This window comes from Streptomyces sp. NPDC002793, from assembly GCF_040295485.1.
Lineage (GTDB): Bacteria > Actinomycetota > Actinomycetes > Streptomycetales > Streptomycetaceae > Streptomyces.
On record NZ_JBEOVL010000020.1, the window covers coordinates 1 to 57,223 of the forward strand.

Below are 57,223 nucleotides of genomic sequence, written 5' to 3' on the forward strand. Positions count from 1 at the left end.
GCGCGCCCCCCCCGCCCCGGGGGGGGGGGGGGCCGGGGGGGCGGGGGGCCCCCTAACCCGGGCGGGGGGGGCGGCCCCCCCCCCCCCCCCCCCGACACGTGCTGCCCCGGTCCTCGGGCCTCAGGCCGGAGCGATCGCCAGCGCCGTGTTCTGGCCGCCGAACCCGCACGAGTTGCTGAGTGCGAGGTCGATCGGCATCGACGTGGCCGACTGCGCCAGCTTTATGTCGATCCGTCCGTCGGGGATGACCAGGCCCGCGGTAGGCGGAATGATCTCGTGTTCGACGCTCAGCAGGGCGAACGCGGCCTCGACCGCGCCTGCCGCGCCGAGCAGATGTCCGGTGACTCCCTTCGTGGAGGTGACCAGCGGGTCGCCCTGCAGCGTCCGCTGGATCATGCGTGCCTCGGCCAGGTCGTTGAGCGGTGTCGACGTGCCGTGGGCGTTCACGTGCTGCACGTCGTCCGGGTCCGCACCGGCGTCTGCGAGAGCCGCGCGGACCGCCGCCTCGATGCCGGTGCCGTCCGGGTGCGGAGACGTCATGTGGTGGGCGTCCGCGGTGGCCCCGAAGCCGATGATCCGGCCGTGGACGTGCGCACCGCGGGCCCGGGCGTCCACGACGCGTTCCATGACGAGGATCCCGGCCCCCTCTCCGGCGACGAAGCCGTCCCGGTCGGCGTCGAAGGGACGCGAGGCCGACGCGGGGTCGTCCTCGCGCCGCGACAGCGCGCCCATCTGCGCGAAGCCGGCCATGACCAGCGGAGTGATCATCGCCTCGCTGCCGCCCGCCAGCACCACGTCGCAGCGGCCGAGGATGAGCAGGTCCCGGGCCACGCCGATGGCGGTCGCGCCCGAGGCGCAGGCCGTGGCCACCACCAGGTTGGGACCGGTCGCCCCGAACTCGATGGCCGTCTGACCGGCCAGCATGTTCGGCAACTGCATGGGCAGCAGCAGCGGGGACACCCGGTCGGCGCCCTGCTCCCGCAGCACATCGTGCTGTTCCTCGACCGTGCCCGGGCCACCGTCCGCGCAGCCCAGCACCACACCGACCCGCGCCCCGTCCCAGGTGGTCGGGTCGAGACGGGCGTCGGCGACGGCCTCATGGGCGGCGACGAGGGCGAACTGCACGAACCTGTCGAGGCGGTGCGCCCGCCGCGCGCTGAGCAGAGATTCCGGATCGAAGCCGGGAACCCGGCAGGATATACGTACGGGGTTGTTCGCCAGTACCGGGTCGAGGGCGGCGGCCGGCCTGCCGTCGCAGACCGCCGCCCAGCTGGGCCCGACCCCGATACCACCAGGGGTGACCAGGCCGAGTCCGGTGACGGCGATGTCCATGCCGGCCATCAGACCTTCGCGCTCCGCTCCTCCATGAGCCGGACCATGTCAGCCACGGTCTCGGCTTCGAGGAGGTCGTCGTCGCTGACGTCCAGGTCCAGTTCGGACTTGAGCAGCAACGACAGCTCCACCACGGCCAGCGAGTCCAGCTCGATGTCTTCCCGGGTCGCCTCCGGGGTGATGGCCTCGGGCGACACCTTGAGCTTGTTGGACAGGATTTCCTTGAGCTGCTCCAGCATGTCGGATCCTTTCGAAGGCGTACGCGATACCGGCGTACGTGAGGGGATGTACGCATGCGCGTACGGAATGGCGTACTGCACAGGGGGTCCGGCCGGCCGGGGCCGTCAGACCGATTGGACCTCGGGCCAGACCAGGGTCGTCGCACCCCAGGAGAGACCTCCGCCGAACGCGGTCAGCAGCACCCGGTGCCCGGCGGCGAGCCGGCCGTCCGAGGCCGCCTGTGACAGCAGCAGCGGGATCGAGGCGGCGCCCGTGTTGCCGACCCGGGCGATGTTGGTCAACTGCCGTTCACCCGGCACCCCGAGGCGTTCCGACACCGAATCGAGGATCCGGGCGTTGGCCTGGTGGGCCGCGAACCGGTCGACGTCCTCGATGCCCCAGCCGGCCAGCCGGGCCGCCTGCTGGGACGCTTCGGTCATCCGCTCCACCGCGTGCCGGTAGGTGTCCCGGCCGAGCATCCGGAAGTACTGGTCCTCCGGGTCGGTGACGGGGCCGGACGAACGCTGGCGCGAGCCGCCCGCCGGTACCTCGATGAGGTGGCTGAGCTCGCCGTCGCTGCCGAGGACCAGCGGGCCGACGGCGCCCGGTTCGCCGACGGAGCCCGCACGCAGCACCACCGCGCCCGCACCGTCCGCGAAGATGACGGCCGTGGTGCGGTCCTCCGGGTTGACGATCGTGGTGAAGGCGTCGGCGGCGATCAGCAGCACGCTGTCGGCGACGCCCGCCGCGATGAGCCCGGACGCGGTGGCGAGACCGTACAGGAAGCCGGAGCAGACGGCGGCCACGTCGAACGCCGGCACCTGCCCGAGCCCCAGCCGGGCGGTCACCTGCGGGGCGGTCGCCGGGCACGGCTGGTCGGGCGTGGTGGTGGCCAGGACGACCGCCCCCACGCGCTCGGTTCCCGCGGACTTGAGGGCTCGCAGTCCGGCCTGGACAGCCAGGTCGGAGGTCGCGGTGCCGGGCGCGACCACGTACCGCTCGGCGATCCCGGTGCGTGAGCGGATCCACGCGTCGGAGGTGTCGAGCCGCTGTGCCAGATCGTCGTTGGTGACCAGATCAGGGGGTGTGAACGCCCCGATCCCGGCCACCACCGCCGCGCGCCCCCCGCTCATGCGCCGGCCTGCGGGCTGCTGAGGGCCTCCAGCGGCAACCCCATGTACGCCATCCGCGACTCCGCCATCTCGTCGGTCCAGCGCTCGGCCATGTCGTAGCGCTGCTCCGGCGTGGTGTCGAGCATCCGGACGCCCGGCCAGATCTCGTAGTCGCCGATCCTGTCCGCGTGCTGGGCCATGCCCTCCTGGAAGAGCTCCTCGCGGTGGATGACGAACTCGCGATCGGGGATCTCGTCCCAGAGCTGCACACCGGACCGCAGGATCTCCAGCAGGCGCGGGCGGTACTCGGGGTGCGCGGCCACGTGATCACGCAGGATCGTGCTGGCCACCGTCAGATGCCTGATCTCGTCGATGGCGGTGCCCCGTGAGATCTCGCCGGTGGCCGGGGACAGCGGGGTCCACTTGCGCTCGCTCAGCTCCGCCGCGGGGGCGAGCACCCCCTCGATGACGATGGCGAACACGGCGACGCCGCCGGCGAAGTCCGCCTGGTCGCGGACGATGTCGAGGGTGAAGTCCACGACGGGGTCCAGGACCCGCTTGCGGTAGTCCGAGGCCATCTCGTCGATGTCCTTCAGGAGCGTCTTCTGCGGGACCCCCAGCTCCACCAGGTGGTTGCGGAAGACCCGGGCGTGCCGCGCCTCGTCGATCAACTGAGTCGCGTAGAACTCCATTTCGGGGACGCCGGGGGCGATGGCGACGTAGTGGCCGAGCAGCCGCGTCGCGATCTCCTCCGACAGGCCGCGGAACCCGAACTCCAGCACCAGGGCGTCGCGCAGGGGCCCCGGCTCCTTCAGGAAGCCGGGTACGACGGCGTCCACGTGGTGCCCGGTCTCGCCCCGGTCGCGCAGTGTGCCCTGCGCCACCGAGGTGAACCAGTAGGCGAGGTCGCACTCCTCGGGTCCGAGAGTGAGCTCCTTCGCACCGTCGAGCAGACCGGGAGCCTTGTCCCAGTCGGCCTCGGGTGCCACAGAACCGGTCATGACGCGGCCGCCTCCTTCGCGGGGTGCAGGGAGCCGGCGAACAGCTCCCCGGCGTAGCTGAACAGGGGATGGGCCTCACCGGCGTGGGCCCGGACGACATGGGCGAGCAGCAACTCGCTGTCGCCGGCCGTGTGGACGGAGTGGAACCGGCAGGAGTAATGGGCGAGAGCCCCGGCCAGGAGCGGCGCCTTCGCGTACGAGTCCGCCGTCCAGGCGAGCCCCTTGAACTGTGCCCCGCCGTCGGGGCGGTCGCTGTTCGCGAAATGGCCGGCCACATCGGCCTGCCCGCTGCTGAGGACGTTGATCGCGAACCGGCCCTCGGCGGCCGCGAGCCGTGCGAAGGACGAACCCGCCCGCAGCACGACCCCCACCAGCAGGGGCTCCCGCGACACCAGCGTCACGGTGCTCGCCGTGGTGCCGTGCAGCCGCTCCCGGGGGCCGACCGTCAGCACCGACACCGGGGAGGCCAGGTGGTACAGCGCCCGCCGCCGCTCGGCCGGCTCCTGGCGTACGGGACGCGGCAGGGTACGCACGTCGGTGGCGACGGTCATCGCACGGCCTCCTGCCGCTGCGGGCGGACCGGCTGCGCCGGGACGTGGCCCACCGGGGTGGGCTCCGTGGCGTGGCCGGCCGGCTTGGGGTGGGCCAGGCCCAAGTCGTCCAGGAGCCGCAGGTAGCCGGGCTGGCGCACCGGCTCGAAGGGCAGCGCGAACGACTTCAGGAAGTTGCCGAACAGGCCGCGGTCCCCGAAGAGGTGGAACGGCAGTACCAGCAGTGCCCACTCCGGCTCCACCAGCCAGCACCAGAGCGCCGCGACCGCGGCCTGGGTGATCAGGCTGTGCATGACGTTGTAGAGGACGTAGTAGGCCTTGGGGATCGGCCGGCCGCCGCTGCGTTTGAAGGCGATGGCGCCCGGGATGTAGCCGATCAGGTCGATGTAGAGGAACAGGGCGATCGCGACCCACCAGCGGATCTCACCGAAGTGGGCGATGATCAGACCGGTGGTGACGGCGAGGCCCACCAGGTACTCGGCGCGGTGCAGCGAGTACGTTCTCGGTGTCTCGAAAGGATTTGCCTGGTCCATGGTCAGCTCCTGCGGGCGCTGCTAGGCGCCGATGGCGGCGGGCTCGGTGAGGTCGATGCCGCCCGAGATCCGGACGGCGGGGAACAGGCCGGTCAGGGCCCAGGCGACGGTCTCCTTGATGACCCGCTCGGCGATCGGGTCGAGGATCCCCTCCAGGCTCGGGATACCGAAGTCGAAGTCGGCGTCGAAGCGGACCGCCACGTCGTCACCCAGCTGCGTCATGGCCCAGGTGCCCGTGAAGGAGTCGAAGTCGCCGTCGGACTGCTCGAAGCGGATCTCGCCCAGCTCCGGCAGGAAGGTGTCGTCCTCGGTCCAGCGCAGCAGACCGCTGCGGAAGTGCAGCTCCCAGCTGGAACTGGAGTTCTCGGCCGGGTAGGTGGCGTGCACGGTGGTCGCCTTCACGTGGGGCGCCAGATCGGGGTACCGCTCCCAGCGCAGTACGGAGTCGAAGACCGTCATGGCCTGCTCCGAGGGGATCAGTGCTTCGAGCTCTACGTGACGCATGATCAGTTACCGCCTTCCGGCATCTTGGCCGCGCCCCGGACGAGGTCGCGTGTGGCCAGGTCGAAGGAGTTCAGGAGGAACTCCACATCGGTGTCGCTCATCACTGCGGGCGGGGTGAACCGCACCACCGAGCTGCCGTTCATCGAGTGGTTGGCGACCACGCCGTGGTTGAACAGCTCGATCAGCAGCTCGCCTGCCAGTCCGGCCTCGACGAGCTCGACACCGATGAGCAGCCCACGGCCGCGTACGTCCACGACGAGTTCGGGGATGTTGCGGTAGGCGATCTCCGAGATCCTCGGCAGCAGCCGCGCACCCAGGTCCAGGGCCCGGGTGACCAGGCGCTCCTCCTTCATGGCCCGGATCGCGCCCTGCACCGCGGCCATCAGGACCGGCTGGCCGGAGAAGGTGGCGGTGTGGACGTACGGGTCCTTGTCGAAGGGGCGGAAGGCCTTGCGGGTCGCGACGGCCGCGGAGACCGGCAGCACGCCGCCGCCGAGCGCCTTGCCGGTGAGGAGCACGTCGGGCACCACGCCCTCGATGTCGGCGCCCCACCACTCACCGAGCCGGCCGAAACCGGACTGCACCTCGTCGAGGATCAGGAAGCCGTCGTGCGCGCGGACCAGCTCCTCGACCTTCTTGAGGTAGCCCGCGGGCGGAATGATCACACCGCCCTCGCCCTGGACGGGTTCGAGGATGACGCAGACCTCACCCGGATGGGCCGTGAGTTCCGCCTCCAGCGCGTCGGTGTCACCGAAGGGGATGTGGAGGAAGTCCGGGATCAGAGGGCGGAAGGGCGCCTGGTAGACGTCCTTCGCGGTCGCGGACAGCGCGCCCAGCGTCTTGCCGTGGTAGCCGCCGCGCATCGAGACGGTCCGCCTGCGGCCGCCGGCCCGCGCGAGCTTGAGGCCCGTCTCCACGGCCTCCGCGCCCGACAGGGCGAAGTGCACGCGGTCCAGGCCCTCCGGCATCACGGAGACGAGAGCCTCGGCGGCGCGGGCCACGGTGGGCTCCAGCAGGATGCGCGTCGCGGTGGGATGTGTCCGGAGCTGGCGCTCCACCTCCTCCATCACGATCGGGTGGCGTGCGCCCATGATGAAGACGCCGTACCCGCCCGCGTTGAGGAAGCGCTCACCGTCGCTCGTGGTGAGCCAGGCGCCCTCGGACGCTGTTTCCATGTGGCTGCCGAACAACTCGGCGAGAGTGGCCCGGCCCTTGCTGAGATGGGCCCGGTAGAGGCCGAGGATCTCCGCCTCGGTTTCGGCGGGTGCTTCCTGGATAACGGTCACGGATTTCTCACTCCAAGTGTGATGGGGGGTCGCTGCCCGTGGCGCGGAGACTCAGCTCAGGACCAGCGGGCCGCCGTCGAAGTAGCGCAGCAGCGGCTCGGCGGCGGCGCCGCGGCCCGGTGGGTGGAAGGCGAGGGCCTGCACGGCGGCGGCGGTCCGGCCGTGGGTCGAGCCGAGGATGAAGTCCAGCCCGCCCAGGAGCTCCAGTGCCTGCCCGGCGATTCTCGGCAGCGCCTTCTGGACGGTGTAGCGGGCGACGAGGACCCGGGCCACGGACTCCTCGTCCGTCTCGGGGCCGATCGCCCGCGCGACACCTTCCAGGAGCTGCAGGGCGGAGTCCATCTCGACGGCGAGGGCGGCCCGTTCCTGGACGCTGCCGCGCTCACGCGCCAGCACCTGCTCGACGAGCGCGGCGGCCCCGCCCGCGTAACCGGCGGAGATCAGCATCTCGAACCAGACGAACCCGGCCGTCTGGAGGTCGTCGAGCCGGTGCGGGTCGTCCGCCCCGGCACGTACCACCATGTCCGCGGGCACGAACACGTCGATCAGCCGCACCTCGTCGCTCTCCGCGCCGGCGAGCAGCTCGTTGCCCCAGAACGGGTGCACGGACAGACCGGGGGCGTCGGCCGGCACCAGGGCGAGTGCCAGCTCGGCGGTGCCGTCCTCGTTCTGGATGGCGATGCTCGCGGTGAGCAGACTCATCGAACGGGAGAGACTGCACGGCTTCTTCGCGCCGGAGAGCAGGTAGCCGCCGTCGACGGGACGGGCCGTGACGGCGGGGGTGAGGATGTTCTGCTCGGTACGGCCCTCGGCCCAGCCGGAGGCCATCACCTGCTGGTCGGGCACGATCCGCCGCAGCAGCGCGGTCTGAGTGGAGGTGAGCCGGCCCGCCTTGCCGGCGAGGGAGTAGAGCATCGCCACGGTGAAGTGGTGCATGGAGACGGCCGCGACGAGCGAGGGGGACACGGCGCCCAGCGCCAGCTGGACGCGCAGCGCGTCCAGCGGGGCTGCTCCGTGACCGCCGTACTCCTCGGGTATCAGCAGGCCGACCCCGCCGTGGATGCGGAACAGGTCGATGATGGGGCCGCCGGGCTGCTCCCGGTCGGCATGGGGGATCTGCTCGATTTCCTTGAGCAGACCTGGGTGGAATTGCTCGCAGACGGCCCGAGCAGTATCGAGGGAACGCACGGGGATACCTCCGGAAGGCGGACGGGGCGGGCGCCTAGGCGCCGAACACCGCGTCGTAGGGGCTGATGTCGCGGGCGATGCTGACCCCTTGGACGTGCGAGGTCTTGAGCATCGGGTAGTTGGCCTCGCCGAAGGCTCCGCCGGTGCGGCCGGTGCCGCCGTGGCTGGGCAGGTAGGGCAGGAAGCCGATGTGGGAGTCGTTGACCTTCAGCAGGCCGCCGTTGACGACACGGCGGACGAAGGTCTCGATGACGTGGTCGGAGCGCGACCACAGGGAGTTGCGCAGCCCGTAGGAGTTGGAGTTGACGAAGTGGAGGAACGACTCCAGGAGCGCGTCGTCGTTGTCGTGTTCGGCCACCACGATCGGAATGAGAGGGAAGAACGTCTCCTCACGCACCACGTCGAAGGTGCGGGCCCGGTCCAGGCCGTCGACCCGGAGCACGGTGGGCTGCAGGAAGACACCCGTCTCGGAGGGTGTGCCGTCATGCTCGGTGCGATTGCCGCCGGTGACCAGGGACGCGCCGTTGTCCAGGGCCTGCCGCAGCAGCCGGAAGAACCGCTCGCTGCGGCGGACGGGGGACAGGAGGACGTCCTCCTCCTCCGGGAAGCCCGGGCGGATGCCCTTAACCTGCTCGCGCACCTCGGCGATCAGCGCCTCGGCGATATCGGGGTGTGCCAGCACGTAGTTGGGCACCATGCAGATCTGTCCGGAGCCGAAGAACGATTCGGTGATGGCTTCCGCGGCCCACTTGATGTCGGCGTCCTTCCACACCACGATGCCGTCGTTGCCAGCCAGTTCGAGGATCGGCTTCTTCCCGTGGGCCACGCACCGCTGCTCGAAGCGCAGGCCCTCCTGGCTGCCGCCGATGTAGAAGATGTCGTTGATCAGGGGATCGGCGATCCAGCGGTCCATCGTCTGCTTGGGGTTGCTGCACACCGCGTTGAGCACGCCGGGGGGCGCGTCGAGCTCCTCGAGCAGCGGGGCCACGATGTCGCGCAGCAGCCACATGGTGCTCAGCGCGATGCTGCGCGGGGCCCTGACCACCACGCTGTTGCCGGCCATCAGGGCCAGCACGCACAGGGCGGCGCTGGGCAGCGGGGCGTTCTGCGGCGGGTTGAAGGCGACCACGCCGTCCGGCTGGCGCTGCAGGATCAGCTTGCGGCCCGCGTACTCCTTCTCGACCCGCATCTGCTTCAGGTACCAGCGCAGGCTGCCGGGGGCGTAGATCTGCAGGAGGCAGCTCAGCTCCCACCGGGCCAGCTTCACCGGGTGTGACTCGGCGACGAGCATCTCGAGGAACTCGTCCTGGTGCTTGATCAGTTCTTCGCGGAAGCGGGTACCGAGCCGCATCCGCCGTTCCAGCGGGACGGCCGCCCACTCCGAGGCGGCGGCCGCGGCGGCCTGCGTGGCCAGGTCGATGGCGTCGTCGTCGGCGATGGCGCAGCGGCCCACGACGTAGGGGTGCTGGGCCGCCTCGGACTCCGGGTCCTGTTCCAGGGAGCGCTTGAGGCTCACGCTGGTGAAGACGTCTTCCAGCAGGGACCGCCCGCTGACGGTGTAGACCCATCCGTCCCCGGCGACGTCCTTGCCGGCGATGTAGAGGTCGTAGCTCTTCAATCCGGAAGGTGCCGGAGCACTCTCCTCCTGCGCAGCTTCGCGAAGCATCATCAGCCTTTCCGAATATCGGAATGTCTCTGGTTATCGGTCTGCCGGTGCGGGTCGTTCCTCGAATGTGGGGGTGATTCGGTGAATTGATGTTCGAAGTAGACCGATCGTGGCAGTCGAATCTGACTCGGCGCTGACGCCGGACTGATCCAGCCGGCGGCCCAAGGGCTGTCAGTGCGGTGTCAGCCGCCGCTGCTTGCATGGCCGCCATGCCACCTGCCGAGACAAACGTGCCCCAGCGGCTGCGCGAACTGCCGCGGACCGAACTCGCCGACGAGATAGAGACACTCGTCGTACGGAAGTTCAAGGCCGTTCTCCTCATGGACGAGTCGGAGAACCTCCCCGTCGACATCAGCTATTTCGACCTCGGTCTCACCTCGCTGCGACTGACCGAGATACGACAGAGCCTGGAACAACTCCTCGATCTGTCCATCAACGTGAACGTGCTGTTCAACGAGCCGACGGTCAACCACCTCGTGGATCACCTGGCCGGCGCGCTGTCCGCACCGCCCACCCGCTGACCGATCAGGCCCAGGACCCAAGGAGTCGTTCCATGCCGCGTACGGAATCCGACACGGAAGAGACGAACCGGGCGCAGGTGCCCGAGCCGATCGCGATCGTCGGAATCGGTCTGCGATTCCCCGGCGGCAGCAACTCCCCCGACGAGTTCGACGCCTTCCTGCGTGAAGGGCGCAGCGGAATAGGGCCCATACCGGGCGACCGGTGGGACGTGGCCGCATTCACGCCCGAGTCACCGGAGGACAAGGGGAAGATCCATACCTCGGCGGGCGGATTCCTCGACCGCATCGACCAGTTCGACGCCTCCTTCTTCAACATCTCGCCCAAGGAGGCCCAGTACATGGACCCCCAGCAGCGGATGCTGCTGGAGACCGCCTGGCAGGCCCTGGAGCACGCCAACATCGACCCGACACCGCTGCGCCGCGGCAACGGCGGCGTCTACATAGGCGCCAGCTCCATCGACTACTCGATGGAGCTGGACTCGCTGCCGTACGAGGAGCTGGAAGGCAACCTCGCCTCCGGCATCACCATGTTCCCGCTGTCGGGCCGGCTGTCGTACTTCCTGGGCTGGCGCGGCCCGAGCATGAGCATCGACACGGCGTGCTCCTCCTCTCTGGTCGCACTCCACCTCGCCGTGCAGGGCCTGCGTGCGGGGGAGTCCGACATCGCGCTGTGCGGTGGAGTCAACGCCCTGCACCACCCGCGCACCTCGGTGATGTTCTCCAACGCGCAGATGCTGTCCCCCGACGGGCAGTGCAAGACCTTCGACGAGGCCGCCGACGGTTACGCCCGCGCCGAGGGCTGCGGCGTGGTCGTACTCAAGCGCCTCAGCGACGCGACCCGGGACGGCGACACCGTCCTCGCACTGGTGCGAGGCACCGCTGTCGGCCAGGACGGCGACAGCGCGGGACTGACCGTGCCCAACGGTCCCGCCCAGGAGAAGGTCATCCGCACCGCCCTCGCTGCCGGGCAGCTGTCCCCCGGGGACATCCAGTACGTCGAGGCGCACGGCACCGGCACCCCGCTCGGTGACCCCATCGAGTTCGGCGCCATCGGCGACACCTTCGCCGACTCGCACACCAGGAGCGAACCGCTGCTCGTCGGCTCGGTGAAGACCAACCTGGGCCACATGGAGCCGGCGGCCGGCATCGTGGGCGTCATCAAGACGGTGCTCCAGATGCGGGCGGGGACCATCTACCCGCACCTCAACTTCGACACGCCGTCCGGACGCATCCCCTGGGACCTCTACCCGGTGCGCGTGCCCACCGCGTGCGAACCCTGGGAGGCCGAGGTCCGGCGCGCGGTCGTCAACAGCTTCGGCTTCGCGGGCACGATCGGGGCAGCGGTCCTGGAGCAGGCACCGGCCCCGGCCGAGCGGACGCCCGTGGAGCCGGCCCCCTCAGGGGGTCCCGTCTTCACCCTGTCCGCCAGGAGCGCCGTCGCCCTGAGCGCCCAGGCCGGCAACTACCGCCGGCTGCTGGACGAGCGGCCCGACGTGGAGCTGGACGAGCTCTGCTACACCGCCAACGTCTCCCGCACCCACCACCCCTACCGTGTCGCGGGCCCGGTCGCCGACCGCACGGCGCTCGCGGACCTGCTGGACAAGGCCGCCGAGGAGAAGCACGGGGGGCCTTCCGGCATCCGCAGGACGGCGTTCATGTTCAGCGGCCAGGGCTCGCAGTACGCGGGCATGGGAGCCGCGCTCTACGAGCGTTTCCCGGTCTTCCGTGAGCACGTGGACCTGTGCGACGAGCTGTTCGCCGCACATCTGGACCGCTCCGTGGCCGAACTGGTGCTCGGCACCACGGACGACCCGGAGGCGATCGACCGCACCGAGTACACCCAGCCCGCCCTGTTCACCCTGGAGTATGCGCTCGCCAAGCTGTGGATGTCCTGGGGCGTGCGCCCCAACGTGCTCATCGGGCACAGCATCGGGGAGGTCGTGGCGGCCGCCGTGGCCGGCCTGTTCGACCTGCCGGACGCCGTGGCCCTGGTCGCCGCCCGCGCGCGACTGATGCAGGCGGTGAGCGCACCGGGCGGCATGGCCGCCGTGGCCGCGCCCGCCGAGGACGTGGAGCCCCTCCTCGCCGACCACCCGGACCTGGCTCTCGCCGCGGTGAACGCCCCGGACCAGTGCGTGGTCTCCGGCGGCGCCGCAGCCCTCGACGAGACCGTCACCCTCCTCCGTGAACGGGGCGTCCGCGTCGACCGGCTGGCCGTCTCGCACGCCTTCCACTCACCTCTGATGGCCGAGGTCTACGACGACTTCCGGGCCGCCCTCGAAGACATCACGTTCCACGAGCCGTCCATCAGCCTGATCTCCAACGTCACCGGCCGACCGGCCCGCCTCCGCGACATCGGCACCGTCGACTACTGGGTGCGGCACATCGGCGAACCCGTGCGCTTCCTGGCCGGCATCCGGGCCGTGGCCCAGCGCGGACGCCACGCCCTGGTCGAGATCGGACCGCAGGCCGCCCTGACCGCCCTCGCCCGGCGCTGCCTGACCGCCGAGGACCACGTGTGGCTGGCCAGCCTTCGCCGCCGTGACGCCTCCGCCGGCACCACCCTGGCCGCACTCGCCGATTACTACGCCGCGGGCCTGACGGTCTCCTGGGCCGACTACCACGCGGACCGCCCAGCCGTCGCGAAGACCTCCCTGCCCACCTACGCCTTCCAGCGCAAGCGGTACTGGCTGCCCTCCGTCAGCGCCAGGCGTACGGGCACGGCCGGCGGCAGGGCCCGTCACCTGCTGCTCGGCACGGAGGAACGGTTCGCCAGCGGGGTACGGGAGTTCACCGCCGAGTTCACCGCCGAGGACCTCGGCGCGCTGACCGACCTCGGTGACGGAGAACGCACGACACTCCCCACCGGCGCGTACATCGATCTGATACTCGCGCTCCAGGACGCGGTCGAGGGGCACACCCGATCCGCCATCCGCGAGTTGAAGCTGCTCGCGCCACTGCACACGACCGCCGAGACCGCCACGGTCCTGACGTCCCGTTGGCGCCCGCGCGCCGGCGGCGGCGCCGACGTGCAGGTCTTCACCCTCGTCGGAGGCGAGGAGCACATCCACGCCGCCGCCACGATCGCCGCCGGACGCGAGCCGGTCGTGCCGGTCTCCGAACTGGCCGAGCTGAACGCCGGACTGACGCCGGCCGGACAGCACATCGACGACGAGGACATCTACACCGACCTCGCCTCCGTCGGCCGTCCGCACGGCCCGCGCATGCGCCTGCTGCTGCGCGCCGCCCGGCACCGCGACGGGCTGGTCACCGGCGAGCTCACCGGCCGCGACGCCACCGCGGTCGAGCACGTGCCCGCCGAACTTCTGGAGGCAGCGGTGCAGGCCGCTGTCGTCCTGGACCCCGAGGGCCCGGTGTTCGAGGCACGCGAGATCGCCTCCGTACGGCACTTCCGGAAGCCCAGGGGGGAGCAGCTCCGCGTCCTCGCCCGCGTCCACGGCGACCAGGACCGCAGGGTCGCCGACATCCTCCTGCTGGAGAACGGCGAGCCGGTCACCGAACTCCTCGGAGTCCGCCTGGCCCGTCCTGAGGGCCGCACGGGCCGCCGCCAGTTCCTGCACCGGCCCGCGTGGGTGCGCAGGGCCCTCCCGCCGCAGACGCCCCCCGTCGGCGACCGCCACCTGCTGCTGCTCGACCGGGCCGCCGGCCGTGCCGCCGCACCGGTCGGGCAGTCCGGCCTCCAGGTGACGACGCTGCCGGACACCACCGACCTCAAGGCTGCCCTCGACGACCCCACCGTCACCGATGTCTGCCGGGTCTGGCGGCAGCTCCCGGCGGCCATGTCCGCCGAGCGGATGCGGGCCGAGTGCGAGGACAACTACCGTGAACTGCTGGCCCTGGTCACCGCGATGGACGCGACCGGACAGCCCCGGCCACTGCGGCTCTGGTTGGTGACCGAGGGCGCCCAGGCGCTCCCCGGCGACCCGGTCGGTGACGGCGGGCACCTCGCCGCCGCGACCCTGTGGGGGTTCGGACGGGTGCTGCTCACCGAGTACCCGCAGTACCGCGCCACCCTCGTCGACCTCGCCCCGGGCAGCGACCTCGAACCGCTCCTCGCGGAGTGGACGGCCGAGCCCCCGGGCGAGTACCAGGTCGCCCACCGGCCCGGCAGGCGCTACGTCCGGCGGCTGCTCGCCGGCGACGCGACGCTCTCCTGGAGCGGCGGCTACGAGCTGCGCGCCCCTGACTCCGGCGACCTGTCGGACCTGGCGCCGGTGCCCGCCGCGGACCGCACACCGGACGCCGACGAGGTCCAGGTCGAGGTCCGTGCCGTCGCCCTCACCGGTCAGGACGCCCGGAACGCGCTGGACACCGGCCGCGCCGAACGGGAGGAGGAGGAGCCCCCGCCCGTGCTCGGCACCCAGGCCACCGGCATCGTGCGCGCGGCGGGTGAGGGGGCCGGGTTCACCGAGGGGGACGAGGTCCTCGTGCGCCATGAGGGAACCCTGCGCTCCACGCTCACCGTTCCGTCCGCGTCGGTCGTGCTCGCGCCGCGCCCCGGCCCGCAGGACGGGATACGGCGCTTCCGCCTGGACGAGACGGGCGAGGCCCTGCGCACCGCCCTCACCGACCCGGCCGCCGAGGTGTGGCTGGACCTGCCGGGCACGCAGCCCGAGGAGGCCGCGCCCCCGGCGGACGCAGAAGCGGTCAACGACGCCGCCGTCCGCCCCGACCGCACCTACATCGTCACCGGCGGACTCGGCGGTCTCGGTCTCGTCACGGCCCGCAAGCTCGTGGCCCTGGGGGCACGGCACCTGACCTTGGTCAGCCGCACCGGAAAGCCCACCGAGGAGGCCGCACCGGTGCTGGCGGAGCTCGCCGAGAACGCCGAACTCGCCCTCGTGAAAGCCGATGTGAGCCGCCCCGAGGACGTGCGCGCGCTGGTGGCCGAGGTGGCGGCAGGACCGTACCCGGTCGGCGGAGTGGTTCACGCGGCCGGTTCCTACGACAAGAAGCTGATCGCCGAACTGACCTGGGAGTCCATCGACGCCCAGCTCGCCGCGAAGGCGTACGGCGGCTGGCTGCTGCACGAAGCCGCGCAGAGCTCCTTCCCGGAGCTGGAGTTCTTCGTGACGTACTCGTCGATCGCCTCCGTCCTCGGCGGCGCCACCCAGGGGCACTACGCGGCGGCCAGCGCCGGGCTCGACAGCCTCGCCGAGTGGCGCGCCCGCCAGGGACTCCCCGGGCTCTCCGTCAACTGGGGTGCGTGGGCGAGAGTCGGCATGTCCGCCCGCCTCGAGGAGCACCTCAGCCGCGAGATCGAACGCAGCGGCGTCCGTTTCTTCTCGCCGACGCGGGCGCTCGACACCCTGGCCAGGCTGTGGGGCGGCCGCCCGCGCACCCAGCGGGTGGTGGGCGAGTTCGACTGGGACCGCTATGTGGCCGGCAGTGCCACCGGCGACCAGTTCTACGACCGCCTCGCGCGGCAGGACGCCGTCGCCGACGACGGCTTCGACGCCGCCTCGCTCGGTGCCCTGCCCGCACCGGAGCGGAGGGCTCTGATCACGCAGGTGGTCCGGGACAAGGTCGTCGCCGTCCTGCAGATGACGGCCGACGACGAGCTGGACGAGTCGGCCGAGTTCGTGTCACTCGGCCTGGACTCGCTGATGGCCCAGAACGTCAAGTCCGGTCTCGAGCAGGTGTTCCGGCTGCCGCTGCCCGCGTCGATCACCTTCGACCACCCGACGGTGCGTCAGCTCGCCGCCTTCCTCGACGGGCAACTGTGCCCCGTCCCCACGCCATGACCCGCACGACTCGTCCCGGACGAACGGGGAGGACCCCATGACCACCATGACCATCGCGGACAACGCCAGTTGGACGCTCAACCACACCTCCCGTGCCCATGCCGGCAGCCGCCCGCACCATGCGGCGATCGTCTGCGAGGGCCGGATCACCACCTACGCCAAGCTGCACCGGGAGAGCAACCGCGCGGCCCACGCCCTGCGCACCAGCGGCGTGCGGCGCGGCGACCGGGTCGCCTATCTGGGGCGCGAGTCGGAGAACTACTACCTGGTGATACTCGCCTGCGCCAAGGTCGGCGCGGTCCTCGTCCCGGTCAACTGGCGGCTCACCCCGGACGAGGTCGATCACATCCTGCGCGACTCGGGTGCCGTCCTGGTCTTCGTCGACGACGAGTTCTGGGACACCGCGGCCAAGGTCCGCCCCCACCTGCCCGCGTTCCACACGGTGATCCGCATCGACGGCACCGACGCCGACGGGGAACCGGCCGGCGGCGCCGGACTGCCCGCCTGGTACGCGAGCAGGCCGGACACCGAGCTGGAAGTCGGTACCGGGCCCGACGACCCGGTGGTGCAGATCTACACCAGCGGGACCACCGGGCTGCCCAAGGGGGCCGTGCTCGCCCACCGCAGCTTCTTCACCCTGCCGCAGGCGATGCGCGAACACGGCGCCGCCTGGATCGACTGGCTGCCCGAGGACATCGCCTTGATCTCCCTGCCGGGCTTCGGCATCGCGGGCATCGGCTGGTTCATGCACACCTTCAACGCCGGTGGCACCAGTGTGATCATGCCCCAGTTCGACCCGCAGGAGGCAGTGCGGCTGATCCGTACCCACCGGGTCACCACCACCTTCGCCGCGCCGGCCATGCTCCAGATGATGGCGGGCGAACGGACGGCGGGTCCGGACGCGTTCGTCTCCCTGCGGAAGGTCTGCTACGGGGCCGCCCCGATGTCCGAGACGCTGCTGAAGCAGTGCCTGGAAACGTTCGAGTGCGAGTTCGCACAGATCTACGCCAGTACCGAGACCGGCAGCGTGGCGGTGTGCCTGCCTCCCGAGGACCACTACCCGGGCAGCGCGGTCCTGGAGTCCGTCGGCAGGCCCTGCCCCGGCAACGAGGTGAAGGTGATCGGCCCGGACGGCGCTGAACTCCCGCCCGGCACCATCGGCCAGATCTGTGTCCGGGCACCCTCCCGGATGCTCGGCTACTGGAACCTCCCGGAAGCCACCGGCCGCACCCTGGTGGGGGAGTGGCTGCACATGGGCGACGCCGGCTACCTCGACGAGGACGGCTACCTCTACCTCTGCGACCGCATGAACGACACCATCATCGTCGCCGGGCAGAACATCTACCCGGCCGAGGTCGAGAAGGCGCTCGCGGCACACCCCGCCGTCGCGGACTCCGCGGTCGTCGGGCTGCCCGACCCCCGCTGGGGCGAGGCGGTCCACGCCGCCGTGGTCCTGCGCCCCGGCGCCACCGCGACCCCCCGAGAGCTCCTGCTGTCCCTGAGGGGCAGCCTCGCCGACTACAAGATCCCCGGCGCCTACCACATCGTCGACAGCCTGCCCCGCAACCCGTCGGGCAAGATCCTGCGCCGCGCCGTGCGACAGCAGCTCTCGGCCCCGGCGAGCGATGCGCTGATCTGAACCAGAAGTGTGACGACAGAACGACGAGAGGAAGCGGCACTCATGGACGCCGAACGGCCCGGCCCCGCCCCGGAAGGGGCGCGGGCACCCGCGCGACGAGCGAGCGACGACGCGCCTTCCCGCACCACCCCCGGATCCCTGCGCATCGGAATCCTGCTCCCGACCAGGGAGCAGGCCATCATCGGAACCTACGCGGCTGCCCCTCTCCTGGACTTCGCCCGTCAGGCGGAGAGCTTCGGCTTCGACTCCCTGTGGGCCGGTGACTCCCTGACGGCCCGCCCCCGCCTCGACCCCCTCGTCGTGCTCTCCGCCGCCGCGGCCGCCACCGAGCGCATCACCGTCGGCACCGCCGCTCTCACCCCCGCCCTGCGGCACCCGCTGATCGGCGCCAACATGGTGGCGAGCCTCGGCCACGTCGCGCGGGACCGCCTGGTCCTCGGCCTCGGATCCGGATTCCCGATGCCCGAGACGGAGGAGGAGTTCGCCTCGGTCGGAGCCTCCTTCACCGGGCGGGTCGGCCGCCTCGACGAGATCGCCGACCTCTGGCGCACCGCCTGGTCCGCGGGCGAACCGGGCCGGCCCACCGGCTTCCAGGGGAAGCACTGGCAGGCCGACCGGCTGGACCGGCTGCCGAGCCCCGCCACACCCGGTGGTCCGCCGCTCTGGCTGGCGGGCAGCGACACCCCGAAGGTGCTCGCCCGCGCGGCCACCCGCTACGACGGCTGGCTGCCCTTCCTGCCGGACGTCGACGCGTACGGCGCGGCCTGCCGGCGGATCGCCGAACTCGCCGGCGAAGCGGGCCGCAGCCCCGGCGCCGTGACCCCCGCGCTGTACGCGACGGTCACCGTCAACAGCGACGCCGTCGCCGCCAGGGCCGAACTGGAGCACTACATCAGCCACTACTACGGGCGCTCCCTGGAACAGATGTCGGCCATCCAGGCCTACGGCTGGGGCAGTGCCGAGCAGTGTGCCGAATGGCTCGGCGGCTACGTCCGCGCCGGCGCCCGGCACCTCGTCCTGCGGATCGGATCCCTCGAACCCGAGGCGCAGCTGAAGGAAATCGCCGAGGTGCTGCTCCCCGCAGTGCGTGAGATCGACCGGACCCTCACCGATGGAGGAACGAAATCGTGACCAGTGCCATAGGCGCGGACATGTCCCGCACAGGCCAGTGGTTCCATCCCGTCGAGCCGTCCCCGGACGCTTCCGTACGGCTCTTCCTGCTGCCGCACGCGGGCAGCGGCGCCATCATCTACCGCGACTGGGAGAAGCTGCTCCCCGCCGACATCGCCGCCCAGGCGGTGACCTTGCCCGGCCGCCACAACCGCCGTGACGAGATGACGTACGAGGACTGGGACCCGCTGCTCGACGCCCTCCACGAAGCAGTGCTCGACGACCTCGACGACAGGCCCTTCGCCTTCTTCGGACACTGCCTCGGCGCCCAGCTCGCCTTCCGGCTGACGACCCGGATGGAGGAGGCGGGCGACCCTTCCCCCGTCATGATCGGCATGTCCGGCTGGTCGCCGGAGGGCTGGTACGCGCCCACCGAGGAGCAGAGCCGGATGCCGGAGCCCGAGCTGATCGAATGGATCAAACGTCTGGGGTCCTTCCCCGCCGAGGTCTACGACAACCCGGAGATGCTCGCCCTGGTGGTCCCGGCTCTGCGGGCCGACCTCAGGGTCGCCGCGCAGTACGTGGACGACAAGGCGGGGGTCCGCTGCGCACTGGCCTCCTACGGGGGCCGCTCGGACCCGCTCCAGGAGGACCCGGAGGCCATGAAGCACTGGGCGGAACGCAGCCCGGCCTACCTCGGCCACAGCGAGTACCCGGGCGGTCACTTCTACATCGACGCCCACGCGCAGGGCGTCACGATGCACTTCGCCCAGCGGCTGCAACGGGTCGTCGCCTCGGCAGCGCGCTGAGCGCCTCCCCGGCCCGTCGGCGGCCGGGTCCAGGGCGTCAGCTGCACGTCAGAGCCGTGTCAGTACCTCTTGGCACTGTTGTGGAGGCCGCGCCCGACAACTGTCCGGGCCCGGCCCCGCAACCGCCGGTGCCACCACGATCCCGAGGAGTAAGCCCGATGGCAGACAACGCCACAGACCAGGGCCCGACCCGGGCCCTGGTCCTGGCCAATCCCGCCTCCGGCAGTCACAGCGCCCAACTGGTGCGTGACGTGGCGGAGCTGTGCGCCAGTAGCCTGGAGCACGTCGACATCCACCCCACCACGGCACCGGGGGACGCCACCGTCGCGGTGCGCCGTGCCCTGGAAGGGCCGGGCGGTGCACCCGACCTGGTGGTCGTCGTCGGAGGGGACGGCACCGTCCGTGAGGTCGTCCAGGGCCTGGCCTTCGCGCCCGGCCGCGTCGCGCTCACCGTGGTGCCCGGCGGCACCGGGAACTCCGGTTACAAGATGCTGTGGGGCGAACGCCCCTGGACGGAGTCCCTCAAAGCGGTACTCACCGACTCGGGAGCCGGCGGCAGCGCCCGGCTGCGGCGTCTCGACCTGGCCCGCCTGGCCGAGACCCGGCAGTGCGTCTACCTGGGCGCCTGCTCCGGTGTGATCGCCGACGCGCTGATCAGGGCGCGGGACCTCTCCCTGACGGGCAGGGACCTGTACACCAAGGCGTTCGCCGACACCGCGGCCGCGTACGTCCCCTACCCGGGCCGCGTCACCGTCGACGGCCGCGTGGTGCACGAGGGCCCCACCGTCCTCGCCAACGTCGGCGGCGGCCGCTACCGGGGCGGCCGCTACCTCGTCCTGCCCGACTCGCTCCTCGACGACGGTCTGCTCGACGTCTGCGTCATCGGGGACGGTGTGCCCGCCGCCGACGTACCCGAACTCACCAGGACGGCAGCCCATATGGAGCTTCCCGGCACCGTCTACGCCCGCGGCCGCACCATCACCGTGGAACGCACCGACGGCCGACGACTGCCCTTGGAGCACGACGGCGAGTACCAGCACGGCATCGGCCCGTCGGCGACCTTCGAGGTCATGCCCGGTGCCCTGGCCGTGTGGGCTCCCGCCACCGCTCCCGCCACCGGACGGCCCTGACCTCCCGGGCCTCCCGGGACCACATGACCCCCCGCCGAGCCGGCACACCTGGCGGCCCGGCAGACACCGCAATCACAAGGAGAAGGAGACCGCCATGAGCGACCTCACCAACACCGTCACCCAGTACCTCGCCCTGTGGAACGAGACGGACGCCGACAAGCGTGCGGCCGGCATCGCCGAGCTCTTCACGCCGGGCGCCCCGTACATCGACCCGCTCGCCGCCGTCGAAGGACACGACGGGTTCGGGGCCGTGGTCGCGGGCGCACAGGACCAGTTCAAGGGACTCTCCTTCGAACTGCACGGAGCGGTGGACACCCACCACAACATCGCCCGCTTCCAGTGGGGCCTGGTGACCGAGGCGGGCGCCGAGCCCGTCGCGATCGGCTTCGACGTCCTCGTCACGGGTGACGACGGCCGCATCAACGGCGTCTACGGGTTCCTGGACAAGGTCCCCGGCGCCTGATCCCGCACGCGTGGCGGGCGGGGGCACCGGGAGTACCGGCGCCCCCGCCCCTCCGTGTCCCATCCGCGTCCTCCCCGTAGAGAAGGTATGTCGCGCCATGACGGCTGCTGTACTCAGCGAAAGCGTGGCCAGGGCCCTGTGCGAGCAGTGGGAGAGCCAGGCGCGGTCCACCACCCGCTCCCGCCCGCCTGCGGACACACCGCTGCGCGAACTGTCCCACTGGGCCGCGAACCTGCGTCCTGAACACATCCCCTGCCGTGTCCTCAAGCTCGCGGCCAGCCAGGTCCTGTCCCAGATCGCCTCGATCCGGGCCGGCCTCCAACACCCGCTGGGACGCCGCCTGGTGGCCGCCTTCGGCCATCCCATGCAGCGCGACCCGCGCACCGCCGCGAGTGTCTTCGCCGCCCTCGGCTCCTGGCTGAACCTCGACGACACCGCCTACGCCGGCCACCTGTCCAACTCCACCGTCGCCGTGCCCCTGGCCTTCGCGTACGCCCGTCAGCTCGACGGGCTCTCACTGCTGACCGCGGTGGTCGCGGCCAACGAGTGCGCGGCCCGCATCACCGCATCGGCCACCCTCGGCCCCTTGCGCGGACAGAGCGCCGTGCACACCCACCTGGCCGGTGCGGTGGCCGGCCGGCTGCACTGCGACCGGGCCCCGGCGGACCAGTGGGAGAACGCCTTCGGACTCGCGTTCGCCATGCCCAACTGGCCGCTGATGCGCGCCTTTCTCGCCAGCGACGCACGCCTGTTCAACACCTTCACGCCGGTACGCACCGCGATGGACGCGTGTGACGCGGCCGCCGCCGGACTGCGCGGCGCCCCCGACATCATCGAGCACCAGGACGGCTTCCTCGCCCGGTTCGCGACGGTTCCGCTGCCCCAGGCGGTGGCGAAGGGGCTCGGCCGCCGCTGGCACACCGAGACCCTCTCCTTCAAGATGCACCCCGGCGGCCCCGGCATCGACGCGGCCGTGGACTGCGCCGCCGAGATCCACCGCGAAATCGGCCCGCTGCGCCCGGAGGACGTGCGGGAGATCGTCGTGGAGGCGTCCCTGTACACGCTGTTCGCGGGGGAGCGCGCGGCCCAGTACGTCGACGGCCCCCGCTCCCCGCTGGGCGCGCTCGTCCTCGACGTCCCCTACCCGGTCGCCACCACCCTGTTGACCGGCGAGTTCTCCGTGGAGGACTTCTCCGCGCCGCAGCTGGACGACCCCGTGCGCTGGTCGCTGGCCCGCCGGGTGCGGCTGGAGCACGACACGGACATGACCCGTGAACTCTTCCTGTCCGACGCGCCGTTCGGCGAGGCGGTGCGCGAGGCGGGACCGCTGGCCACCCCCTGGCTGCGTGGCTTCGGCGGTGACGAGCTCGTCGACCTCGTCGGCAGCCAGGTGGCAGACGGCCGGGACTTCTCCCGCTCCACCAAGGCCACCGGTGCCCGGGTCGTCGTACGGCTGGCGAACGGGCGGACCATCTCCCGTTCCCGTCTGATCCCCCTGGGTGCCGCGGGCCCCGACACCCGCTCCCGGCACTCCGAGATGGTCCAGGAGAAGTTCCTTTCCGTGGGGGGGCCGCACCGGGTGGCGGACACCGTGGGGCGGCTGCACCGCATGCGCAAGGGTGGCGTGCGCCGTTGGATAGAGGCTGCCTTCCTCGACTGAACGGAGGGTCGAGCAGAGGGCGGAGGGAGTCATTCCCACGTCAGGTACACGTCAGGCCGTCAAGAGACAGTAGGTGAAGAAGTGCTTCCGACTCGCAAAGGGGTTCCTTCCATGTCGCTCGACGCTCAGACCGGTGTGCTGGACTGGCCGTTCGCCCGGACCGAGAACGGTGAACCCCCGACGATCCTGGACGAGCTGCGCAAGGCGCCGCCCTGCGCCGTACGCATTCCTGAGGGCGCGGCCGAGTCACGGCTGGCCTGGCTGGTGACCCGGTACGCCGACGTGCGCCAGGCCCTGGCCGACCCCCGGCTCAGTGCCGACGAGCGGCTGCCCGGTGCACCGGTGCGCATCCAGTTGCCGCCGGGCAGCAACCCGAGCTCGTACCTGCGCCTGGACGACCCCGAACACGCCCGGCTGCGCGGGCTGATCCAGACCGAGTTCACCATGCGCAGGGTGCGCGGCCTCAAGGAGCCGGTGCAGCGGCTCGTCGACGACCTCCTCGACCGGTTCGAGGACCTCGAGAAGCCGGCGGACCTGCACGCGGCGTTCTCGCGGACCCTGCCGACGCTGGTCATCGCCCGGCTGCTGGGCGTCCCGGACGAGGACTCCCCGTTCTTCATCGAGAAGACCCGGGTCGTCATCTCCCAGGAGGACCCGGCGGCGGCGTACGCGGCGTTCGTGGAGATGTCCGACTACCTCGCCGAATTGGCCCGCCGCAAGACGCAGCGGCCCGAGGACGACCTGATCAGCCGGCTGGCCGTGCACCACGCGAGCGGCGAGATCACCCTGGACGAGCTCGTCGGCATCGCCAGGCTGGTGCTGGTGGCAGGCCACGAGACGACCACGAACCAGATAGCCCTCAACATCCTGGGGCTGCTGCGGGACGACAGCCTGTTCGCCAAGGTGGCCGCCGACGACGGAGCCCTCATCCCGCAGTACGTCGAGGAGTCGATGCGTTACTGGTCGATCTCGCAGGACGCGATGGTCCGCCAGGCCCTCGAGGACTTCGACCTCGGCGGGGTGCCGATCGCCAAGGGGGACGCGGTGGTCATCTCCGTCCCCGCGGGCAACCACGACGAGTCGGTGTTCGCGTGCCCCCGCACCATCGATCTGGACAGGGACACCGGTGGCCACCTCCAGTGGGGCTACGGCCCCCACTACTGCCAGGGCGCCCCGCTCGCGCGGATGGAGATGGAACTCTCCCTGCGCACCCTGCTGCGGCGATTCCCCGCCCTCCGGCTGGCGGCCGAACCGAGCACGGTCTTCCGCCGAGGCACCGTTTTCCACGGAGTGACCCGTCTCCCCGTGACCTGGTGACCGAGAAACACGAAACACTGAAACCAACACAGGAGAGCAGTCGGAATGACCTCTGAAGCAAGCCCCGAACTCACCGTCGAGGAGCGTGGACGGCCCGCCCCGGTACCGGTGGCCGCTCCCTCGGCCGGCGCCCTCGTGGTGGTGCTGGTGGGCACCTTCATCACCGTTCTCGACTTCTTCATCGCGAACGTGGCGGTTCCGGCCATCCGGTCGGACCTCCAGGCCGGCGCCGCCCAGGCCCAGTTGATCGTCGTCGGCTACGGGGTCGCCTTCACGGCCGGCCTCATCACCGGCGGCCGGCTCGGTGACATGTACGGCCGCCGCAAGATGTTCTTCCTCGGCATGACGCTCTTCATGATCACCTCGGCGGTCTGCGCCTTCGCGCCAACGATCGACGTCCTGGTGGTCGCACGCATCGCCCAGGGGGCGAGCGCCGCGCTGATGGTCCCCCAGGTCCTCGGCATCATCGGCACGGTCTACACCGGCGCCGCCCGCGAGCGGGCCTTCAACGCCTACGGTCTGATCGTCGGGCTGGCGGGCGTCTTCGGCCAGTTCATCGGCGGGGCCCTGATCAGTGTCGACGTGGCGGGCCTGAGCTGGCGGACCATCTTCCTGATCAACGTCCCCCTGTGCCTGGCCGCACTGGCCTTCGTCAAGCGCACGATCCCCGAGTCGCGCGGCACCGGCGGGACCAGGCTCGACCTGGCCGGCGCACTGCTGGTCACCGGGTCGCTGGCGCTCGTCGTGTTCGCGCTCCTGGAGGGCCAGGAGAAGGACTGGCCGGCGTGGGTCTGGGGCTGCCTGGCCGGGGCTGCCGTCCTGGTCACGGTGACCGTCCTGCACCTGCGTCGGCGGGCCGCGAACGACGCGGGGCCGCTGATCGAACCCGCGCTGTTCCGGGTCCGGCTCTTCACGGTGGGCCTGGCCGCCACGGTCGTCTACTTCCTCGCCATGGGCTCGTTCTTCTTCATCCTCGCTCTCTATCTCCAGCAGGGCATGGGCCTGTCCCCCCTGGAGTCCGGCCTCGTCTTCCTCGCGGTGGGCGTCGGCTACTTCGGTGCCTCGCTGGTGTCGGCGCGGTTCGCCGGCAAGCTGTCCGCCCGGACGGTGGCCTGCGGTCCGCTGACCCTCGCGGTCGGCTACACCGCTATCGCCTTCACGGCCAACGGGCTCGGTCCGGAGGGGAGCGTGCTCTGGCTGCTGCCGATGCTGCTCGTCGCCGGACTGGGCATGGGTCTGACCACCGGACCGCTGACCAACCTGGTGCTGGGTGCGGCCGTCCCCGAGCACGCCGGCTCCGCGTCGGGGCTGCTGAACACCGCCCAGGAGGGCGGGGCAGCCCTCGGTGTGGCGGTCGCCGGATCGGTCTTCTTCCCGGCGCTCGCCGAGGCGGGCCGCTCCGCCGACGCCTATTCGGACGCGTTCGCGCTCACGCTCGTCCCGCTCGTCGCGCTCGGCCTCGCCGCCGCGGTCCTGGTGCTGTTCGCACCCGGGCGCGCCGCGCGCGGCTGACGCGTCCCACCCGCCACCAGAGGCTCACCAGAGGAAGGAAACGCCCATGCCGTACGTCACGACCAGGGACGACACCCGGCTCCACTACAAGGACTGGGGTGCCGGGCGCCCTGTCGTCCTGCTGGGCACCGCCATGATGGACTCCCGCATGTGGGAGTTCCAGGCGTCCTTCCTCGCCGAGCGGGGACTGCGCTGCATCACCTACGACCGGCGTGGCTGCGGGCGTTCGGATGCTCCCTGGGACGGCTACGACTACGACACGCTCGCAGCCGACCTCGCCGACCTCATCGACCATCTCGACCTGCGGGACGCGGTGCTGGTGGGGTACGCGGTCGGGGGCGGCGAAGCTGTGCGCTACCTGTCCCGGTACGGCGCCGAGCGGGTCGCGAAGCTGGCACTGGTCGCCTCCACGACTCCGTTCCTGCTGCGGACCGAGGACAACGCGGACGGGCTCGACATCGCCGTCTTCGACGAAATGGCCGAGGCCATCCGGCGGGACCGGGCACAGTGGCTGAGCGACTGCACCGTACCGTTCTTCGGCGGCGTGAACGCGGATCCGGCCGGTCGGCCGGTCTCGTCCGAACTCGCACGGTGGCTGGTGAGTACGGGCCTGGAGGCCTCGCCTCGGGCAGGGACCGAGATCTACCGCACCCTGTTCACCACCGACCAGCGCGCGGAGACCGCCGAGGTCACCGTGCCCACGCTCGTCATCCACGGCACCGAGGACCTCGCGGCGCCCTACGCCCTCTGCGGACCGCGGACGGCGGAACTCGTCGAAGGCAGCCGGTTCATACCGTACGAGGGTGCCCCGCACGGCCTGTTCGCCACCCATGCCGAGCGGCTCAACGAGGATCTGCTGGCCTTCGTCAAGGAGTGACGGCCGGGCCCGCCCCGCGCCGCGCTGCCCGGACCCCCCCCAGGGGCCGGGCAGTCCTGCGTTCAGCGCAACGGCACGAAGGCATCGATGATTTCCTCCACGCGCTCCACGAGGTCCTCGCGGTTGTTGAGCACCCAGGACATGTGCTGGGCCCCGAACACGGCGGCGCCGAGGGTCCGGGCCATGGCCTCGGGATCGGTGTCCTCGGGAAGGCTTCCCGCCTTGTGGCACTTGTCCAGGAGTTCGGTCAGCACGTCCAGCGTTCCCACGTACGGCACCGGAAGCTCGGCCTTGATGTAGGGCCGTTCGATCTGCAGACGGGCTCCGGCGTGGATGAAGACGTCCTCGCGGAAGGCCCGGGCGAGACGTCTCAGGACGTCAACGAAGGTCGAGGGTGAGGCGGGATCACCGTGTTCCAGAGCGCCGTTGACGGTCTCCTGCATGCGCCGGTAGAACTCCTCCAGCACTGCGACGGCGAGCGCCTCCTTGTTGGGGAAGTGGAAGTAGACGGCGCCCTTGGTCAGTTCGGCACCGTCCGCGATGTCCTTGATGGTGACCTGGGGAAAGCCCTCGGTGGCGAACGCCGCCGCGGCGGAGTTGAGGATCGTCCCGCGGGTGCGGATCGCGCGTTCCTGCTTGAGGTGTGAAGTGTCGTCGAAGGAGGTGCCCGCGGTGCGGCGGGCCCTTGACTCATTGCGCTCGTTGCTCATGACGTCCATATCGTGCCGCGCCGGTTACTAGCTTCTGACCGTCCCCAACCTCCGTGCTGTTGTGAGCAGTTGACCCATGGAAGCGCACCGCGACGAGCCTTGCAATATACCTTCGCGCAGGTATATTAATGATGCGCAGAGAGCTTCGCACGTCTGTTCGCTCGCAGGGTCACTCCAGCTGAGAGGCGAGGTATTCAGATGTCTGTCGTAGTCGATGATTCTAGGATCATGCAGGCGCCATCCATAGGTGTCGAGGCAGAAGTGCTCAGTTTCCTTCAGCCTGTCCCACGTGCGCTTGTGCATCGCAGTTCCATCGCGGAGGTGTTCGTCACCGACGGTGTCCGTACCGGTACGGACACCTTCTCGGTGGGGGCCCAGTGGCCCCGCGACCATGCCCTGTACCACCCGGACGAGAACGGACTGAACGACCCGCTGCTCTTCGCGGAGACTCTGCGCCAGGCCTACTTCTACGGTGCCCACACGTACTTCGGGGTACCTCTCGGATCCCGCTTCATCGGTCAGGACATGAGCTTCGACATCACGGACCCGGCCGCGCTCCGTGTCGGAGTCGCACCACTGGCTGTGGTCCTGCGCGGGACGTGGGCCGAGGAGCGGGACCGGCGGGGACGGGCGGTCGGGGCGCGGCTGGATGCGACGCTCACGGTCGACGGCCACCCCTGCGGCCGCGGCCACGTCCGAGGGCTCATGGTGGACGACCGGCGCTACCGGCTCTTACGGGGGCGTCCGGCCGCGCACGACGAGGTGATCCTTCCTCGTCCCGCGCTGGACGCGAGGATCGCACGGCCCAGCCGGGTGGGCCGGCTGCGCTGGAAGGACTGCGTACTGGAGCGGGACCGGTCCGACCAGCGGTGGGGGCTGCGAGTCGACCGCGATCACGCGGTCCTCTTCGACCACCCCACCGATCACGTACCGCTGATGGTCATGCTGGAGGGCTTCCGGCAGTTCGGTCATCTCACCGTCCACGAGGCGTCCCGAAGAATGCCCGCCGGACAGGCTTTCGCCCTGGCCGGCCTCTCCCTGGACTGCGCCGCCTTCGGTGAGCTGGGAGAAGAGATAGTCCTGGAGATCGAGGACGGGCCGTCCGACGGGTGCACCCTGCGCGTCACGGCCCGCCAGGGGAAGAAACTGCTGGCCCGCGCCGGTATGACCTGGAGGTGTGCGGGCAGCCGCGCCCCTTGGTCGCGGTTCGCCTCCTGGTGACCCGTCGGCGGCCCGGTCACGGCCTGCCTCGGAGCGCGGGGGTGTCGTCGAGCGCCTGAGACAGAGCCTCCCACAGCGCCGCTACGGCATCGGCTCTTTCAGGGCCCGCCCGCCCGGGGCCGGTGTCGGGGTCGATCTCCGTCAGGAACGTACCGAAGAGTGCGGCCACGATGAGGTCCGCCAGGGGGACCGTGGGGACCGAGGCGTTCCAGTCGCCCGCTTTCTGCGTCTCGCGCACCAGTTGGAGGACGAGACCGTGTGTCTCCGTCAGCAGGGGGATCGGCCTGGAGGCCGAGCGGGCGGTCTCCGCGGACAGGCGCAACGCGGCGAGGGCCCGCACATCCGTACCGAAGAGCCGTCCGAGGCCGAGGACGAGTGACCGCAGGCGGCTCAGCGCCGGGCGGGGTGAGCCCCCCGCTCCGGTGAGCAGGTCGCCCAGCGCGCCGGACAGGTGGTCGTCCAGCGCGACGGCCAGGTCCTCCTTGGTCGCGAAGTGACCGTACAGCGCGCCCTTCGTCAGTCTGATGCGGTCCGCGATGTTCTGCAGGTTCGCGTTCGCGTATCCGTACCGCGCGAACTCGTGAGCTGCCGCGTCGAGTACGCGGTCGTATGTCCGCAGGGCACGTGCCTGTTTGGGCATGACGCTCCCCTTCCGTGCCGGCTCCGTAGCGGGACCGAAGTACAAAAAATACGTTCGTGAACGAATTCTATTCATCGAATGAGGTGCTCGCCAGATGATGCAACGTCACAATCCGGTGGACGACCAGGTCGACGCGATCTCGCCGGTGCTTCCGGCGGCCGTCCTGGCCGCGACCGAGAGCGCGGCCACCCACGCCGTGGTCGCCGACGGCGCCCGCAGGCTCGGGGACGAGACCGTCGCACTCCTGACCCACGCCGGCTTCGCACGCCATTTCGTACCCCGCGCCTGGGGTGGCCAGGAAGGCACGTTCGGGAGCCTGATCGCGGCGACCGCGGCAGTGGGGGAGGGGTGCGCCTCGGCGGCATGGTGCGCGGTCCTGTGGGCGGCCCACAGCCGATTCGCGGCCTATCTGCCGCACGAAGGCCGGCGAGACCTGTGGTCGGGCGGCCCGGACACCCGGATCTGCGCCTCGGTCAGGCCGTCCGGCGAGGCGCGCCGGCTGCCGTCCGGCCGGCTGCTGAGCGGCGAGTGGGATTGCGTCAGCGGCGTGGACTTCGCGGACTGGCTCCTGGTGTGCGCACCCGAGCCCGGCTCGGAAGGCACGGCAGGTCTGCGCATGTTCGCGGTGCCGAAGGGCGATTTCCGCGTGCGCGACTCCTGGAACAGCAGCGGGATGCGCGGTACCGGCAGTCACACCGCTGTGCTGGAAGCCGCCTTCGTACCCGACCACCGCAGTTTCCCCATGGAGGACCTGCTGGTGGGGACACCCGGCCCGGGACGTTCCCGGTGCCACACCGTGCCTGCCCACCTCGTCGGCGGCCTCCTCTTCTGCGCCCCGGCGCTCGGAGCGGCCCGGGGCGCGCTGGCCGCGTGGTCGGACTGGGCGGCCCGTGCCCAGGCCCGAGGACTTCCGCAGCACGACGGCAGCCGCCTGCACCACGCCCTGGCCCGTTCCGCCGACGACATCGACGCCGCGGAGCTCCTCCTCCTCGACGCGGCCAGATGCGCCGACACGGGCACCCGCGCCGAGACCGACGTCCTCAGGAACCGGCGAAGATCCGCCGCCGTCGTCGATCTGCTCGTGGACGGCGTCGAACGGCTCTTCCGTACCGCGGGAGTGAACGCCTGCGGCGGACCGGGCCTGATCGAACGCAGCTGGCGGGACATCCACACGGTCGCCGCCCACCAGATGCTCCGCAGGGAGGCGGCGGCCATGGCCTACGCGGCTTCCGTCTTCTCCACGTTCGCCGACCGTGATTCCCCGGCCGCTGTCAGGCCCACGGCACTTCAGGAGGTATCCGCGTCATGAGTACCGAACCGCTGTTCCCGCAGAACGGGCCCCCGCCCGCCTATCTGGTCTTCTGCGACATCGACGACACCCTCATCCGCTGCCGGAGCGGGGTGGAGTTCCTCCGCCACTACGCCGGGTCCCGGCACGGGGCCGAGGGCGTGAGGGCCACCGACGAGCTCCTCGCGGACCTCTACGCGCGGATGGCCCGCGGCATGTCCCGGGAGGAGGCCAACCGGGAGTACCACCGGGCCTGGAGACGCAGCCCGGTCGAGGAGGTCGAGGACCAGGCCGGCCTGTGGTATGAGGAACGCAGCAGGGCCGCGGACTTCTACATCACCGAGACCGTGGACGCCCTCCGTCGGCACCGGGCCGCAGGGGCGGCCGTGGCACTGGTATCCGGTTCGTTCCCACCGCTGATGCCCCATGTCGCGGAGGTGGTCGGGGCGCAGTACGTGCTCGGTGCCAGGCTGGAGCGGTGCGGCCGCGTCCTGACCGGTGAGCTGATGGGCCGGCCCGCCATCGGTGAGGGGAAGTGCGTCCTCGTACGCGAACTGCTCGACCGCCACCCCCACATCGACCCCCAGGACTGCCACGCGTACGGCGACCACCCCTCGGACCTGCCCATGCTGCACATGGTCGGCCACGCCACGCTGGTGGCCCCTGACGGGACGCACATACCCGTGCAACCTACGGTCATGGCCTGACACGCCTGGCACCCGCACTGTGCCGCTCCACCCGGTTCCGGCCCGGGAGGTGTGTCCCCGGGGACACACCTCCCTCGTCGTCGTCCCGACCGAGCCGCCTGGTCAGGCCTCGGGGAAGTCCGTGGTGGGGGCGGAGGCGGCGGTGGCGTCGAGATCGGCGCGCAGGGCGTCCACCTTCGCGGTGGCGAAGGCGTGCGCGTCGGAGCCCAGCAGCTGGCGCAGGGGGCCGTCTTCGCGGCCGACGCGCTCGATGATGGCGGCTGCCGCCTTGACGGGGTCGCCGAGCTGGTGGCCCTGATGTGCGAGGTGGTCCTCGACCATGGCCCGCACCGCCGGGTAGTGCTCCGTGGTCGCACCGGGCAGGGCCAGCGAGTCCGGGGTGAGGAAGGAAGTGCGGAAGTAACCGGGCTCGACGACGACGACCTTGATGCCGAAGTCCGCGACCTCGGCAGCGAGCGCCTCGCTCAGCCCTTCGAGCGCGAACTTGCCCGCGCAGTACAGGGCCCAGCCGGGCATCGTGGTCAGACCCAGGATCGAGGAGATGTTGACGATGTGGCCCGCGCGCTGTTCACGCATGACCGGCAGCGCCGCGCGCAGCACGTTCCACACCCCGCCGACCTGGACGTCGAGCATCTCCCGCACGTCCTTGCCGCTGGTCTCCTCGACGGCTGCGAGGTATCCGTACCCCGCGTTGTTGACGACGACGTCCAGGCGGCCGAATCGCTCGGTGGTCCGGTCCACGGCGCTCTTGACCTGAGTCTCGTCCGTCAGGTCCACGGTCAGCGCAAGGAGCCGGCTGGTGTCGACGGCGCTCCCCAGTGCGGTCGACAGGCGCTCGGCGGAGCGGGTGGTAGCGGCCACGTCGCACCCCTGGGCGAGCAGTTGCCGGACCAGCTCCAGCCCCATTCCGCGGGAGGCGCCGGTGACGAACCAGGTGGTGGGGGTGGTGGTGCCAGGCATGAGCGTGCCTCTTTCGTAGATGCCGCGACGGGACGCCGGTCGGTTTGCTGATCCGGCGCTGACTCGATCGTGGGCCGCGCGCGAGTGGTTCCGAGTGCCACGGCGAGCCCTCCGCGTCCTAGGTCGCGCGGAAGTAGGACTGACAGACCTCCCCCGGAGAGGCCGTCGTCGTGCTTCGCGGGACAGACTGCTCCCATGACCTCCACCAACCGTGAGCTCGCGGACTTCCTCAAGCGCTCTCGCGCCCAGTGCGATCCCGGGCAAGCGGGGCTGCCGCCGGACGGCCGGGTCCGGCGCGTGGCCGGTCTTCGGCGGGAGGAAGTCGCCGGTCTGGCGGGTGTGTCCGTCGACTACTACGCCCGCCTCGAGCAGGGCCGCTCCATCAATCCGTCCCCTGCCGTGGTCGAAGCCATCGGGCAGGCCCTGGGACTGGACGCGGCAAGCCTTGCCCACCTCAAGGATCTCGTCGGCGTCACCGTCACCCGCCTCCCGTCGCGCACGCCCAGCGTGCAGCGTCTGCGCCCCGGGCTCCATCAGCTGCTGGATTCGCTGGACAGCTCTGTCCCCGCCCTCATTCTGGGGCGGCAGTCAGCCGTCCTGGGTTCGAACCGGATGGCCAGAGCCCTGTTCGCGGACTTCGACGCCATGCCGGCCGTCGAGCGTAACTACACCCGCTGGCTCTTCCTCGATCAGGATGCGCGCGACCTGTTCATCGACTGGGACGTCCAGGCCCGCGCCGCGGTGGAGAACCTGCGTCTGGAAGCGGTGCGCGAATCGGACCGGCAGGCCACGGAGGCGCTCGTCACGGAACTGAGGAAGCGGAGCGACGACTTCGACCACTGGTGGCGGCAGCACCGCGTGCACCAGCGCACTCATGGTGCCAAGCGGCTTCGGCACCCCTTGGTCGGTGAGCTCACCGTGGAGTACGAGACGCTCTCGCTTCCCGGTGACAGCGAAACCACCCTGTTCCTCTACACCGCCGAACCTCGGTCGGCGTCCGCCCAGGCGCTCAGCCTGCTGGCCTCGTGGACACTGGCGGGGCCTTCGACAGCTCCGATGCGGTCGCGCGACTGACACGCGGTTCATCTGCGGCGGTCTCACGCCGGGGGTGCCACGTGCGACGCCCCGGCACCACGACGGCACCCGTCGAGGAATCTCGATCGGGCTCTGTTCAAGTTTCTCTCTTCTGGCTACGTTACCTTCAGTAACAGACGTGAACCTGTCCGACGGCGCCGCCCACCCCTGCCCTCTGGAGTTCACCATGACGTCTTCCACCACCCGCCGTCCTCACCGCCGGCGCGAGCTCGGCGCGGTAGCCCTTCTCGCCGTGGCGCTGACCGCAGGCGCGTTGCCCACCATCCCCGGCTCGGCCGGCGCGAGCGAGAATCCGACGCAGGCGCGGAAAGCCGTCCCGGAGGAGCTCAAGGAGGTGTTCTTCGTCGGCAACAACTGGGAGGGCACCGCCGACGTCATCAACTCCCGGGGCGACTACGCCAAGATCGGCCGGATCGACATGATCCCCGACAAGAAGGAGCGGCTGCGGGAGATCTACCTCAATCCCATCAAGCTCGCCTTCTTCCTCGGTATCCGGCTCGGCCCGGGCGAGGGCCATGACCAGTACGTCGACGACATGTACACCACGAAGGACGGCACGTCCGTCGTCGCCTCCCGGCCGAGTTTCGCCGATGTCGTCTCCATCGACGTGGAGAGCGGCAGAATCAACTGGCGCTTCCCGGTGTCCGGCTTCCGCTCCGACCACATGGCGGTCTCACCGGACGGCACCCAGGTCGCCGTCTCCTCCTCCATCTCCAACACCGTGCACGTCCTCGACATGGCGACGGGCGAGGAGGCGGGCAACTTCAAGACGGGCGACAAGCCGCACGAGAACGTGTACACCGACGGCGGCAAGTACCTCTGGAACATGGCCATCGGCGAGGTCAACACCGACATGGACGCGCCCTGGCAGGACTTCACCAAGGGTGATCGCCGCATCACCGTCGCCGACGCGGAGACCTTCCAGGTCGAGAAGATCATCGACATGCGGGAGCGGCTCGACGCCTTCGGCCGCAAGGACCTGTCCGACGCGCTGCGTCCCGTCGCCTTCACGCCTGACGAGTCGAAGATGTACTTCCAGGTCTCCTTCTTCAACGGATTCGTCGAGTACGACGTGCACAACGACAAGATCACCCGAGTGAAGACACTGCCGAAGAACCCGGACACCAGCGACGAACGCACCACCTACGTCAACGACTCCCGCCACCACGGCATGTCCATGAGCCCTCGGGGTGACAAGCTCTGCATCGCCGGGACCATGGACGACTACGTCACCGTCGTGAACCGCGAGACGCTTCAGGAGGGTCCGCTCGTCACCGCCTCCAAGCCGTACTGGGCCACCGTCAGCGGAGACGGCAAGCACTGCGTGGTGTCCGAGAGCGGCGCCGACCAGGTGACGGCCATCGACTTCTCCACCGGCGAGAAGGTCACCTCGATCCCCGTCGGCGACCACCCGCAACGGGTCCGCATCGGCCACGTCCCCACGGGCTGGACCGGCCCCGCCACCGGCTGAGACGCTCGGAGTCGAGCCTCACACTGCACGGAGTTCGGGCGATCAGGGACTCGCGGAGCGGGCTCGCCCGTCCGCGCACCCGGTTGCGTCTGGGTAACTTTTCAAGTCAGTTACTTGCACTTGATGTTAAGGGGGTAGCTCCCTAACGTTCTCGGCATGCATCTCACTGTTCTCGCGGCTTCCGGCCGGACCGGCATGGCTCTCACCGAGCAGGCGCTGCGACGTGGTCACACCGTGACCGCCATCGCGCGTCATCCCGAGCAAATCGACCTTCCCGACTCCCCGAACCTGCGCAAGGTGGCGGGCGACGTGAACGACGCGGCCGGTATCGCCGCCGCCGTGGACAAGGACTCCGTGGTCATTTCCGCGCTCGGCACGGACCGGGCCGGGATTCTCCTGGTCGGCGCCCGGGCCGTCGTCGCCGCCGGCCCCCGGCGCGTCATCTGGCTCGGTGCCTACGGCACGGGCAAGTCGGCCGAGGTGGCGGGGGAGGGTGCGGGGGTGCTCGCCAAGGTGCTGGGTGACCGGCTCGCGGACAAGGTCGAGGCCGACAACACCGTTCTCGCGGCTGGGGGCACCGTGTTCCATGCGGGGATGCTCGCTGACGGGCCGGAAAGCCCTCGTCGGCGCACGGTCGGGCTGAAGGCCGGACCTCCCTTCGACCTCGGTGCGAAGGTCAGCCGGGCAACCGTCGCTGCGGCGATGCTCGACGAGGCCGAGTCGTCGCGCTTCCCCGGTGTCGTGGCCCTGCCGTTGGCGGAGTAGACGGAGTGGTCAGCCGGCGGTGATCTCCTCGATCGACGCCCGGACCTGCTCGCGGAGCCAGGCGTGGGCGGGATCGGAGTCGTAGCGCTGGTGCCAGTTGCAGTTGATCGCCGCCGCTGGGAAGTCGATCGGCAGTGGCCGGGTGAGGAGCCCGAACGCCTCGATGAGCGGGCGGCCGAGGAGCGCCGTGCAGGTGACCAGGGCGTCGCTGCGGGCGGCGATCTGCAGGGCTGTGGACACCGTCGCGACCGCCGCGACCACCTGGCGCCTCAGGCCTTCGGCTGCGAGTGCGTCGTCGATCGGTGCGGTGAGCCGGCCACGCCGGGAGATCACCACATGCGGGTGCGCCGCGTAGGAGGACAGGTCGAGCTCGGCGGCACAAGGGTGGTCTGCGCGCATCGCCACGACCAGCCGGTCCTCGCCGAGGGGCTCGGACCGGAACTCGGGCAGACTCGGCATGCCGCCACCGAGTTCCAGGTCGACACGGCCGCGGCGCAGGTCGTCGGTGTCGACCGAGTTCTCCGCCAGCACCCGTAGTCGTACCCCGGGAGCCCGCTGCTGGATTCTGCCGAACAGCACCGGTACCAGTGACGCGGCCGCCGCGTCGTGACACTGGATCGTGAAGGCGCGATCCAGTTCAGCCAGGTTCAACTCGCGCGTCGGAGCCAGCACTTGGTGCGCCTGCCGGACGAGCCGGTGTACGTCCTCCCGCACCGACAACGCGTACGGGGTCGGAACCATCGAGTGGCCGGTGCGCACCAGAATGTCGTCCCCGGTGACAGTGCGAAGCCTGCCGAGGGTGCGGCTGACCGCAGGTGAGGACAGGTGCAGCCGTCTGGCGGCGCCCATCACGCTGCCCTCTTCGAGCAGGGCGTCCAGGACGGTCAGCAGATTCAAGTCCAATTGCATAGAAGTAAATCCTCGCAGCGAGTCAGTCCACCTCGATCAACCCCAGGAGCCTCTCATGAGCCAGGAACTGCTTGCCGCCACCGTCACCGCCGTCCGCCACGCCGGCACCCGCATGATGGCTCGCTACCCCACCGAGCCCCGTCTGCCCGGACTCCCCGAACTGCTCGCGAGCCTCCGCGCCAATGACGCGGCAGTCGTCGCCACGTTGCGCCCGGCGTTGACCGAAGCCCTGCCGAGCGCGGGCTGGCTCGATGACGAACACGGGTCGGGCCCACTGGCCTCGGGCGAGTGGTGGCTCATCGACCCGGTCGGCGGCAACGTCAACGCCGTTCACGGTATGCCCGACTGGAACATCGGCGTGAGCCTCGTCCGTGACGGCCGCCCGGTGCTGGCCGTGATCCACTTCCCGGTTGCCGACGAGATGTTCACCGCGACCGCGGGAGGTGGGGCGTTCCTCAACGACGTACGGCTGCGGGTTTCGGTCAAGACGTCGCTGGACGGCGCGCTGGCCGGGACCGGCCAGGCCAAGCCCGGGCACGATCCTGAGCTCGCGGAGCGGATGGGCTCCGCCTTCGCGGCGATGACGAACTCCGCCCTCCATGTGCGGGTCTCCGTACCGGTGACCCACCAGCTCGCCCAGGTCGCCGCGGGCCGGATGGACGTGCACTGGCAGTTCGACAACGTCCGGTCCCACGCGGCAGGTGTACTGCTGGTCCAGGAGGCCGGTGGCGTCGTGACCGACCTCGAGGGAAAACCGTGGGAACCGGCCGACAAGAGCTACGTCGCCGCCGCGCCGGGTGTGCACGCCGCGGCACTGGAAGTCCTCGCCGCTTGAGGCAGGCCCGGGGCCGCGACCAGGGCCTCATCTTGGCTTCGGTCGTGGCTCGTGGGCCGTTCAGCTCTGGGGAGTTCAGCGGCTGATGTCGTCCAGTTCGGTCAAGTCCTCGGGGGAGAGGGAGAGTCCCGCGCCGGCGATGTTCTCGCGCAGGTGGGCCGTCGACGAGGTGCCGGGGATGAGCAGAATGTTCGGTGATCGCCACAGCAGCCAGGCCAGTGCCACGGACATCCGTGTCGCCTCCAAGCGAGTGGCCACCGCCGAGAGCGCCGAGGACTGAAGGGGGGTGAAGCCCCCGAGAGGGAAGAAGGGCACGTACGCGACGCCGTCGGTGGCGAGCCGGTCGATGAGCTTGTCGTCATGGCGGTGGGCGAGGTTGTACATGTTCTGCACGCACACGATCGGCGCGATGCTCTGTGCCTCGGTGACCTGCTCCTCGGTGGCGTTGCTGATCCCGAGGTGGCGGATCAGGCCCTGCTGCTGGAGTTCGACGAGCGTCTCGAACGCCTCTGCGAGAGAGCCGGGACCTTCGGCGTCGCCGAGTCGAAGGTTGACCAGGTCGAGTACGTCGAGCCGGAGGGACTTGAGGTTGTCGTGGACCTGGCGGCGCAGATCTTCGGGTCGCCGGGCCGTGGGCCAGCCGCCCTGTTCGTCGCGGGTCGCGCCCACCTTGGTCACGATGTGCAGCGACTCGGGATAGGGGTGCAGTGCCTCGCGGATCAACTCGTTGGTGACGCGCGGCCCGTAGGCGTCGCTGGTGTCGATGTGGGTGATTCCGACGTCGACCGCCTCACGCAGAACGGCAAGAGCACCGTCGCGATCGGCGGGCGGCCCCATGACCCACGGGCCGGCCAGTTGCATGGCGCCGTAACCGAACCGGGTGACGGTCAGGTCACCCAGAGTCCAGGTGTCACCGGGAAGAGTGAGGGAGGGGGTGTTCATCTCGTTGCCTTTCGTCGTGTACTTCGGGGTGGCGCCTGCCGCCTCCTTGCATCAGCATTGGAGAGAAACTTCCTGTGGGGAAGTAGGCACTCAGAAGTGCGTAACCCACCCTTTGGTGAGAGGTGCGATCGGTGACGACGATGAAGGCGGCCCAGCAGAGGGCTCAGGCCAAGGTGGAGTACAACGCGTTCCTGGCGGGGTGCCCCAGCCGGCAGCTGCTCGACCGAATCTCGGACAAGTGGGTCGTCCTGGTCCTGTGCGCGCTGGGGGGCGACGACGGCGCCGGCCGGCCCGGTGCCCCACATGCGGACGCTCCGAAGGCGATGCGCTACTCCGAGATGTCACGTCTTCTGGCCGGGGTCAGCCAGAAGATGCTGACCCAGACACTGCGATCGCTGGAGCACGACGGTCTGCTCACCCGTACCGTGACGCCGACCGTCCCCGTCACCGTCACCTACGAGTTGACCGATCTCGGCCTCTCGCTCCACCACATGACGCGCGGGCTCAGGAGCTGGGCGCAGACACACATGGCCGAGGTCCTCGCGAACCGCGAGAACAGCGACGCGCGTACCCCCTGAAGACTCGCATCCGACCGTCCGGCGGTTCTATGTTCTGGCTCATCACCTCCCCTCGACCTGACCGATGAGGCGATCCTGCTTACCCGGCCCCCTGCCGACACCATGCCGGAGGGCACGGAGACACCGAGTGGTCACCGCGGAATCGCCGCTTCGGGCGGCACCTCAATCAACGCATGACATCTTCAAACGCTGAAGAAGACCCGCATTTTCCAGTGCCGAAAGTACGTGTGTGGCAGGCTCGGTGACATACACAAGCGTAAAATACGTCGGAAAGGCTGGTTCGGCGAGGTAGCCCTCTTCGTCTTCCCAGTTCTCCTCGACTGTAATCTTTCCGGAATCCCGTACGTCCGCCAGATGGTATGTGCCTCCCTTGAAATCGCTCTGTCGGGCGTCGAATGAGAGACCCAAGGAGGTTGACAGGGCGTCGCGTACCTCCTGCGGACTCATTTTGTCGGAGCCGTAGAGGTAGTAGCGGTACCCCATGATGATCCTCCAGTTATTCCCGCTGAGCGACATTCTTTCGGTGTGCATCCGATTCCGCTTCCAACGGAATCGGAGCGAAAGGCGTGTAGGAAAACGCGATGTCCACGACCTCTTCTGCCGTCAGGTCATCCGTAAGGTTTTCCAAGTCGGGATGAAAGATGAGATCGAGTGCACGAGGATGAGGGACGCTCGCTTCGAGAATGTCCACGAGTCTCTCGTTTTCCATCTCGGTCCCATGTGCCGCCATGATTTCGCGAACGATCTCGACGAGTCGATCACGGGTGAGGTCACGCTCTTCCACAGCACCTCGCTGGTGTCGGGCCCTCGGGACTCAGTGCTGCGAGCCCTGTGACCTGCCGTCTGTTCCTTCCGGGCGCCAGGTGGCTGTCACCGTCAGGTGGGCCTGCCCGCTGCCGTTCACGATGCCGAGCTTGAGATCCTGCCCGACCTGCACCCCGAAGGTCACGGTGATCTCGTCGGGCGGCGGCGATGCGGTACCGACCGCGTCGTGGATCTCCTGCACCAGCGGACCGAGCGGCTTGAGAGTGGCGCGCAGCGCGTCGGTGGCGAGCGCGGGGGCGGTCCGTCCCGGACGGGCCACGGGTACGGCGGGTCCCATGCCGTTGGTGACAGGGCTGACGTTCTCCTGCAGGACGAAACGGACCGTGGTCCCGTCGTCCAGGCCGAGTGGTGACTGCTCAGGGTCGGTCAAGGTAGCTCCTCGCGTGTGTACGTGGTCAGGAACACGGCGGCTCATCGGGTGTGCCCTCGGGCAGCAGTTCGCGTTCGGCCTCGACGTAGTCCCGCCCGGCGGCTTCGCAGAGCGCACCGAACTGCGCCTCGGGGCGCAGGTCGAGGCGCTGTCGCACAGCCCCCGTGTCGACGACCAACCAGTCTCCGTCGATGTGGACGAAGCCTTTCATCACGGGGACCGAGAAGTCGCTTCCCTCTGCGTTCCTGTCGGGGACGACAAAACGGAGCTGCTCGTCACGGAAGATCATCACGTGGCCGTCCGACGTCAGGCCGACGAGGCCGTCGCGGTCGTCCGTCCACGGGATGCTACGTGTGAACTGTTTTCTGCCCGGCACGTTCCAGACCCGTGCATGCGCGTCGTCATTGACGACGGCGAGGTAGGTGCCCGTCGGATCGAAGGCGAGCAGGGCGGGGAAGGGAGCGCTGGCTGACCCGTAGCTCACGGGGGCACCGGGCAAGGCGTCGACTCGCCTCGGCGCCCGCAGGTCCCACAACAGGATCGCGCCGCGTCTGACGTTGACTGCGACCTGCCCCGGGTGCTCCGGTCTCGCCACGAGCTGGTCTCCGACGGAGCTCCCTTCCGAGGTCTCGTCCGTGTGCGCGCCCTGATGGACAGAGAAGAAGCGCCTTGTCACCCGTCCGTCGGCAGCATCGACCGCTGCCAGCCGGCTTCGGGCGAGCACTGCGATCTCACTGCCACCGATACCGACCACACCCTGGATGGTGTCGCTGTCCGACAACGCGTCGTCCAGAGTCACGGGGGCGTCGAGGTCGTCCGCCGCATACGACCGGCGCAGCCCATCCCGTCCGTCCCACAGCACGAGCCGTCGGGAGTCGGCGGTCCACGTCAGCTTCCAACTCACCGCGTGCTCGGCGGTCACCGCGGGAAGCCGAGCCGATCGCAGCCGCTTGCGGGAGGCATCCAGGACCTCGAGCCGGCCGTCCAAGACCTGGGCACGCAGCTGCCCGTCCGGAGAGAGGGTCTCCCCGTCGACTCCTCCGGCTTCGGACCGGAGCCGTTCACCGCCGATCGGCTCGGCCCGTGTCGCGACCAAGGTGGAGCCCACGGCTGCGAGAACCGTGAGCCCGCCTCCCTTCCTCGGAACGGCTGCGACGGTCTCCGGGCTGACGGACGTGTCGCCCGAATCCGGGACGCGGGTGTGGAAGGCACGGCCGGTACGTACGTCCATCAGGGTGTGTTCCACGTAGCGTTGTCCCGCGCTGGCCCATTCGCGCTGCTCAGTCGTCCTGAGTTCGTAGCGGGTGGTGGCGTCGGTGAGACTGAACCCTCCGTCGGCGGGAACGCGGTACGAGCGTCCTGGGGTCCGGCCGAGTTCCAGCGCCTGCCCGTTGTCCTGGACGGCGATCTCCCCGCCTGCCTGCAGCGACGCCGGAGTGGCCATGCGCGTGGAGTACAGCCGCTGCCCGGATGTCAGGTCCCGGACCTCGACGTTGTCCCTGACCGCCACGGAGGAACGGAGTATCGCCACTGAGTCCGCGTCGGAGGTGAACACGACCCGGTCCATGTCCTGCGGCAGGGTGATCCGGTCGGTCACCTCGCGTCGGTCGTCGCCGGAGCCGGTCTCCCACACGTGCATGGTGGCCGCACCGCACGTCTTCGCCGCAGGGGTCTCGCAGAGTACGCGAGGGTTGCTCCGCACCAGAAGAAGTCGCCGGCTGTCGCTGCTGAAGTCCAGGGTCCATCGAGGGGCGTTCCCCTGTTCATGACGTTCGTGGGGGTTGGGTTCCAGGGTCTCCGGGTGCTTCGGGCCGTCCCCTCGCGTCTGCCAGAGAAGGATCTTCTCCGGTCCGGCGACCGCCGCGACGTGCCGCCCGTCGGGGCTCACCGCGATGCGCACGTCACCCTCGGGTACGCCACTGAGTTCCCGCGCGCGGGGTTTGCCGGCCAGGGCGCCCGTGATCACGGTGAGCGTCGACTTCTCGTCCCTCGGGGGCTTCGACTCGACCACCAGCGCTCGGCCGTCCTCGCTCGCGGTCAGGCTGTGGACACTGCCACGCCACAGGGACGGGTAGGTACCGGTGACGTACTGCCCCCGCACATACTGATTCATCAGCGCCTGTCTGGTACGTGGCGTCTCCTTCGTGTGCCAAGCCGCCAGGGCCAACTGCAGTGCCGTACTGGGGTCGTTGGGCGGACGCTCCTCCGCGGCCTGCGCGAGGATGTCGGCTGCCTGGGTGCGGAGGTGCCCCTCGGCGCGCTGGAGGTTCTGGTACGTGGTGAACGACAGGACGACCGCGAGGGCGGTCAGTATGCCCAGGCCCGTCACGGCGGTCCGGCGCAGGCGGACGCCGCGACGGGCGTGGTTCCCGCTGAGGTGGACGTACTCCCGCTCGGCCGCCGAGATGTCGTCCGGGTCGGGGTGCGTCTTCAGTCGACGCTCCGCCTCGGCCAGGTCCGTGCCGCTCAGCAGACGAGCGGGCTCGCGGTCCTGGGACTGCCAGCGGTCGAGGTCGGCGCGTAGTTGTTCCTGCCAGAGTCGGAAGTCGCGGGACTCGGTGAGCCAGCCCAGAAGCAGAGGCCAGTGGTTCGTCAGTGCCTCGTGTGCCAGGTCGGCGATCTCTTCGTGTTCGTCGCCGCCCGGCGCGCGGGACAGGACGACGAGCTTGCTGGGGGCGAGCCTGCGCGCCACGGCGACGAGTTCCGGGGCGAGGTCCGCCGTGCGGGTGGGTCTGCGGGTGAAGACGTCACCGTCACCAGGGCGGGCGAGCTGGATGAAGAGCCGCTGGGCACGGCTCCGTTCGGAGCTCGGCAGCCGTTCGTAGGTCTGGTTCGCGTAGCCGACGAGGGCGCCCGCGACACCGCCCAGCTCGTCGTACGCCGCGTGCGTGAGCATGGCGCGGCTGCGACGCTGCCACAGCTCGGTCAGCGCGAACTGGACCAGCGGCATGCGGCCGGGTTCGTCGCCCGCGTCGGCGACGATGCGCTCCGGCAGGCCCGCTTCGAACCACAGCCCCGGTATCGCGTCGACCGGCGCCGTCACCGCCTGCTCCAGGCCCTCCGTGCCCAGTGGCGCGAGGAACTGGACGGCGTCGCTGACGAGGTCCGAGGTGCCGGCCGTGTTCAGGACGTTGATCGTGTCGGGTCGTGTCGTCGCCACGACCCGCAGCTCCCCGCCCGCCAGGTCGGCCAGCAGGCCGAAGAGCGTGCGGCCCGCAGCAGGGTCGGCCATCACATACTCCTCCAGCTGGTCCACGAAGAGGACGTGCCGGAAGCCTTCACTCCGGGCCAGGATCCGGGTGCGCAGCTCGGTGCCGATGCCGTCGCCCGCGTCGAGCGGGCCGACCAGGATCTCCGCCCTGGCAAGGCGTTCGACCTCGCCCAAGGCCGGTTCCAGCACGCCGACCAACGCTCGCGCGACGACGGCGGCAGGGCGCACGCCAGGAATGGGCCGCAGCTCCGTCACGTCCGTCCCGGCCGCCCGCAGTCGGTGCAGTGCCCCGGCACGTACGAGCGACGACTTGCCGCACCCGGAGGGGCCGGTCACCAGTGTCAGGGGGCGCCTGAGCACGGCGGTGGTGAGCCGTTCGGTGTCGGCGGCCCGGCCGTGGAAGAACTCGGCGTCGTCCTCGGTGAACGCGGCCAGCCCCTGGAACGGGCAACGCGGCTCCACCGTGGCCTCGTTGACCAGATCAGCCGAGGGCAACAGGTATGCGGTGCGCTCTCCCAGGTGGGCGGTGACCGTCATGCCGACGACGCCGTTCTGCGTGTCGTCCCAGACCGGCGCTCCGCTGAAACCCTCCGCGATGCGCGGGCCGGGCTCCTCGGTCTCCATCTGCAGCCAACCGGCTCCCGTCCCGGCGCGCAGCGTCCCGTACGCCCAGACGCCTTGAACCGCACCGGCCGGAAAGCCCATCGTCCGGAAGGCGTGCCCCCATACGCCCGCCCCGTCGACCAGCGGCGCGGGCCGGGTGCCCTCGACCGGTTCGTCGAGTCGCAGCAGCGCGACATCGGCGCCGCCCGTACGCCAGGACTCCACCGTCGCGCGCACGCGCGGACGACCGGAGATCAGGGGAAAGTCGAACTCCACCGCCTGGCCATGTGGTTCATCGGCCCCGGCTCCGGACCCGAGCGCTCTGGTGACGACGTGGGCACAGGTGCACAGCACGTCCTCGGCGACCAGGAACGCGGCCCCGATCACTTCCCCGTCGCTCGCGTACACCCGCGCCTGCGACGCCTCCAAGACATCGCTTTCCCGCACAGCGGCCATGGGCAGCCCCCGGATTCTTCACTCGAAGGCTGCCACACACGGTGCCGCAGCCTTTCCCCGTGTCACTTTACGCACACCGTCCGTGCGCAGCACGGGCTTTGGCGGAGACCTCGGTAGGGGGTGACAATGGCTGCCCGGCGCCGAAGTTGTGGGGAAGGACGGGCGTGCACGCTCAGGAGACCACGTTCAGCAAGCTGGTCCAGGGGGAGCAGCAGTTCCAGGTACCGCTCTACCAACGTACTTACAGCTGGCAGCGGGACGAGCTGCGGCAGTTGTGGGACGACGTGCAGGAGTTGGTCGAGGACCGTCAGGAAGGGCGTTCGGGCTCGGGCCACTTCCTCGGATCCGTCGTGCTGGCGCCCCAACGCGTCGCAGCGGGTGGGATGCAGCGCTGGCTCGTCGTCGACGGCCAGCAGCGGATGACCACCCTGATGCTGGTGTTCACCGCTCTGCGGGACCACCACCGGGACCAGGGCTCGGCGAAGAAGGCCGCCCGGATCAACGACCTCATCCTGGTCAACACCTATCAGGACGGACACGACAGCTACCGGCTGCTGCCGACACAGGCGGACCGTGAGGCGTACACGGCCTGTGTGGACAGCCTCCCGAAGGCCGGCGGAGCCGGGAACGTGGGCGCCGCCTACCGATTCTTCGTCGCCGCCCTGGCCGAGGGGGCGGAGAACCATGGTGAGGCCTGGGTGGACGCGGTCGAGGCCGTGCTCGGCGAGTGCCTCTCGATCGTCGCCATCACCGCTGCCGAGGGCGACAACGTCTACCGCATCTTCGAGTCCATCAACAACACCGGCGTGGGGCTCAGCCAGAGCGACCTGCTGCGCAACTACCTCTTCATGTGCCTGCCGACCACGGGCGAGGACGTCTACCGCAAGCGCTGGCTCCCCATGCAGGAGCTGCTCGGCCCCGCCCATCTGGAGCTGCTGGTGTGGCTGGATCTCGTGGTCGGAGGGAACAGCCGGGCCCGGCAGAGCGAGATCTACCGGGACCAGAAGAAGCGTCTGGAGCCGCTGAGCGGCGACGAGACATCGCTGGAAGCCGAGATCGCCCGGCTGGCCCTGCGCGCCGACCGGCTCATGCGGATCCTGGAGCCCGAGAGGGAGAGCGATCCCGGGCTGCGGGCGGTACTGGAGCGCCTGTCGCGTTGGGGCGGCCAGACCCACTACCCGCTGGCCCTGCACCTCCTGGACCTCATGGACGAGGGCAGGACCACGGCCTCGGAGGCGGAGGAGGCGCTCGGGTTCGCGGAGAGTTACATGGTGCGGCGCCTGTTCGCGGGCCTGTCCACGACGGGCAGCAACCGGGTGTTCATGGAACTCCCCAAGGAGCTGGACAAGGACGGCTCCCCGGCCGAGGCGGTACGCCGGTTCCTCTCCCGCCCCCGTACGGGAGCCCGGGTATGGCCGAGTGACGACGCCGTCCGTGAAGCCGTCCGCACCCGCCCCTTCTACAGGACCGGCCGCAGTAACCAGCGCTTCCAGATCCTGCGCCGGCTGGAGGAGAGCTACGGTTCGAGCGAGCCCGTCGACTACGACAAGGCGTCGCTCACCGTCGAGCACGTGCTTCCCCAGAGCCCGGCCCGGCAGTGGTTCGACCTGTTGGCAGAGGAAGCCGCGGACGGTGAGAGCCCCGAGGAGATCCACAACCTGCTCGTGCACACCCTCGGAAACCTCACTCTCTCGGGTGAGAACGCACGGCTCTCCAACCACCCCTTCCACCGCAAGCAGGAACTGCTCGACTCCAGTGCGCTGCGGATGAACCACGGGATCGCCGCACAGGAGCGGTGGGGCCGCAGGGAGATCCTCGCCCGGGCCGAGGAACTGGCCGACCGGGCCGTGGGGCTGTGGCCCGGGCCCCTGGACGGAGTCGTGCAGTCGGACGACGAGTGGTCCGGCTGGCGGGAGTTGAGGGAGACCCTGCTCGCCGTGCCGGCCGGTACCTGGACGTCGTACGGTGAGCTCGCCGCCCTCATCGGCACGAGTGCCATCGCGGTCGGCAACCACATGGCGGCCAGGACGGGCCTGCACTGTGCGTACCGCGTGCTGACCGCCGACGGGCGCATCGCGGGCGGGTTCCGGTGGACCGACGACCGGCACTCCGGGGATCCCCGGGTCGTCCTGGCGGCCGAGGGAGTGCCCTTCGACGAGAACGGCCGTGCCTCGAAGGCCCATCAGCTGAGCAGTGCCGACCTGGCCGCTCTGGTGGGCAAGGAGCCGGCGGAGGAGGCCTCGGCGGGGCCGGCCGCCTCGCGGACCGGCGGTGACGAGGCGGGCGTCCGCTTCGAAACCCTGCTGCGCGCGAACCAGACGCCGGAAGTCGTCGACGGAGTCCTGGCAGCCCTCCGCTTCTGGGAGGAGCAGGGCGGCCGCCTGGTCCACGGCAAGGCGAACGAGACCAGCTGCTTCCCGACCGTGGACGCGGACGGACCCGGCTCGCCGCGTGCTCTGTGGCCGATCGGTATCTACCCGGTGACCGGGGTGGTGGAGGTGGTCTTCCAATACCTGAAGCGACGCCCGCCGTTCGACGACGAGCCGCAGCGTCGTGCCCTGCTGGAGCGGTTCAACGCCATTGACGGTATCGACCTCGCCGAGGCCAAGCTCGATCTGCGCCCGTCCTTCTCGCTCGAGGTCTTCGCCGCGCACCCCGAGGAGATCCGCTCGGTCCTGGAGTGGTTCGTCCATGAGGTCGCCTCGGCGGAGGCCCGACGACCTGCCGACGAGGTCGCCCCGGTGGTGTTCTGACGCGGGGGCGCACGGTTCGGCCCCGCGTCAGCGGGACCGCAGCACGCAGGGGTGGACCAGGTAGGCGCCCAGTCGGCCTACCCGGTCGCCGTCCTTGAACGCTATGGCCCGGCCGGCCAAGCGCTCCTGTTCGAAGCGGAGTTCGAGGCCGAGATCAGGACTGTTCAGCCGGGCGTCGGCGGTGGGGAGCTGCAGCGGGGCACTCAGGCGCAGGTCCCAGCGTTGGGACGCGACAGCCGACGTGGTGACCGACGGGTTGTCGGCCAGTCGGATCTCCACCTGGCTGTCGGCCTGAATCCTGATCCGCAGCGGGACGCCCCCCTCAGGGGTGGTGATCTCCCCGGTCCACTCACCGCGCGCCGGCGTGGCCGGGCGGGTCTGCTCGGTGACCGGGTTGAGCTGGTCGCTGTGGAAGCCGGGCGCCAGGATGCCCGCCATGTGTTCGACGACGGCGTCGCGGGCCGCCTTGTTGGTCGAGTTGGCCAGGACGGCGATCGAGAGCTCGCGCTCGGGGATCTCGATCATCATCGCGGCGATGCCCCCCATGCCCCCGCCGTGGCTGCGGATCACCGGTCCGGTGCCGTGCGAGACGATCCGGCCGAACCCGTAGCCGAGGTTGTCGTTGATCGGCACGGCGTCGTACATGGCCGCGGCCGTGGCAGGCTTGAGCAGTTGGGAGGCGGTCCGGGCGAAGAGCGCGACGTCGCCGGCCGTCGCCCAGCCGGCGCCGGCGGCGGGGTGACCGCTGTGGCAGGTGGGGTACGCGCGGCCGTCGGCCGAGTAGCGCTGGGCGACTGGCGCCGTCCCGGCGTAGGACGCCCCGTACCCGAAGCTGATCAGGCCCAGCGGCTCGACGATCCGCTCACGCAGGTGGTCGCCCAGGTCCTGTCCGGTCACGGCTTCCAGCAGCCTGCCCAGCTCGCCGTAGCCGAGGTTGGAGTACTCGAAGTCGGTACCCGGCTCGCGGACGAGCGTGCGGTAACGGTCGATGTCGATCGGCAGGGGGCCGGTGCCGTAGTGGAAGTTGTAGAACGCCGGGAAACCGCCGCGGTGCTGGAGCAGCTGCCGTGGCGTCGGCGCGGTCCACCGGTAAGTACCCGGGATCGGGGAGTCGAGGTCCAGCAGGCCCTCGTCGGCGGCCAGGCAGACGGCCGTGGCGGTGAAGGCTTTGGTGACGGAGGCCAGCCCGTAGACCGTCTCCGGGGTGGCCGGCCGCTGGTCGGCCACGTTCGCCATGCCGTAGGCCCGGGCGAGCACGAGCTCCTCACGCTCGGCCACCGCGACGGAGACCGACGCGCAGCCGTGATCGGCCAGCGCCCTCGTGCACAGCTCGTCCAGCCCGCCCAACCCATCCAGCATGTTCTCGACCTTCCCATCGGATCCGTCGCTCGGCCCAGGTGCTCACGCACTTCCGCGTCACCCAACACGTGCGCTTCCATCGCCCGGCCGCCGTGCCGGCACCGGCGGAGACATTCTCCGCTCCGATCCGCCCGCGACGGCCCAAGTGATCTTCAGCAGCCGGACCCGGGAGAGGCCGCCGGATGCGGCTCCGGCCTGGCCGACGGGACTGTCGCCTGGGCGAGCAGCCGGAGCGCGGCCTGCGACGGGGAGCCCGGTTCGGTGATGGCGAGCACGATGTACCGCTCCTCGTCCTGCGGGGGGCGCAGGCTCTGCTGCGTCACGGTGAGGCTGCCGACCAGTGGGTGGTGCATCTCGTACACCGCGGAGTCGCACGGGCTGACCCTGTGGTCGGCCCACATGGTGGCGAACTCAGGACTCCTCATGGTCAACTCGCCGACGAGTGAGGTGAGCAGCGAGTCGTCGGGGTGCCGTCCGGCTGTCATACGGAGGTTCTCGATGACGGCCCTCGCCTTGCTCGGCCACTCGGCGTACAGCGCCCGGGTGTGGGGGTCGAGGAAGACCAGGCGGGCCAGGTTGGGGCGGTTGTCGGGATCCGCCGGGGCGGCCGGGTCGATGTGGGAGGCGAACAGCGCGTGCCCCATCCGATTCCAGGCCAGTACGTCACTGCGCCGCCCGCTGACCAGGGCTGGAACATCTCCGAAGGCCTCCAACAGGTTGAAGGTCGCCGCGTCGACGTGCTCGGCGGGCGGGCGGCCCACCACCGTACGCCGCTTCGCACTGTCCGCCAGGTCGTGGAGGTGCCGCTGCTCGGCCTCGTCCAGGTGCAGCGCCCGGCCGATGGCGTCGAGGACCTCCGGCGAGGCGCCCACGGACTGGCCCTGTTCCAGACGCGTGTAGTACGAGGAACTGACGCCGGCCACCAGTGCCAGTTCCTCGCGGCGCAGGCCGGGCACCCGGCGGCGGTCCCCGTAGTCCGACAGCCCGACGTCCTCCGGACGTAGCTGAGCCCGCCGGGTCTGCAGGAAGTTCCCGAGTTCTCGCTGTCTGCCCATGAGCCCAGTATGAGCGCCCCGCCGGCCGGGAACCTGACCCGGCCAGGGATAGGCACGGCCCGGTCTGGCTCGTCCGCCGCGATGCCGCTGACATGGGTCACGCGCCGTTCATCCGCTGCGGCGGGGCACGCCCCGTGCACCTATCTCATCGCGAGGATCACATGACCGACACCATCACCCTGGGTGACGTCACACTCACCCGTGTCCGGGAGTACTTCGGCCCCGTGGACATGACTCCCGAGACGTTCTTCCCGGACAGCCCCGCGAAGGCCTGGGAGGAACACCACGCCCTGCTGGTCCCGGACTTCCTGGACGACGACACCCGGATCGTCAACTCGGCGGTCCAGACCTGGCTGCTGCGCAGTGAGGGCAAAACCATCCTCGTCGACACCGGTGTGGGCAATCACAAGGAGCGCCCGTACGCCCCTGTGTGGAGCCGGATGAACACCGGATTCCTCGACAACCTCGCCCGCGCCGGAGTCCGCCCCGAGGACGTGGACATCGTGATCAACACCCACCTCCACGTCGACCACGTCGGCTGGAACACCCGCCTCGACGGACGTACCTGGGTACCCACCTTTCCCAACGCCACCTACCTGATGCCGAAGGACGACTTCGACTTCTGGAACCCGGAGAACGGCCACAGGACCGTACTCGGCCGCGGCAACCAGAACGTGTTCGAGGACAGCGTCCTCCCGGTGCACCAGGCCGGCCGAACGCTGCTGTGGGAAGGCGGCCACCAGATCGACGCGGGGCTGCGTCTGGAACCCGCCCCGGGGCACACCCCCGGCTCCTCCGTACTGACCCTCACCTCGGGAACGGACCGCGCGGTCTTCGTCGGCGACCTGCTGCACAGCCCGGTGCAGTTCCTCGAACCGGACTCCAACAGCTGCTTCTGCGAGGACCCCGCGCAGGCCCGCGCCACCCGGCACAAGGTGCTGGGCCGGGCGGCGGACGACAACGCCCTGGTTATCCCCGCGCACCTGGGAGGTCACGGCGCCGCGCAGGTGGTCCGCGACGGCAGCAGATTCGCAGTCAAGGGCTGGGCCCCCTTCACCTCGTACACCGAACAGGGCTGAGCCGCACGGAAAGGCACCCCGATGAACACTCGCACCGACCCCGTCGTCGTCACGACGGAGGGATCCGTCCGCGGCCTGCGTCAGGGCGGCATCACCACGTTCCTGAACATCCCCTACGCCGCCCCACCCCGCGGCGCAGGCCGGTTCGCGGCACCCGGCCCGCACGAACCGTGGGACGGCGTACGGGACGCCACAGTGCCGGGACCCAACGCGCCGCAGTCCGCACGCGGACTCGGCAGCGTGGACATGTCCCCCTACTTCGGCAGCGGTTGGAGCCGAGGTGAGGACTACCTCACGGTCAACGTCTGGACGCCGGCCGTCACCGACGGCGACCTGCCCGTCATGGTGTTCGTCCACGGCGGCGGATTCGTCGCGGGCTCGACCCGTTCCTCCCTCTACGACGGCTCCGCCTTCGCCCGCGACGGTGTCGTCCTCGTCACCCTCAACTACCGGCTCGGCATCGGAGGGTTCCTCGACCTTCCGGGCGCGCCCGCCAACCGCGGCCTGCTCGATGTCGTGGCCGCGCTGCGCTGGGTACGGGACAACATCGCAGCCTTCGGCGGCGCCCCGCACAACGTCACGCTCTTCGGCCAGTCGGCCGGGGCGACCGTCGTCGGCGGGGTCCTGGCCACTCCGGAAGCAGCGGGCCTCTTCCGCCGGGCGATCGTCCAGAGCGGCAGCGGCCTCGGCGCGTTCACGACCGAGCAGGCCGCCCGCGTCACCGGGGCGGCGGCCCGGCACCTGGGTGTCGAACCGCACGCCGGCGCCTTCGCGGAGATCCCGGACGACCGCCTCGTCGAAACGGCATCCGCACTCACTGGCATCGACCTGCGGACGGCCGCCCACCACGATCCGCTGGTCGGGCTCAGCCCTTTCAGCCTGGTCCTGGACACCCAGCCCGCCGAATCCGTCGCCGCGGGCGTCGGCGCCGGGGTCGATCTGCTCGTAGGGACCAACACGGAGGAGGGAAACCTGTATCTGGTCCCGGTGGGCACCTACGCCACCTCGACCGGGGAGGACGTCGACGCCGTCGCGGCACGCGCGCATCCCGATCCGGCCCGGCTCGTGGACACGTACCGCAGGGCCCGCCCGAAGGCGACCTTCGGCGAGCTGCGGTCCGCCGTCCTGGGCGACGCGCTGTTCGGCGCGGGCAGCCGGGCCCTGGCAGACGCTCACGCCGGCCGGTCCGGGGCCGCCACTTTCAGCTATGAGTTCGCCTGGCGTTCGCACGCACTCGACGGTGAGCTCGGCGCCACCCACGCGATGGAGCTGCCTTTCGTCTTCGATCTCACGCACCTGCCCCGGTTGCGTGGTGCCCAGGGACTGCTCGGCCCCGACGAGCCACCCGTGGGGCTTGCCACCCGCGTCCACGAGACCTGGATCCGGTTCGCGGCGACCGGCGATCCCGGGTGGGACCCGTACGAACCCGGGCGACGCACCACCATGCGCATCGACGCCGACTGGACCCGGATCGACGACCCTCGGAGCCGGGAACGACGGGCGTGGACCCGACCCGACACGCTCAGGGGCCACACCCCTTCCTGAGGTGTGCGGCCCTCGTTGCGCACACGGACGCTCACGCGTCGATCTCCGCATCGTGATGCCGGTGGTCGGCGCGTGTGCCGCGAAAGGACCTGAGTCCCCGGACGGCCAGCGAGCCGAGCGCGGCGCACAGGAGGCCCGTACTGACCATGAGGACGTGCGAGGCCCAGGTGCTGCCGGGGCCCGTGGCCGATTCCAGTGCCGGGAACAGCTGCCGGTACACGGGGTAGGAGAGTGCGGCCAGGAGGATGATGAGCCAGAGCGATGTGCTCTTCAGAGGCCTGGCCGTGACGGCAACGGTGAGAACGGCGATCAGGAGGATGATGACGTCGGTTCGATCCATACGTCGATCGTCCCGTTCCGCGAGCGCCGCGGCGTCTACCACCAGGAGGAACGCCCTCTAGGTCGGAAGACCTAGGAGCGTGGTTCGTCCGGGGGACCACGGTCGTGTGCACACCACCGGCACGCCGCAGGGGCCCATGGGAAGGGCCCCGGCAGCTCCCTGACGGGATCAGGTGGTCGTCGACGCCGTCTCGCTCGAAGGCTTCTCGCGGAGGGCGTTGACGACCGCGCGCTCCAGGACCGCCGATGTGCCCAGCAGGTCACCCTTCTTGCCCATGGAGGTGTCCCTGATGAGGTGGCTCCGTTCGCCCAGGTACTCCAGGGTGGTCGAGTCGAAGATCCAGGTGGTGCGCCACCCGGCCCGGGTGTCGTCGCGGGCCACGCCGATCCCGTGCCGGCCGGCCGCGTCCACCGCGACGGGGTCCACGGTCACTCCGGGGATCTTCGCCGCGGCCTTGTAGAGGGCGGCCGCGGTCCTCGGCGGCATCACCGTCTCCCGCAGCAGCTCCCCGATGGTGTCGAAGGCGTCCTGGGCCCGGTCCCGGTCCTCGGCCGGGGTGTCGCGCGCGTCCTGGTCCCGGGTGATCTCGCTGGTGAGCCGCCGGAGCAGGACGTCGGGGTCGGTGGGCAGTGAGGCCAGCCATGTGTACGTCGGCCGGTTCAGTCCCGCCGGGTGGCCGACGGGGGTCTCGCCGTCCGGAACCCCGACCACGAGCGGCAGGTAGGAGCCGTCCTGGTGGATCAAGCCTTCGTCGACCACCGGCCCCGACTCCTGCGTGATCCAGATCTCACGCTCGCTGGGCTCGGTCAGCTTCAGCGGGCCGCCGAACTCGCCCTCGTTCCCGGTCTGCAGCGTCCTGACGTACACGAACTGCTCGTCGGTGACCGTCTGTCCGCCCTTCTTACCGGCTGCCGAGGCGATCCGGTCCAGCAGCACGGCCGCGCCCCTCGGCGCCATGGCCTCGGAACCGGTGCCCGCGGTGGGCGGTGGCGGAGCGCTGTCCCGGCCGGCCACGGCGAGCATGGTCAGCAGCACCCCGCCCAGGGCCAGTCCGACGGCGGGCAGCAGGACGGCGGAGCGCAGGAGGCGGGGGTGGGAGCGTGCGGTGGCGCGGTCGCCGTCCTGGTCGATCAGACGCATCAGGGTGTCCTTGTGGTGGAGATGACGGCCCGGGGGCAGGTCCCGTTCGGCCGGGGCCGGCAGCAGCCGGGCCAGTTCCCCGTGTTCGGCCCGGTCGGGGCCGGAGGTACGGTCGGTCATCGGGCTTCCTCCTGGATGGGCAGGGCCACGAACGCGGCCCTGCTCCCTACCTCTCCGCGGCCCGGGCGGAGTTCCCGACCGGATCGGACCGTCCCTCCGGGGCGTGTGTCTCGCACGGCCTCGGCCGGTGCCCCGCCGAGCCGCTCGTCGGTGAGCCGCCGCAGCCGGTCACGGGCACGGGACAGCCGCGACCGTACGGTCCCCACCGGGACGCCCAGGGCCTCGGCGGCCTCGGCGTAGTCCAGCCCGGACCAGACGCAGAGGGCCAGCACCTCGCGTTCCTGGCGGCGGAGCCCGCCCAGCGACTGCCGGACCGCGGCGAGCCGCCGTGTGTCGTCGACGCGTCCGGCCGTGGCGTCCGCGATGTCCGCCACCGGTTCCGGGACGGGGCGCCGGGCCAGGAAGGCCAGGCGCCGCCCGATACCGCGGTTGGCGTTGCGGGCCTTGTTCGTGGCGATCCCGAGCAGCCACGGCCGCAGCGAGTCACCCTCCGGCTCGACGGCCTGACGGGTGCGCCAGGCGGCCAGGAAGGTCTCGGACAACACCTCCTCGGCCGTCGACCAGTCACCCGTCAGCCGGTAGGCGTGGTTGTAGACCGCTCGCGCGTACTCCTCGTAGAGCGCGGCGAACGCCTCGCGGTCGCCCGCCCTGATCCGTGCACGCATGCGCTCCCGGTCTTCCTGCTCATCACATCTCACACCACCTAGCTCTCCGGCCGGGCCGAAAGGTTCCCGTGACCCGCGCCACACCACGGACCCGGTCCGCTCACCGTGCCTCCGACGCGGTGCCGGCGTCCCGCGTCCGGCTCTACACTCGTGTCGATGGGGAAGACCCGAAGCCTGCTCCTGCCGGGCGTGTTCGCGGTGACGCAGCTGGCTCTCTGGTTCGCCGCCGTCCCGGCGCCCGGGGATTTCCGGGGCGTCACGGTGTGGATCACCGCCTTCGCCGCCACGGCACTCACCGCGCATGCGCTGGAACGACGGAACCGGGCACCGCTCCCGGCCCTCGGCCACATCCTCGGATCGTCCGTGCTGGTGCAGGTCCTGGCACCGCCCGGCACCCTGAACCTGGTGGCAGGTGCGGCGGTCCTGGTGGCGCTCTACTCCGTCACCGCCCGGAGCCACTGGCGCACCGGTCTGGGAGCGACCGCCGCTGCCGCCGTCGTGCAGCTCCTGCCGGGCGCCGCACGGTACGGGATCGGCAGTGCCCTCGCCTCCGACTGGCGCGTCACCGTCTGCCTCTACGCGGTGGCCTTCGCCCTCGGCGCCGGGCGTCGGCACCGGCTACGGGAACGGCAGGCGACGCAGCGGCGGACGACCCGTGCCGAGAGCGAGCTGCGACAGGCCGCCGGCACCGAACGGGAGCGACTGGCGAACGAGTTGCACGACATCAGCGCCCACCACCTCACCTCCGTCGTGGTGTCCGTCGAAGCCGCGCGCAGGCTCGGTGACAGCAGACCCGAACTGACCACGGACGCGCTCGCGTTCGCGAGCCGCACCGCGCGGGAGACCCAGGTGGCGCTGCGACGTCTGGTGGCGGCCATGGGCAGGGACGGGACACCGGATCCCCGGTCGGCCACGGCTTCGATCGAAGCCCTGATCGCGGGCTTCGGCAGACTGGGCCGCCCCGTCTCCGTCTCCCTCCCCGCCGACCTCGTCGGCCCCGCCGCGGAGGCGGCCCACGGCATCATCCGCGAGGCCCTGACCAACGCCCTGCGCTACGCGCCGGGTGCCTCGGTCGGTGTCCGGGCGGAGCGGACGGGGGAGGCGTTGCGTCTGACCGTCGACAACGGCAGGCCGCCCGGTGGCGGCAACGACGAGCTGCGTATCGGCTCCGGCCGAGGCGTGGACGGGATGAGCCGGCGCGCCGCCGCCATCGGCGGGCACGTGACCGCGGGCCCCCGCACCGGAGGTGGCTGGCGGGTGAGCGCCGTACTGCCCGATGATGCCCGGTCCTCCGGGACTCCGGCCAGGGGGCGACGGCGCGACTTCACACGGGAACAGCGGACGGCGGACGGGGCGGTCTGCGGCTCGGTTGCCTTGGCGTCGGTGGGCTACGCCCTGGAGAAGGCGGCCGCCGCCGGCTACGGCGCCCCGGTCTGCCTGCTGCTCGCGCTGCTGTTGACCGTCCACGCGTTGCCGCTGCTGTGGCGCCGACGAGCTCCCTGGTCGGCCCTCGCCATGACCGTGGCCACCGCTCTCGCCTGGCCGGTCCTGCTGGGGAGCGGTGTGCTGCCGCCGTCCGCGGCGAACTGTCTCCTGGGCGGCGGAACGGCTGAGCTGGCCGCCGTCTACGGTGTTGCGGCGTACGGCCGTGTCCTGAGACCGGCGCCGGCGCCTCCCGGCCGGTACGGCCGACCCCCGGCCCAGGTGACCTATCCGCCCGGTCTCCGGCTGTCGTACCTGGCGGTACCCGCCGCCGCCCTCTCGTTCGGCGTCTCGATGACGGCCGCCTTCAGCGGCGACGGGGTGCTGATGGGGGAACCGGCCGACCCTCCTCTCGTGCTGTTCGTTCTCGCCGCGGCGCTGCTGTCGTTCGGCTCGGTGTTCACGGCGGCGTGGTGGGCGGGATGGCTGATGCACATGCGTCGCAGGCGGGTGCTGGGCCGTGCGGACGCGGTGTTCACGGGGCTGCTGTCGAGCACGAGGGACGTGGTCCACAGTGAGCGGCGGAGAGTTGCCCATGGTCTGCAGGAGACGGTGCTCCTGGAGACCACCCGGGTGATCTCCGCGGCCGAGGCGGGCAGCCTGAGCGACGTCGCCACCGCCACGAGAGCGACGCTGGCCGCCATGCGCCGGCTGCTCGGCAGCCTGGACGCGGGCAAGGCGCCGACGGCGCCGACCCGGAAGGCCGTCTCACGGGGTGCCCCGGGCACGTAGGAGTGGTGGCCGCCGGACCGTCCGTGCGGGCGCGCCCCGATCACGGCCCCATGGGAGACTGCGGGACAGCGATGACAGGTTCGACGTGGGCGAGCGGAAGCAGAGGAGACGCACCATCAGCATCCGTGTGATGGTCGTGGACGATCAGGCGATCGTCCGCGCGGGTTTCGCGGCGATCCTGTCGGCCGAGGCCGACATGACCGTGGTCGGCGAGGCCGCGGACGGGGACGCGGCGGTGGCGATGGCAGCCGAACTCAGGCCCGACCTGGTGCTGATGGACATCCGCATGCCGGGCATGGACGGGCTGACGGCCACCCGGCTGATCACGCGGAACGGCGGTCGCACCAAGGTCCTGGTGCTCACCACGTTCGACCTCGATGCCTACGTCTACGAAGCTCTGCGCGCCGGATCCTCCGGCTTCCTGCTCAAGGACTCCGAGCCGGACGCCCTTCTGACCGCGATCAGGGTCGTCGTCTCCGGTGACGGTGTCCTCGCGCCCGCGGTCACGGGGCGCCTGATCGCGGCCTTCGCCCACGGAGCGCCGGTGGCACCGGAGATCAGCGGAGCCCTGAACGGCCTCACGCACCGGGAACGCGAGATCATGACCCTGGTCGCCACGGGCTTGAGCAACACGGAGATCGGGGATCGTCTGGGGCTGGCCATGGGCACGGTGAAGGCCCATGTGAGCGCCGTACTCAACAAGTTGGGGCTCCGGGACCGTGTGCAGGCGACCATCCTCGCCTATGAGAGCGGACTGATCCGTCCGGTGGGGATGTCCGCTCGCTGAGCGGCTGTCAGGCCCCGGAAGGCGACCGGCGGCCCCGGGTGCCGGTCGCCGGCGCCCGGGACACGGGTCACATCTCCGGTGCCTGCTCGATGAACGTGTCCAGCACCCCGTCGGCCACCTTGATCGTGCCCTGCGGCCGGGTGGTGCCCGGGATGGTGGTGAACGCGGCTGCCCGCTCGGCGAGTTCGGCCGCCTCGGTGAAGTCCTCCTGCCCGCTGCCCGAGTGCAGCCGGTCCCGCAGCCCGTCCAAGGTGGCGTCCAGTGCGCCGCCCCAGACGTCGAGGGCGTCCAGCCACGGCTCGGTCTGCGCCAGGAAGGCCGGGTCCCGCACACCGGCGCGTATCCGCTCGGGAGCCCCGGCCAGTACGTCGGCGTAGGCGCCGAG

49 protein-coding genes (1 of these 49 cut by a window edge) are annotated in these 57,223 nt (G+C 70.6%); 24 read left to right on the forward strand and 25 right to left on the reverse strand.

All coding sequences use genetic code 11. The features are described 5' to 3' along the window. Positions 1-120: 120 nt before the first annotated feature. The 10 genes from ABT001_RS20620 to ABT001_RS20665 form a co-directional block, all read right to left on the reverse strand. Entirely contained in the window at positions 121-1,341 is a 1,221-nt protein-coding gene (locus tag ABT001_RS20620; RefSeq protein ID WP_351279426.1) for a beta-ketoacyl-[acyl-carrier-protein] synthase family protein, read from the reverse strand. Further along, the gene (locus ABT001_RS20625; RefSeq protein WP_010983730.1) at positions 1,341-1,571 is read right to left on the reverse strand and encodes a phosphopantetheine-binding protein; all 231 of its coding nucleotides are present in this window, start codon (positions 1,569-1,571) and stop codon (positions 1,341-1,343) included. The genes ABT001_RS20620 and ABT001_RS20625 overlap by 1 nt, the downstream gene beginning before the upstream one ends. Positions 1,572-1,676: 105 nt before the next feature. Further along, the gene (locus tag ABT001_RS20630) at positions 1,677-2,684 is read right to left on the reverse strand and encodes a beta-ketoacyl-ACP synthase III (protein WP_351279430.1); all 1,008 of its coding nucleotides are present in this window, start codon (positions 2,682-2,684) and stop codon (positions 1,677-1,679) included. Beyond that, positions 2,681-3,664 carry a ferritin family protein gene (locus ABT001_RS20635; RefSeq protein WP_351279433.1) on the reverse strand — a complete coding sequence of 328 codons (984 nt, stop codon included), beginning with the start codon at positions 3,662-3,664 and terminating at the stop codon, positions 2,681-2,683. The genes ABT001_RS20630 and ABT001_RS20635 overlap by 4 nt, the downstream gene beginning before the upstream one ends. Next, a complete protein-coding gene (locus ABT001_RS20640; RefSeq protein WP_351279436.1) occupies positions 3,661-4,215 on the reverse strand; it encodes a flavin reductase family protein in 555 nt (184 codons plus the stop codon). Before ABT001_RS20640 ends, ABT001_RS20635 begins: the two co-directional genes overlap by 4 nt. Next, positions 4,212-4,748, reverse strand: coding sequence for a hypothetical protein (locus ABT001_RS20645; RefSeq protein WP_351279438.1), 537 nt, complete (start codon positions 4,746-4,748; stop codon positions 4,212-4,214). The genes ABT001_RS20640 and ABT001_RS20645 overlap by 4 nt, the downstream gene beginning before the upstream one ends. 21 nt (positions 4,749-4,769) lie before the next feature. Then, positions 4,770-5,252, reverse strand: coding sequence for a type II toxin-antitoxin system RatA family toxin (locus ABT001_RS20650; RefSeq protein WP_351279441.1), 483 nt, complete (start codon positions 5,250-5,252; stop codon positions 4,770-4,772). A gap of 2 nt (positions 5,253-5,254) precedes the next feature. After that, positions 5,255-6,538 (reverse strand): aspartate aminotransferase family protein, encoded by a 1,284-nt coding sequence (locus ABT001_RS20655; RefSeq protein WP_351279444.1) that lies wholly within the window; start codon positions 6,536-6,538, stop codon positions 5,255-5,257. 51 nt (positions 6,539-6,589) lie between these two features. Next, positions 6,590-7,726, reverse strand: coding sequence for an acyl-CoA dehydrogenase family protein (locus ABT001_RS20660; RefSeq protein ID WP_351279446.1), 1,137 nt, complete (start codon positions 7,724-7,726; stop codon positions 6,590-6,592). A 34-nt stretch (positions 7,727-7,760) separates the two neighbouring features. Beyond that, on the reverse strand, positions 7,761-9,392 hold the full coding sequence (locus ABT001_RS20665; RefSeq protein WP_351279620.1) for an aldehyde dehydrogenase family protein: 1,632 nt from the start codon (positions 9,390-9,392) through the stop codon (positions 7,761-7,763). A 200-nt stretch (positions 9,393-9,592) separates the two neighbouring features. Between ABT001_RS20665 and ABT001_RS20670 the strand changes: the two genes are divergently transcribed. The 11 genes from ABT001_RS20670 to ABT001_RS20720 all read left to right on the forward strand — a co-directional run bounded on the left by ABT001_RS20670 (position 9,593) and on the right by ABT001_RS20720 (position 26,195). After that, positions 9,593-9,913, forward strand: coding sequence for an acyl carrier protein (locus ABT001_RS20670; RefSeq protein WP_351279449.1), 321 nt, complete (start codon positions 9,593-9,595; stop codon positions 9,911-9,913). Between the two features lie 32 nt (positions 9,914-9,945). After that, positions 9,946-15,678 carry an SDR family oxidoreductase gene (locus ABT001_RS20675; protein ID WP_351279451.1) on the forward strand — a complete coding sequence of 1,911 codons (5,733 nt, stop codon included), beginning with the start codon at positions 9,946-9,948 and terminating at the stop codon, positions 15,676-15,678. Positions 15,679-15,724: 46 nt separating this feature from the next. After that, entirely contained in the window at positions 15,725-17,317 is a 1,593-nt protein-coding gene (locus ABT001_RS20680; protein ID WP_502967493.1) for a fatty acid--CoA ligase, read from the forward strand. Between the two features lie 42 nt (positions 17,318-17,359). Then, positions 17,360-18,448 carry an LLM class flavin-dependent oxidoreductase gene (locus ABT001_RS20685; protein WP_351279456.1) on the forward strand — a complete coding sequence of 363 codons (1,089 nt, stop codon included), beginning with the start codon at positions 17,360-17,362 and terminating at the stop codon, positions 18,446-18,448. Positions 18,449-18,468: 20 nt separating this feature from the next. Further along, positions 18,469-19,236, forward strand: a complete 768-nt coding sequence (locus tag ABT001_RS20690) for a thioesterase II family protein (RefSeq protein WP_351279623.1) — start codon at positions 18,469-18,471, stop codon at positions 19,234-19,236. A 158-nt stretch (positions 19,237-19,394) separates the two neighbouring features. Then, positions 19,395-20,366, forward strand: a complete 972-nt coding sequence (locus ABT001_RS20695; RefSeq protein ID WP_351279458.1) for a diacylglycerol/lipid kinase family protein — start codon at positions 19,395-19,397, stop codon at positions 20,364-20,366. 94 nt (positions 20,367-20,460) lie between these two features. Further along, positions 20,461-20,829 (forward strand): nuclear transport factor 2 family protein, encoded by a 369-nt coding sequence (locus tag ABT001_RS20700; RefSeq protein WP_351279460.1) that lies wholly within the window; start codon positions 20,461-20,463, stop codon positions 20,827-20,829. Positions 20,830-20,926: 97 nt separating this feature from the next. Next, on the forward strand, positions 20,927-22,489 hold the full coding sequence (locus ABT001_RS20705) for an MmgE/PrpD family protein (protein WP_351279463.1): 1,563 nt from the start codon (positions 20,927-20,929) through the stop codon (positions 22,487-22,489). 111 nt (positions 22,490-22,600) lie between these two features. Then, a complete protein-coding gene (locus tag ABT001_RS20710; RefSeq protein ID WP_351279465.1) occupies positions 22,601-23,806 on the forward strand; it encodes a cytochrome P450 in 1,206 nt (401 codons plus the stop codon). A gap of 45 nt (positions 23,807-23,851) precedes the next feature. Further along, entirely contained in the window at positions 23,852-25,318 is a 1,467-nt protein-coding gene (locus ABT001_RS20715; RefSeq protein ID WP_351279468.1) for an MFS transporter, read from the forward strand. A gap of 46 nt (positions 25,319-25,364) precedes the next feature. Continuing rightward, entirely contained in the window at positions 25,365-26,195 is an 831-nt protein-coding gene (locus ABT001_RS20720; RefSeq protein ID WP_351279471.1) for an alpha/beta fold hydrolase, read from the forward strand. Between the two features lie 62 nt (positions 26,196-26,257). Here ABT001_RS20720 and ABT001_RS20725 read toward each other — a convergent pair whose 3' ends face one another. Continuing rightward, the gene (locus ABT001_RS20725) at positions 26,258-26,905 is read right to left on the reverse strand and encodes a ScbR family autoregulator-binding transcription factor (RefSeq protein WP_351279473.1); all 648 of its coding nucleotides are present in this window, start codon (positions 26,903-26,905) and stop codon (positions 26,258-26,260) included. 228 nt (positions 26,906-27,133) lie between these two features. On the opposite strand from ABT001_RS20725, the gene ABT001_RS20730 reads away from it, so the two are divergent. Further along, positions 27,134-28,126 (forward strand): ScbA/BarX family gamma-butyrolactone biosynthesis protein, encoded by a 993-nt coding sequence (locus ABT001_RS20730; protein ID WP_351279475.1) that lies wholly within the window; start codon positions 27,134-27,136, stop codon positions 28,124-28,126. Between the two features lie 16 nt (positions 28,127-28,142). On the opposite strand, the gene ABT001_RS20735 is transcribed toward ABT001_RS20730, so the two are convergent. Beyond that, entirely contained in the window at positions 28,143-28,766 is a 624-nt protein-coding gene (locus ABT001_RS20735) for a TetR family transcriptional regulator (protein ID WP_351279478.1), read from the reverse strand. Between the two features lie 94 nt (positions 28,767-28,860). On the opposite strand from ABT001_RS20735, the gene ABT001_RS20740 reads away from it, so the two are divergent. Both ABT001_RS20740 and ABT001_RS20745 read left to right on the forward strand, forming a co-directional pair. After that, positions 28,861-30,075, forward strand: a complete 1,215-nt coding sequence (locus ABT001_RS20740; protein WP_351279481.1) for an acyl-CoA dehydrogenase family protein — start codon at positions 28,861-28,863, stop codon at positions 30,073-30,075. Then, on the forward strand, positions 30,072-30,761 hold the full coding sequence (locus ABT001_RS20745) for an HAD family hydrolase (RefSeq protein ID WP_351279484.1): 690 nt from the start codon (positions 30,072-30,074) through the stop codon (positions 30,759-30,761). The genes ABT001_RS20740 and ABT001_RS20745 overlap by 4 nt, the downstream gene beginning before the upstream one ends. Before the next feature lie 102 nt (positions 30,762-30,863). Here ABT001_RS20745 and ABT001_RS20750 read toward each other — a convergent pair whose 3' ends face one another. Beyond that, on the reverse strand, positions 30,864-31,721 hold the full coding sequence (locus tag ABT001_RS20750) for an SDR family NAD(P)-dependent oxidoreductase (protein ID WP_351279486.1): 858 nt from the start codon (positions 31,719-31,721) through the stop codon (positions 30,864-30,866). A 195-nt stretch (positions 31,722-31,916) separates the two neighbouring features. Here ABT001_RS20750 and ABT001_RS20755 point away from each other — a divergent pair, with 195 nt between their 5' ends. From ABT001_RS20755 to ABT001_RS20765, 3 genes are all read left to right on the forward strand, one after another. Beyond that, the gene (locus ABT001_RS20755) at positions 31,917-32,795 is read left to right on the forward strand and encodes a helix-turn-helix transcriptional regulator (protein WP_351279489.1); all 879 of its coding nucleotides are present in this window, start codon (positions 31,917-31,919) and stop codon (positions 32,793-32,795) included. 187 nt (positions 32,796-32,982) lie between these two features. Beyond that, positions 32,983-34,287 (forward strand): YncE family protein, encoded by a 1,305-nt coding sequence (locus ABT001_RS20760; protein ID WP_351279492.1) that lies wholly within the window; start codon positions 32,983-32,985, stop codon positions 34,285-34,287. Positions 34,288-34,443: 156 nt separating this feature from the next. Further along, the gene (locus ABT001_RS20765; RefSeq protein ID WP_351279494.1) at positions 34,444-35,052 is read left to right on the forward strand and encodes an NAD(P)-dependent oxidoreductase; all 609 of its coding nucleotides are present in this window, start codon (positions 34,444-34,446) and stop codon (positions 35,050-35,052) included. A 9-nt stretch (positions 35,053-35,061) separates the two neighbouring features. Here ABT001_RS20765 and ABT001_RS20770 read toward each other — a convergent pair whose 3' ends face one another. Beyond that, entirely contained in the window at positions 35,062-35,961 is a 900-nt protein-coding gene (locus tag ABT001_RS20770; protein ID WP_351279497.1) for a LysR family transcriptional regulator, read from the reverse strand. A gap of 55 nt (positions 35,962-36,016) precedes the next feature. On the opposite strand from ABT001_RS20770, the gene ABT001_RS20775 reads away from it, so the two are divergent. Continuing rightward, positions 36,017-36,796: an inositol monophosphatase family protein gene (locus tag ABT001_RS20775; RefSeq protein WP_351279500.1), complete on the forward strand. Its 780-nt coding sequence runs from the start codon at positions 36,017-36,019 to the stop codon at positions 36,794-36,796. Between the two features lie 75 nt (positions 36,797-36,871). On the opposite strand, the gene ABT001_RS20780 is transcribed toward ABT001_RS20775, so the two are convergent. Then, complete coding sequence (locus ABT001_RS20780) at positions 36,872-37,738, reverse strand: aldo/keto reductase family oxidoreductase (RefSeq protein ID WP_351279503.1); 867 nt, start codon at positions 37,736-37,738, stop codon at positions 36,872-36,874. A gap of 140 nt (positions 37,739-37,878) precedes the next feature. Between ABT001_RS20780 and ABT001_RS20785 the strand changes: the two genes are divergently transcribed. Beyond that, positions 37,879-38,316: a winged helix-turn-helix transcriptional regulator gene (locus ABT001_RS20785; protein WP_502967494.1), complete on the forward strand. Its 438-nt coding sequence runs from the start codon at positions 37,879-37,881 to the stop codon at positions 38,314-38,316. Between the two features lie 162 nt (positions 38,317-38,478). Here ABT001_RS20785 and ABT001_RS20790 read toward each other — a convergent pair whose 3' ends face one another. From ABT001_RS20790 to ABT001_RS20805, 4 genes are read right to left on the reverse strand one after another with little or no spacing between them, the layout of a single operon-like run. After that, positions 38,479-38,799, reverse strand: a complete 321-nt coding sequence (locus ABT001_RS20790; RefSeq protein WP_351279508.1) for a hypothetical protein — start codon at positions 38,797-38,799, stop codon at positions 38,479-38,481. 13 nt (positions 38,800-38,812) lie between these two features. Next, the gene (locus ABT001_RS20795; RefSeq protein ID WP_351279510.1) at positions 38,813-39,100 is read right to left on the reverse strand and encodes a bacteriocin immunity protein; all 288 of its coding nucleotides are present in this window, start codon (positions 39,098-39,100) and stop codon (positions 38,813-38,815) included. A gap of 30 nt (positions 39,101-39,130) precedes the next feature. Beyond that, on the reverse strand, positions 39,131-39,511 hold the full coding sequence (locus ABT001_RS20800; RefSeq protein ID WP_351279513.1) for a CU044_2847 family protein: 381 nt from the start codon (positions 39,509-39,511) through the stop codon (positions 39,131-39,133). 25 nt (positions 39,512-39,536) lie between these two features. Then, entirely contained in the window at positions 39,537-43,781 is a 4,245-nt protein-coding gene (locus ABT001_RS20805) for an nSTAND1 domain-containing NTPase (RefSeq protein WP_351279516.1), read from the reverse strand. A gap of 164 nt (positions 43,782-43,945) precedes the next feature. On the opposite strand from ABT001_RS20805, the gene ABT001_RS20810 reads away from it, so the two are divergent. Beyond that, on the forward strand, positions 43,946-46,534 hold the full coding sequence (locus tag ABT001_RS20810; protein ID WP_351279518.1) for a GmrSD restriction endonuclease domain-containing protein: 2,589 nt from the start codon (positions 43,946-43,948) through the stop codon (positions 46,532-46,534). Between the two features lie 27 nt (positions 46,535-46,561). Here the strand turns inward: ABT001_RS20810 and ABT001_RS20815 are convergent, their stop codons facing one another. Further along, positions 46,562-47,893 (reverse strand): serine hydrolase domain-containing protein, encoded by a 1,332-nt coding sequence (locus ABT001_RS20815; protein ID WP_351279521.1) that lies wholly within the window; start codon positions 47,891-47,893, stop codon positions 46,562-46,564. Positions 47,894-48,045: 152 nt separating this feature from the next. Continuing rightward, complete coding sequence (locus ABT001_RS20820; protein WP_351279523.1) at positions 48,046-48,948, reverse strand: helix-turn-helix transcriptional regulator; 903 nt, start codon at positions 48,946-48,948, stop codon at positions 48,046-48,048. 161 nt (positions 48,949-49,109) lie between these two features. Here ABT001_RS20820 and ABT001_RS20825 point away from each other — a divergent pair, with 161 nt between their 5' ends. Further along, complete coding sequence (locus ABT001_RS20825) at positions 49,110-50,027, forward strand: MBL fold metallo-hydrolase (protein ID WP_351279526.1); 918 nt, start codon at positions 49,110-49,112, stop codon at positions 50,025-50,027. 21 nt (positions 50,028-50,048) lie between these two features. Then, positions 50,049-51,572, forward strand: a complete 1,524-nt coding sequence (locus ABT001_RS20830) for a carboxylesterase/lipase family protein (protein ID WP_351279528.1) — start codon at positions 50,049-50,051, stop codon at positions 51,570-51,572. A 31-nt stretch (positions 51,573-51,603) separates the two neighbouring features. Here ABT001_RS20830 and ABT001_RS20835 read toward each other — a convergent pair whose 3' ends face one another. The 3 genes from ABT001_RS20835 to ABT001_RS20845 all read right to left on the reverse strand — a co-directional run bounded on the left by ABT001_RS20835 (position 51,604) and on the right by ABT001_RS20845 (position 53,837). Further along, positions 51,604-51,912 carry a hypothetical protein gene (locus ABT001_RS20835; RefSeq protein WP_351279530.1) on the reverse strand — a complete coding sequence of 103 codons (309 nt, stop codon included), beginning with the start codon at positions 51,910-51,912 and terminating at the stop codon, positions 51,604-51,606. 168 nt (positions 51,913-52,080) lie between these two features. Continuing rightward, positions 52,081-53,172 (reverse strand): CU044_5270 family protein, encoded by a 1,092-nt coding sequence (locus tag ABT001_RS20840; protein ID WP_351279532.1) that lies wholly within the window; start codon positions 53,170-53,172, stop codon positions 52,081-52,083. Further along, positions 53,169-53,837, reverse strand: coding sequence for an RNA polymerase sigma factor (locus tag ABT001_RS20845; RefSeq protein WP_351279534.1), 669 nt, complete (start codon positions 53,835-53,837; stop codon positions 53,169-53,171). Before ABT001_RS20845 ends, ABT001_RS20840 begins: the two co-directional genes overlap by 4 nt. 156 nt (positions 53,838-53,993) lie before the next feature. Here ABT001_RS20845 and ABT001_RS20850 point away from each other — a divergent pair, with 156 nt between their 5' ends. Continuing rightward, a complete protein-coding gene (locus tag ABT001_RS20850; protein ID WP_351279536.1) occupies positions 53,994-56,051 on the forward strand; it encodes a sensor histidine kinase in 2,058 nt (685 codons plus the stop codon). Between the two features lie 115 nt (positions 56,052-56,166). Continuing rightward, positions 56,167-56,838 carry a response regulator gene (locus ABT001_RS20855; RefSeq protein ID WP_351279624.1) on the forward strand — a complete coding sequence of 224 codons (672 nt, stop codon included), beginning with the start codon at positions 56,167-56,169 and terminating at the stop codon, positions 56,836-56,838. A 67-nt stretch (positions 56,839-56,905) separates the two neighbouring features. Here ABT001_RS20855 and ABT001_RS20860 read toward each other — a convergent pair whose 3' ends face one another. Beyond that, positions 56,906-57,223: the 3' end of a glycoside hydrolase family 84 protein gene (locus ABT001_RS20860; protein WP_351279539.1), read on the reverse strand. The gene runs 1,677 nt beyond the window's last position; only the last 318 of its 1,995 coding nucleotides appear in the window; the start codon falls outside the window, past its right edge; it ends in the stop codon at positions 56,906-56,908.

Coding starts and splice junctions, on each gene's coding strand:
- ABT001_RS20680 (WP_502967493.1), top strand. CDS start 15,725: ATGACCATCGCGGACAACGCCAGTTGGACGCTCAACCACACCTCCCGT.
- ABT001_RS20675 (WP_351279451.1), top strand. CDS start 9,946: ATGCCGCGTACGGAATCCGACACGGAAGAGACGAACCGGGCGCAGGTG.
- ABT001_RS20640 (WP_351279436.1), bottom strand. CDS start 4,215: ATGACCGTCGCCACCGACGTGCGTACCCTGCCGCGTCCCGTACGCCAG.
- ABT001_RS20790 (WP_351279508.1), bottom strand. CDS start 38,799: ATGGGGTACCGCTACTACCTCTACGGCTCCGACAAAATGAGTCCGCAG.
- ABT001_RS20765 (WP_351279494.1), top strand. CDS start 34,444: ATGCATCTCACTGTTCTCGCGGCTTCCGGCCGGACCGGCATGGCTCTC.
- ABT001_RS20685 (WP_351279456.1), top strand. CDS start 17,360: ATGGACGCCGAACGGCCCGGCCCCGCCCCGGAAGGGGCGCGGGCACCC.
- ABT001_RS20755 (WP_351279489.1), top strand. CDS start 31,917: ATGACCTCCACCAACCGTGAGCTCGCGGACTTCCTCAAGCGCTCTCGC.
- ABT001_RS20650 (WP_351279441.1), bottom strand. CDS start 5,252: ATGCGTCACGTAGAGCTCGAAGCACTGATCCCCTCGGAGCAGGCCATG.
- ABT001_RS20825 (WP_351279526.1), top strand. CDS start 49,110: ATGACCGACACCATCACCCTGGGTGACGTCACACTCACCCGTGTCCGG.
- ABT001_RS20720 (WP_351279471.1), top strand. CDS start 25,365: ATGCCGTACGTCACGACCAGGGACGACACCCGGCTCCACTACAAGGAC.
- ABT001_RS20645 (WP_351279438.1), bottom strand. CDS start 4,748: ATGGACCAGGCAAATCCTTTCGAGACACCGAGAACGTACTCGCTGCAC.
- ABT001_RS20705 (WP_351279463.1), top strand. CDS start 20,927: ATGACGGCTGCTGTACTCAGCGAAAGCGTGGCCAGGGCCCTGTGCGAG.
- ABT001_RS20725 (WP_351279473.1), bottom strand. CDS start 26,905: ATGAGCAACGAGCGCAATGAGTCAAGGGCCCGCCGCACCGCGGGCACC.
- ABT001_RS20770 (WP_351279497.1), bottom strand. CDS start 35,961: ATGCAATTGGACTTGAATCTGCTGACCGTCCTGGACGCCCTGCTCGAA.
- ABT001_RS20830 (WP_351279528.1), top strand. CDS start 50,049: ATGAACACTCGCACCGACCCCGTCGTCGTCACGACGGAGGGATCCGTC.
- ABT001_RS20805 (WP_351279516.1), bottom strand. CDS start 43,781: ATGGCCGCTGTGCGGGAAAGCGATGTCTTGGAGGCGTCGCAGGCGCGG.
- ABT001_RS20730 (WP_351279475.1), top strand. CDS start 27,134: ATGCAGGCGCCATCCATAGGTGTCGAGGCAGAAGTGCTCAGTTTCCTT.
- ABT001_RS20760 (WP_351279492.1), top strand. CDS start 32,983: ATGACGTCTTCCACCACCCGCCGTCCTCACCGCCGGCGCGAGCTCGGC.
- ABT001_RS20625 (WP_010983730.1), bottom strand. CDS start 1,571: ATGCTGGAGCAGCTCAAGGAAATCCTGTCCAACAAGCTCAAGGTGTCG.
- ABT001_RS20700 (WP_351279460.1), top strand. CDS start 20,461: ATGAGCGACCTCACCAACACCGTCACCCAGTACCTCGCCCTGTGGAAC.
- ABT001_RS20820 (WP_351279523.1), bottom strand. CDS start 48,948: ATGGGCAGACAGCGAGAACTCGGGAACTTCCTGCAGACCCGGCGGGCT.
- ABT001_RS20745 (WP_351279484.1), top strand. CDS start 30,072: ATGAGTACCGAACCGCTGTTCCCGCAGAACGGGCCCCCGCCCGCCTAT.
- ABT001_RS20735 (WP_351279478.1), bottom strand. CDS start 28,766: ATGCCCAAACAGGCACGTGCCCTGCGGACATACGACCGCGTACTCGAC.
- ABT001_RS20840 (WP_351279532.1), bottom strand. CDS start 53,172: ATGACCGACCGTACCTCCGGCCCCGACCGGGCCGAACACGGGGAACTG.
- ABT001_RS20780 (WP_351279503.1), bottom strand. CDS start 37,738: ATGAACACCCCCTCCCTCACTCTTCCCGGTGACACCTGGACTCTGGGT.
- ABT001_RS20750 (WP_351279486.1), bottom strand. CDS start 31,721: ATGCCTGGCACCACCACCCCCACCACCTGGTTCGTCACCGGCGCCTCC.
- ABT001_RS20630 (WP_351279430.1), bottom strand. CDS start 2,684: ATGAGCGGGGGGCGCGCGGCGGTGGTGGCCGGGATCGGGGCGTTCACA.
- ABT001_RS20740 (WP_351279481.1), top strand. CDS start 28,861: ATGATGCAACGTCACAATCCGGTGGACGACCAGGTCGACGCGATCTCG.
- ABT001_RS20715 (WP_351279468.1), top strand. CDS start 23,852: ATGACCTCTGAAGCAAGCCCCGAACTCACCGTCGAGGAGCGTGGACGG.
- ABT001_RS20710 (WP_351279465.1), top strand. CDS start 22,601: ATGTCGCTCGACGCTCAGACCGGTGTGCTGGACTGGCCGTTCGCCCGG.
- ABT001_RS20690 (WP_351279623.1), top strand. CDS start 18,469: ATGTCCCGCACAGGCCAGTGGTTCCATCCCGTCGAGCCGTCCCCGGAC.
- ABT001_RS20620 (WP_351279426.1), bottom strand. CDS start 1,341: ATGGCCGGCATGGACATCGCCGTCACCGGACTCGGCCTGGTCACCCCT.
- ABT001_RS20815 (WP_351279521.1), bottom strand. CDS start 47,893: ATGCTGGATGGGTTGGGCGGGCTGGACGAGCTGTGCACGAGGGCGCTG.
- ABT001_RS20835 (WP_351279530.1), bottom strand. CDS start 51,912: ATGGATCGAACCGACGTCATCATCCTCCTGATCGCCGTTCTCACCGTT.
- ABT001_RS20850 (WP_351279536.1), top strand. CDS start 53,994: ATGGGGAAGACCCGAAGCCTGCTCCTGCCGGGCGTGTTCGCGGTGACG.
- ABT001_RS20785 (WP_502967494.1), top strand. CDS start 37,879: ATGAAGGCGGCCCAGCAGAGGGCTCAGGCCAAGGTGGAGTACAACGCG.
- ABT001_RS20670 (WP_351279449.1), top strand. CDS start 9,593: ATGGCCGCCATGCCACCTGCCGAGACAAACGTGCCCCAGCGGCTGCGC.
- ABT001_RS20845 (WP_351279534.1), bottom strand. CDS start 53,837: ATGCGTGCACGGATCAGGGCGGGCGACCGCGAGGCGTTCGCCGCGCTC.
- ABT001_RS20695 (WP_351279458.1), top strand. CDS start 19,395: ATGGCAGACAACGCCACAGACCAGGGCCCGACCCGGGCCCTGGTCCTG.
- ABT001_RS20775 (WP_351279500.1), top strand. CDS start 36,017: ATGAGCCAGGAACTGCTTGCCGCCACCGTCACCGCCGTCCGCCACGCC.
- ABT001_RS20635 (WP_351279433.1), bottom strand. CDS start 3,664: ATGACCGGTTCTGTGGCACCCGAGGCCGACTGGGACAAGGCTCCCGGT.
- ABT001_RS20665 (WP_351279620.1), bottom strand. CDS start 9,392: ATGCTTCGCGAAGCTGCGCAGGAGGAGAGTGCTCCGGCACCTTCCGGA.